We start from the raw sequence: 57,671 nt of genomic DNA, 5'->3' as shown, positions 1-57,671 counted from the left end.
GCGCTGGGCCTCCCGCGTGCTCACCGGTGAGACCTCCGTCGCCCGCCCGCCGTTCACCCAGGACGCCGAGTCCTGGAAGGCGGCCGTCGCGGGCGCGCGCACTCTGGTCGACCTGAAGCTGCGCGGCGCCTCCCCCGCCCCTTACCGGGCGCTGGACCTGGTGGAGCTCGCCCGTACGGCCCACCGTGACGAGGGCTTCGAGGCCGAGACCCAGGCGCTGGCCGACCTGCTGATGGGAGACGAGCTGCGCGCCGGGCTGTACTCCTTCGACCTGGTGCAGCGACGGGCCAAGCGGCCGGCCGGGGCTCCGGACCGGGCGCTGGCCCGCAAGGTCACCAAGGTCGGCGTGGTCGGCGCGGGCCTGATGGCCTCGCAGCTCGCCCTGCTGTTCGCCCGCCGCCTGGAGGTGCCGGTGGTGCTCACCGACCTCGACCAGGCGCGCCTCGACAAGGGCGTCGGGTACGTGCACGCCGAGGTCGGCAAGCTGCTCGGCAAGGGCCGGATCAGCGCCGACCAGGCCAACCGGCTCAAGGGCCTCGTGACCGGGTCGCTGACCAAGGACGCGTTCGCCGACGCCGACTTCGTCATCGAGGCCGTCTTCGAGGACCTCAAGGTCAAGAGGCAGGTCTTCGCCGAGGTCGAGGCCGTCGTCGGTCCCGAGTGCGTGCTGGCCACCAACACCTCCTCCCTCTCGGTCACCGCGATGGCGGCCGAGCTGCGGCACCCCGAGCGCGTGGTGGGCTTCCACTTCTTCAACCCGGTCGCGGTGCTGCCCCTGCTGGAGATCGTCAGGGGCGAGCGCACCGACGACGCGACGCTGGCCACGGCATTCGCGGTGGGCAAGACGCTCAGGAAGTCCAGCGTGCTGGTGAAGGACGCCCCGGCGTTCGTGGTGAACCGGCTGCTCACCCGCTTCATGGGCGAGGTCATCGGGGCGGTCGACGAGGGCACCCCGATCGCGACGGCCGACCACGCGCTGGACGGCCTGGGGCTGCCGATGACGCCGTTCACGCTGCTCCAGCTCGTCGGCCCGGCCGTGGCCCTCCACGTCGCCGAGACCCTGCACGAGGCCTTCCCCGGCCGGTACGGCGTGTCCGCGAACCTGGCGGCGCTCGTGAAGGCCGGCAAGCCCGGGGTCTACGCGCCGGACTTCTCGATCGACCCCGAGGCGCGGCAGATCTTCGAGGGGTCGGGGGCCGAGGGGCCGAGCGCCGAGCAGGTGCGCGACCGCGCGCTGGCCGCGATGGCCGAGGAGGTGCGCCTGATGCTCGACGAGGGCGTGGTCGCCGCCGCCGAGGACATCGACCTGTGCATGATCCTCGGCGCCGGCTGGCCGTTCCACACCGGTGGGATCACCCCGTATCTCGACCGCACGGGGGTCTCCGCCGAGGTCAACGGCCGTCCGTTCCTGGCACCGGGGGTCGCCTCCGTCCCGGCCTGAACGCGCGGTTCGGGATGATGGGGGCATGCTGGTCGACGCCATCGAGTACCTTGTCTGCCCCGTCTGCCGCGGCGATCTCGCCATCGAGGGCGCGGCGGTGCGGTGCGCGCGAGGTCATTCCTTCGACGTCGCCAGGCAGGGCTACGTGAGCCTGCTGACGGGGTCGGGCGTCCCCGGCACCGCCGACACCCCCGCCATGGTGGCCGCGCGGGCCGAGTTCCTCGGCGCGGGGCACTTCGCGTCCCTGGCCGGCCGGCTCAGCGAGCTGGCCGGCCACCGGGGCACCGCCGGCGGTACGGACCGGGACGACGACGGGCGTACGGCCGGACGGCGCAGGGTCGTGCTGGACGCCGGGGCCGGCACGGGCCACTACCTCGCCGGGACGCTGGGGCCCGGCGACGTGGGGATCGCGCTGGACATCTCCAAGCACGCGCTCAGGCGGGCGGCCCGCGCCCACCCCCGCATCGGCGCCGTCGTCGCGGACGTGTGGCGGCCGTTGCCGGTCAGGGACGGCTGCGCCGACGTCCTGCTCGACGTCTTCGCCCCGAGGAACGGGCCCGAGTTCGCCCGGGTGCTGCGGCCCGGCGGCGTCCTCATCGTGGTGACGCCGACGCCGCGCCACCTCGCGCCCCTGGTCGAAAGGCTCGGCCTGCTCTCGGTGGACGAGTCCAAGAGCCGGCGGGTCGAGGAGGCCCTGGGGGCGCATTTCACCGAGACCGCGCACGTGACCGAGGAATCAGACATGCTGCTCGGCCCCAAGGCCATAGAGACCGTGGTAGGCATGGGTCCGAGCGCTTGGCACACCGACCCTGTGGCGCTCAGGGAAGAGATCTCACGCCTTCCGGACCCGATGACCGTGAAAATGTCGTGCCGGATCTCCCTCTTCCGTAAGATCGCCTAGGCGAACTGGAATCACGAATTTCCCCGACTTTGTAGGCCATTTTCCGTTTCCAAGCGACATACTTAACGGCAACCCGCCGATCCCGGGTCCGGGAGAGCGTGAGGGAGGGGCACGCCCATGAAGGCCGAGGAACGCTGGCAGGCCAGGTTCCGCGCGGCACGTATGACCCTGCCCGTCTGGGCACGGCTGGCGCCGGCCCGAGCCGTCTACCGCTGCAACATCTCCGGCATCTGGGAGATCCACGCCTGGGACCGGTCGAACGGCGCCACGCGTCAGGTGACCAGCCGCCCGAGGGGCACGTCCCACGCCGCCATCGACCCGACCGGCCAGTGGATCTACTGGTTCTCCGACACCTACGGCGACGAGTTCGGCATCTGGATGCGCCAGCCGTTCAACGGCGGCCCCGAGACGCCCGCCCATCCCGACCTCGCACCCGGGCACCCGACCGGCCTCGCGCTGTCGGCCACGGGCACCGCCGCCGTCGGCAGGAGCAGCCGCCACGGCTTCCAGGTGCTCCACACGCGGCTCGGCGGCGACGAGAAGCCCACCGTGATCTACGAGTCCCGCGAGTTCGTCCAGGTCGCCGGCATGTCGCTCGACGGCACGCTGATCGCGGTGAGCCACAGCGAGCACGGCGACTCGCGCCACCCCGCGCTTCGCGTGATCAGGTCCAACGGCCAGGTCGTCGGCGACCTGAACGACGGGCCGGGCAAGGGCTTCACCGGGGTGCGGTTCGCCCCCACCATGACCGACCGGCGCATCCTCGCCCTGCACGAGCGGCGGGGCCGCCGCGAGCCCCTGGTCTGGGATCCGGTGACCGGCGAGCAGCGCGAGATCTGGCTGCGGGTGCCCGGCGAGATCACCGCCGACTGGTACCACGACGGACGCGCCCTGCTCATCGGCCACAACAACCGCGCCAGGACCGAGCTGTTCCGGTACGACCTGGGCGGCGGCGGGCTCACGCCGATCAAGACCCTGCACGGCGTCATCCATGACGCGATGCCCCGGCCGGACGGCACGGTGGAGTACTCCTGGTCGAGCGCCGCGCATCCTCCGGTGGTCAGGTCCAGCGACGGGCACGTGGTCATGAACCAGTCGGGGCCCTCCGCGCCGCCTTCGGTGCCGCTGGAGGACGTCTTCGTCGAGGGGCCGGGCGGGCGCATCCACGCCCTGGTCTCGCGGCCGGAGAGCGGCCCCGCGCCGTACCCGACGGTGTTCCTGCTGCACGGCGGCCCGGCCGCGCAGGACGACGACTCGTTCCTCCCGAACGTCGCCGCCTGGGTCGACGCCGGCTTCGCCGTCATCCGCGTGAACTACCGGGGCTCCACAGGCTACGGCTCGGCCTGGCGGGACGCCCTTCGGGGCGACGTGGGCCACATCGAGCTGGCCGACGTGGCGGCGGTGCGCGACTGGGCCGTCAACCAGGGTGTGGCCGACCCCGAACGGCTGGTGCTCGCGGGCGCCTCCTGGGGCGGCTACCTCACGCTCCTCGGCATCGGCACCCAGCCTAAGACCTGGGTCGCGGGCATCGCGGCCGTGCCGATCGCCGACCACGCGGCGGCCTACGGCGACGAGACCGAGGGGCTGCGCGCCTACCACCGCGCCCTGTTCGGCGGCTCCCCGCAGGAGGTGCCCGACCTGTACGCGGCGTCGTCCCCGATCTCCTACCTCGACTCGCTCCAGGCGCCGCTGCTGGTGCTGGCCGGCGAGAACGACCCGCGCTCGCCGATCAGTCAGATCGAGAAGTACCTGGAGAAGCTCACCGAGCGGCGGCACGAGTTCGAGGTCTACCGCTACAACGCGGGTCACGGCACGCTGGTCGTCGAGGAGCGCATCCGGCAGATGTCGGCGCAGCTGGACTTCGCCCGCAAGCACGTCGGGCTCGCCCAGCCTGCCTCCAGCCGCCCCTGAGCGCCGCCTAGTCGGCCCGGAGGACCAGGATGGCCAGGTCGTCGGCGCTCGGCTCGATCGCGAAGTCCTGCACCGCGCGGCGGATGCGCTCGGCCACCGCGCGCGCGGACAGCTCGGCGCACTCGGCGAGGAGCTTGGACAGGCCGCCGTCGTCGTCCAGCAGCCGCTCGCCCGACCGGCGCTCGGTCACCCCGTCGGTCACGCCCAGCAGGACGTCTCCCGGCGCCAGGTGGACGCGGTCGGCGACGAACTCGGCCTCGGGGAAGACCCCGAGCAGGGACTGGGAGGTCACCACGGCCTCCACCACACCGCTCGGCCTCAGCCGCAGGGCCTCGGGATGCCCGGCGGAGATCAGCGAGAGGTCGAGGCCGTCGTCGGTGCGGGTGATCTCGCCGTGGAGCAGGGTCAGGAACCTCGCCCGCTCGCCCTCCTCCAGGATCGCCTGGTTCAGCCGCGAGACGACCGACGCCACGTCGTACCCCTCGCGGGCGAGCAGGCGGATCGTGTGGCGGGCGAGGCCGGTGACCGCCGCGGCCTGCGGGCCGGTGCCGCAGACGTCGCCGATCGCGAACCGCCAGGAGCTCTCACCGGTGGTGAACAGGTCGTAGAAGTCGCCGCCGACCTCGTTGGTCTCGCCCGCCGGCTCGTACACCACGGAGTAGTCGAGGCCGGGGGTCTCGGCGGGGGTGCCGGGCGGCAGGAGGCTGCGCTGCAGGGCGCGGTTGGCGTCGGCCTGCTGGGCGTAGAGCCGGGCGTTGTCCATCGCCAGCGCCGCCCGCCGCCCGAGGTCCTCCGCGAGCTGGGCGACGTCGTCGGGGAAGCGGCCGGAGCGCCCGAGGCACATCATGCCGAGGCTGCGCCCGCGGGCCACCAGGGGGAAGGCCAGCGACTGCCAGTCGCCGAGCTGGACCGGCACCGGGGTGAGGTTGTCCACCGAGGGGATCACGACCCTGTCGAGCTGCTCGCGCAGCAGGTCGATCTGGGACTCGTCGGCGTGCCAGAGATAGGAGAGGCCGAGCGGCCCGAGACCGGAGTCGGCCGTGTAGACGGCGCACCAGGTGGCGAGGCGCGGCACCACGATCTGGGCGATCAGCGCGGGGACCATGTCGGGGTCGAGGGTGCCGGCGAGCAGATCGCTCGCGTCGGCGAGGAAGCCGAGCCAGCCGGGCCCCTGCGAGGACCCCTGCCCGGTCCAGTCGTCCACCACGCGGCCGCCGTCGCCGCCGGGCAGGTGAAGGCGGGCCCAGCGGGTGCGGAGAGCCCCCGCGAAGCTCACGCCCCAGACGGTGACAGGAGCGGACGACGGGGCCGTGGCGACCTCGTCGTCGCTCTTCTGGCGAACCTCGATCTGGAGGGAATCCCCCTGGTGCACCCATACGATCTCAAAAGGGACATCGCCGACCTCGGAGACCAGCTCTCCGGTCAGCCGCTCGGCCTCCGCGCCGATGGGAGCGGCCGCCCACGCGGTCATCACCTCACGCGTGAACCGCAACGCGGCGGGTAGGGCCGTTCTGCCAGGCGCGAACGAAGCGGCCAGCACACCCCGGGAAGAACTTGTCATTGCACCGTGCTTACCACAGTCGGCTCCCACATGCGGTCAATCGACTGGGCGACCGCATGGCGTCCTTCATGCCAGACTGGCACTACTCCGAGTCCCGCCCGAACAGCGTGAAGGAGGCTTCATGAAGGGTACCCCGACCACGGGGGCCAGTTCGGAGCGGTCCTATACCGAGTCTGAGCTCCGGCCCCTCTTGGAGACGCTCATCACGTGGCGTGACGGCGACTTCCGCCGACGGGTGCCCCATGCCCCACCGGGCATACTCAGCGAGGTCCGCCTGCTGGTCAACGAGGTGGCCGACCGCCGTGAGCACCTCGCGAACGAGCTGCTCCGCGTCCGCCGCGAAGTGGTCAAGGAGGGGCGCTTCGGCGTCCGCCTGACTCCGGGGCCGGGCGTGGGCTCCTGGGCCGAGAGCGTCGACTCCGTGAACGCCCTGATCGACGCCCTCGTCGGCCCGGTCAGCAGCGCGGCCGACGTCCTCGACGCGGTCGCCCAGGGCGATCTCTCCCGCCGCATCGACATGGACCGCACCTCCCGCGGAGAGGTGCGCCGGCTCGGCAAGGCCATCAACGGCATGGTCGACCAGCTCTCGCTCTTCAGCTCAGAGGTCACCCGCGTCGCCCGCGAGGTCGGCTCGGAGGGCCAGCTCGGCGGCCGGGCCAACCTGCGCGGCATGTCGGGAAGCTGGCGCGACCTCACCGAGGCCGTGAACACCATGTCCAGCCGGGTCTCAGCCCAGGTCCGCGACATCGCCGTGGTCACCACCGCCGTGGCGCGGGGCGACCTCAGCCGCAAGGTCACGGTCGACGCGGTCGGCGAGATGCTGGAGCTCAAGAACACCGTCAACACCATGGTCGACCAGCTCTCCGCCTTCGCCGAGGAGGTCACCCGTGTCGCCCGCGAGGTCGGCACCGAGGGCGAGCTGGGCGGCCAGGCCCGCGTGCGGGGCGTGTCGGGCGTCTGGAAGGACCTCACCGACAACGTCAACGTCATGGCGAGCAACCTCACGAGCCAGGTGCGCAACATCGCCACCGTGGCGACGGCCGTCGCGCAGGGCGATCTCTCCAAGAAGATCACCGCGGACGCCAGGGGCGAGATCCTCCAGCTCAAAGAGACCCTCAACACGATGGTCGACCAGCTCTCGCTGTTCGCCGACGAGGTCACCCGCGTCGCCCGCGAGGTCGGCACCGAGGGCCAGCTCGGCGGCCGTGCCGAGGTGAAGGGCGTGTCGGGCGTCTGGAAGGACCTCACCGACAACGTCAACAGCATGGCCAACAACCTCACCTACCAGGTGCGCAACATCGCCCAGGTGACCAAGGCCGTGGCCGGCGGCGACCTGTCGAAGAAGATCGACGTCGACGCCCAGGGCGAGATCCTGGAGCTGAAGTCCACGATCAACACCATGGTCGACCAGCTCTCGTCGGTCGCCTCCGAGGTGAGCCGCGTGGCCCGCGAGGTGGGCTCCGAGGGCCAGCTCGGCGGCCAGGCGCAGGTGCGCGGCGTGTCGGGCGTCTGGAAGGACCTCACCGACAACGTCAATTTCATGGCGAACAACCTGACCTCCCAGGTGCGCCAGATCGCGGCCGTCTCCACGGCGGTCGTCCAGGGCAACCTGTCCCGCAAGATCACGGTGGACGCGCAGGGCGAGATCCTGCAGCTCAAGGACACCGTGAACACCATGGTCGACCAGCTCTCGCTGTTCGCCGACGAGGTCACCCGCGTCGCGCGCGAGGTCGGCACCATGGGTCAGCTCGGCGGCCAGGCCAGGGTCCGCGGCGTGTCGGGCGTCTGGAAGGACCTCACCGACAACGTCAACCTGATGGCCACCAACCTCACCTACCAGGTGCGCAACATCGGCGAGGTCACCACGGCGGTCGCCAGGGGCGACCTGTCCCGCAAGATCGACGTCGACGCCCAGGGCGAGATCCTCGTCCTCAAGACCACCATCAACAGGATGGTCGACCAGCTCTCCTCGTTCGCCTCCGAGGTCACCCGCGTCGCCCGCGAGGTCGCCTCAGAGGGGCAGCTCGGCGGCCAGGCCCGTGTGGAGGGCGTCGAGGGCACCTGGAAGCGGCTCACCGAGAGCGTGAACGAGCTGGCCAGCAACCTCACCACCCAGGTGCGCGCCATCGCCGAGGTCACCAGCGCGGTCGCCCGCGGAGACCTGACCCGCTTGATCACCGTCGACGCGCAGGGCGAGCTGGCCGACCTGAAGGACAACATCAACACGATGGTGTCCAACCTGGTCGCCACCACCAAGGCCAACCAGGAGCAGGACTGGCTCAAGAGCAACCTCGCCCGCGTCTCCCGCCTCATGCAGGGCCACCGCGACCTCATGGAGGTCGCCAAGCTCATCATGAGCGAGCTGACGCCGCTGGTGTCCGCGCGGTACGGCGCCTTCTACATGGTGCCGAGCCCGCACGACAACGAGCTGCGGCTGATCGCCGGCTACGGCGTGCGGCCCGGCCGCAACCCCCGGCAGAGCTTCGCCTTCGGGCAGGGCATCGTGGGGCAGGCCGCCGCGGAGGGCCGGCCGATCGTGCTGGACGACGTCCCCTCCGACTATCTGACCATCGACTCCGGGCTGAGCCGGTCGACTCCGGCCCAGATCGTGGTGCTGCCGGTGCTGTTCGAGGACCAGGTGCTCGGCGTGCTGGAGCTTGCCTCGTTCAGCCGGTTCGGCGAGGTCCATCTGGCCTTCCTCAACCAGCTCGTCGAGACCATCGGCGTCACGATGAACACCATCATCGCCAACTCCCGCACCGAGGGCCTGCTCATCGAGTCCCAGCGGCTCACCACCGAGCTCCGCGAGCGCTCCGACGAGCTCCAGCGGCAGCAGGAGGAGCTGCGCAGGTCCAACGCCGAGCTTGAGGACAAGGCCGCCCTGCTGGCCAAGCAGAACCGCGCCATCGAGATCCAGAACTTCCAGATCGAGCAGGCCCGCCGCACCCTGGAGGAGCGCGCCGAGCAGCTCGCGGTCTCCTCGCGCTACAAGTCCGAGTTCCTCGCCAACATGTCCCACGAGCTGCGCACCCCGCTGAACAGCCTCCTGGTGCTGGCCAAGCTCCTCACCGAGAACAGCGACGGCAACCTGACCTCCCAGCAGGTGGAGTTCGCCAGAACCATCCACGGAGCCGGCTCGGCGCTGCTGCAGCTGATCAACGACATCCTCGACCTGTCCAAGGTCGAGGCCGGCCGCATGGACATCTACCCGCAGCAGCTCTCGCTGCCCAAGCTGGTCGACTACGTCGAGGCCACCTTCACCCCGCTCGCCCAGGACAAGGGGCTCTCCTTCACGGTCGAGGTCGGCCCGTCGGTGCCCGAGGAGCTCCGCACGGACGAGCAGCGCCTCCAGCAGGTGCTGCGCAACCTGCTGTCCAACGCGGTGAAGTTCACGCCGAAGGGCGAGGTGCGGCTCAACATCACCCGCGCGGCGGGCGGCGTGCCGTACATCGACGAGACGCTCCAGGACAGCGACGACATCCTGTCGTTCGAGGTGGTGGACACCGGCATCGGCATCGCGCCCGAGAAGCTCGACGTGATCTTCGAGGCGTTCCGCCAGGCCGACGGCACGACCAGCCGCAAGTACGGCGGCACCGGCCTCGGCCTGTCGATCTGCCGCGAGATCGCCCGGCTGCTCGGCGGCGAGATCCACGCCAAGAGCGAGCCCGGGCACGGCAGCACGTTCACGCTCCACCTGCCGATCAGCTACGCCGGGCCGCTCGCGGGCGGGGACGGCGGGGCGGCGGTCTCGCTGCCCGGCGTCCAGCACGGGCGGGCGCTGGAGCTCGACGCCTCCGACGTGCTGCCCGAGATGCCGCTGAACGACGACCTGCGGATGCCCCAGCTGTCCCAGCCCACCGAGAGCCAGACCTGGCAGGGCGACGATCCGCTGAACGGTGCGAAGATCCTCATTGTGGACGACGACATCCGCAACGTCTTCGCGCTCACGAGCGTGCTCGAAAGGCACGGCTCCACCGTGGTCTACGCCGAGAACGGCCGCGAGGGCATCGAGCAGCTCGAACGCAACGAGGACGTCGCGCTGGTGCTGATGGACATCATGATGCCCGAGATGGACGGGTGGGCCACGACCTCGGCCATCCGCCGCATGCCGCAGTTCGCCGACCTGCCGATCATCGCGCTCACCGCCAAGGTCATGCGCGGCGACAGGGAGAAGAGCATCGCCTCCGGCGCCTCCGACTACGTTCCCAAGCCGGTGGACGTCGATCGCCTGCTCGAACGCCTGCGGGGCTGGCTCACGCGCGGGCGGGGGCCAGCCGGTGATGGAAGAGACGGAAGAGAAGGACGCGGTTGATGCCGGACCGAGCGAAAATCCTCCTGGTCGACGACCGAGAGGAGAACCTCATCGCTTTGGAGGCCATTCTCAGCTCGCTCGACGTGGTCGCCGTGCGGGCGCGGTCCGGGGAGGAGGCCCTCAAGGCGCTGCTCAGCATCGAGTTCGCGCTCATCCTGCTCGACGTGCGGATGCCCGGCATGGACGGCTTCGAGACGGCGGCGCACATCAAGCGGCGCGAGCGCACCCGCAACATCCCGATCATCTTCCTCACGGTGGTCGACAGCGCCCCCGACTACGCCTTCCGCGGGTACGCCGCGGGCGCGGTCGACTACCTCACCAAGCCCTTCGACCCGTGGGTGCTGCGGGCCAAGGTGTCGGTGTTCGTCGAGCTCTACAACATGAACCGCAGGCTGGCCGAGCAGGCGTCCCTGCTGCGCGAGCGCCTGAGCGTCGAGCTGACGGACGGCACGGCCGCCGAGGTGCTGCCCGAGCTGTCCCGGCGGCTGACCGCCGTGGAGGACGAGCTGTCGCGGGTCGTCGAGCTGGCCGAGAAGTCCAACGGCGGCGCTCCCCTGAGCGATCTCTCCGAGCGCCTGCTGCACCTGCGCGCGGGCTTCGACGCCCTCTCCTGAACGGGCCCGGGGGTCAGGCGCTGTCGGCCGTGAGCTTGGACACCAGGGTGTCCAGCTCCACGGCGCCCGCCGCCACCGCCGCGTACAGGTCGTCCAGCTCGCGGTAGCCCAGGCGCCCCGCGACGCTGCCCGACACCCCCCGGGACTCCAGGTCGAGAAGCTCCATGCCGGTCGCGGCGACGGCCTCGGACACCATGCGCCGCCCGGTGTCCGCCGCGTCGTCCGCGCTCTGGGCGGCCAGATGCCGGCGGATCAGCAGCCGGGCCGTCGGCGTGGTCGCGGCGTCGAGCCCCTCAGCGGAGGGACGGGCCGTCTCGGCGGTGAGAATGTGCACCACCGCGCCGTTGTCCAGCCGCGCGTGCAACGGCGCCAGCCTGCCGTTGACCAGGGCCCCGATGGCGTGGTTGCCGATCTCGGGGCCGAGGGCGTAGGCGAAGTCGATCGGGGTCGCCCCGGGAGGCAGCGGGATCACCTCGCCCTCGGTCGTGAACGCGGCGATCAGATCGGGGCGCAGGTCGCCGCGCAGCGACTCCAGGAAGTCGGCGGAGGACGCGTCGTTCTGCCAGGCCAGCAGGCGGCGCAGCCATTCGAGGTCGATGCGCCCCGCCACGTCGGCGCGCTGCCCCCTGGACGCGTCGTGGATGTGGGCGGCGAGCCCGCGCTCGGCCAGGCGGTGCATCTGCCGGGTGCGGATGATGACGTCCATGACCTTGCCGCCGTCGGCGATCACCCGCGTGTGCAGCGCGCGGTAGAGGTTGAACCTCGGCAACGAGATGAAGTCCTTCAGCCTCCCCGGCACCGGGCTCATGCTGGTGTGGACGGCCCCGAGCGCGATGTAGCAGTCGCGGTCCTCCCCGTCGACGAGCACCAGCAGCCGGAACAGGTCGGCGGGCTGGAGCGTGTCGAGGTGGTGGCCCACGTCGAGATGGACGGCCCACAGGTGGCGGCGGTGAAGCATCACCTCACCCGAGAGCCGCTGTTCCTTCAGCGAGGCCCTCAGGCGGCGCACGGCGGGCTCCAGGAGCAGCCGTCCCTCGGGCACCCTGGCCGCGAGCGCGGCGTCGATGGCCGCGTGGGCCTCCGGCTGTAACACCGAGAAGCAGAGGTCGTCCATCTCGCGCTTGAGCTCGTACATGCCGAGCCGCTCGGCGAAGGGGATCAGCAGCTCCTGGGACTGGCGGGCGATGCGCTGCTGCTTGTGCGCGGGCTGGAAGCCGAGCGTGCGGAGATTGTGCAACCGGTCGGCGAGCTTGATGAGCAGGACCCGCAGGTCGGCGGCGGCGGCGAGGATCATCTTGCGGAAGGTCTCGGCCTCGGCGCGCTCCCCCCACCTGGAGCCGTCGAGCTTGGTCACCCCGTCGACCAGGACGGCGATCTCGTCGCCGAAGTCCGACCGCAGCTCGTCGAGCGTGTAGGAGGTGTCCTCGATCGTGTCGTGCAGGAGCGCCGCCTGCAGAGTGGCGGTGTCCATGCCGAGCTCGGCCAGGATGAGCGTGACCTCGATCGGATGGATGATGTACGGCTCGCCCGACTTGCGGGACTGGCCGCGGTGCGCCAGCTCGGCGGCCTCGTACGCCCGGCGCACGGGACCGAGCTTGGCCTTCGGATAACCGGCCCGGTGGGCGCGGAGCACGGGCTCTAGGTCGACGGTGCCCGTCGAACGCCCGGCACGCGCCGCCTGTCTCATGGCCCGGGCGTCGCGACGGCCCGGGGGCTGCTCGTCACCCATCGTTCCCCCTCGCCACCGGGAGCCATCGGCACGGAACGCGCCCGCATGGCTCCAACGTTAGCGCCGGGCGCGTTCCAGGGCGTCCCAGAAGCCACGGCGAAGCGCGTGGCGTACTTCGTCGTGCAGGAGGAAGTCGATCGGGAGCGACGAGCCCTGGAGCAACCGCGCCTCGAGATCGGAGGGCATGCGCGGCTTGCGGGCGAGCACGGCCTCCAGCCAGAGGGCGGGGGCGTCCCTGGCGACGGACTCGCCGAAGTCGTGCCCCTCCTTGTGCGCGGCCTTCACCGCGTCGGCCAGGGTCGTGGTGCCCGGCGTGGCGGTGTGCGAGGGAACGGGGGCCGGCTGCGGGCCGGTGTAGGGCCCCAACTGGGGGCCGGGGTAGGTCGGGGGCCCGCCCGAGGAGCCCATGTTGTACTGGCTGGGCACGGCCGGGGGCTGCGAGGGCACGGGCGCCGCCATGGGCGGGGAGGGCGGTGCCTGGGGGGGCGGCTGCGGAGGGGAGTGGGAGGGCTGCTGCGGCTCCGCGGCGTAGCCGGAGTAGGCGGCGGGCAGCGCGGGCTGTGCGGAGCGCGGCGTGCTCGGCGGCGCGACCCCACGCGACCCGGACCCGTGCGATCCGGACCCGTGCGACCCCGACCCACGGGAGCCGGTCGCGTGCGACCCGGAGCCGTATGAACCCTGGGAATCATGGGACCCGGAGCCGTATGAACCCTGGGAATCATGGGACCCGGACCCGTGGGAGCCCGACCCATGGGACCCGGACCCGTAGGACCCGGAGCCCTGGGAGTCGAATCCCTGGGAGCCAGGATTGGAGCCGTGGGAGTTCGGGCCGGCGCCCTGAGAACTCAGGCCCGAGCCCTGCGAGCCGGTGGCACTCCAGGAGCCGGTGGCCGGGGCGCTCGGCTCCATCGAGCCGGACCCGTGGGCGGCGGACCCCTGCGCTGCCGACGGGGGCGAGTCGTCCCCGGGGGACAGTGAACCGTGGGAGCCCAGCCCGAAGGACGTGGACCCGGTGGAACTCGCACCGAGAGGGCTCGAACCGGGGGGCGACCCGTGAGAGCCGGACGTGAGACCGCTCGGCCCCTGGCCGGACGCCAGACCGCTCGGCCCCTGGCCGGACGTGAGACCGCTCGGCCCCTGGGAGGTGGCGACCTCCTGGGACGGCCCGGCGGAGCCCTGCCCCTGAGTACCGGACCCTAGGGACCCGTGGGAGCCCGAGCTGTGGGAGCCGGTGCCGAAGGCGCTGGACCCGTGGGACCCGGACCCGTGGGAGCCCGACCCGAGGGAGGAGGATGCCGAGGCTCCGGACCCGGCGGTCTGCGCGGTACCGGAGGAGGAAGGCTGGTGGCCGTTGCTCTGGGCGTGGCCGTTCTCCATGGGCCGGCCGTTGCTCAGCGGCTGCGGGAGGTGCTGCCCGTTGACGGACGTGGACCCGAGGTCGGCGCCGCCCGTGATGTTGCCGGTCACGAGGTTGACGTACGGCCGCAGATGGCCGCTGCCGATCTCGATGAGGTCGTCGCACTCCTGCTGGAGGGTGCGCGACACCGCCCAGCTGCCGTCGGCCGCGATGTGGATGACGGTGACCCGGATGCCGAGATCCTGGGCGTCGCTCACCACCTGGGCGAGATCCTCGTCGCCGCTGACCACGACGGCGTCGCAGATGGCGTTGTTGCGGGCCAGCGTCATCAGGTCGCGGTGGACCTGGGCGTCCACACCCTCGCGCCGGCCGGGCCTGATGCGCGCCAGGCGCAGCTTGAGGCCCGGGATGTCGGCCAGCGCGTCGTGCTCGGGGGTGCGCCTGCCCTCGACGGTGGCCTCGTACCAGTAGCAGCGAAGGAGCGGCAGGTCGGTGCGCTCGCGCGAGAGGGTGGACAGGAGTTGCAGCAGACCGGGGTAGTCCCAGGCGACGGCTTCGCGATGGCGGGTCCCATGCACGGCCATCGCGCCGTCCGCCAGCAGGTAGCCGGCGTCCACGAACAGCGCGCAGCGATCCACGCGACACCGCCCTTTCTACATGGCCCAAGCCCGGTGGCAGCCGAAGCCCGGCCCTATCTCAGGGTAATGAAGCCACTGATCGTGCGAGGGTGAATCCCGGCGATTCGGCCCGCGCCTGACCACATCTAGGAACGTTCACGCGAACCGTACCAGTTTGCCCTCTATAACCGACCTGCGGTGATAAACGAGTAGCCCATCGGTCCACCCGAATCCCCCCCTCTAGGCTGGCCCCATGAGCGACCGTGCGAATCTGCTGGACGAGATCAAGAACAAAGGGGTGGTGCACGGGCGGGTCGTGCTCTCCTCGGGCCGCGAGGCCGACTGGTATGTGGACCTGAGGCGCATCACGCTGGACGGCACCGCCGCCCCGCTGGTCGGGCGGGTGATGCTCGACCTCACCGAGGACCTCGACTACGACGCCGTGGGCGGGCTCACCCTGGGCGCCGACCCCCTGGCCGCCGCCATGCTGCACGCGGCGGCGGGACGCGGGCGCCGTCTGGACGCGTTCGTCGTGCGCAAGGAGGGCAAGGCCCACGGCCTGCAACGCCGCATCGAGGGGCCCGATGTCGCGGGCCGCCGCGTGCTCGCCGTGGAGGACACCTCGACCACCGGCGGGTCGGTGCTGACGGCGGTGGAGGCGTTGCGCGAGGCGGGGGCCGAGATCGTCGGCGTGGCGACGATCGTGGACCGCGGCGCGGCGGCGAAGATCGAGGAGACCGGGCTGCCCTACCGCACCGCCTACACGCTCGCGGACCTCGGCCTCGACTGAGCGAATGCCGGTCAGCCCGGCCGGCCCTCGCGCTTGACCGTGAAGCTCTGCCGCTCCCCTGGCTTGCCGGGGGAGCGCGCCTTGCCGTTCAACTCGACGTACACCGTGGAGGCGTCGCCGAGGACCACGTCGAGGTTCGGCTGGGAGTAGACCGCCTGCTGGCCCCGGCTCAGGTCGCGGTCCTCCACGACGTCGCCACCGGTGACGCGGACGAACAGGGGGCACCGGTCGGCCCTGCACTCGACGAAGACGGTGGGGATCTCGGTGCCTGCCGAGGTCTGGTCGACCGAGGGCGCGCCGGGGGACGAGGATGCCGAGACGGTCTGCGTCACCTGGCCGGAGCCGTCCGGGCCAGGCGGCGCGGCGCCCGGGTCGTCGGACTTCAGCGACCCCACCAGGGACAGAACTCCGAGCACGATCAGAGCCAGCACCACGACGATCGCCAAGCCTACGAGAAGCAGGCGGGCGATTCCCATGGGGTCAGACCGATGGCGTCCCACATACCGGAGAGTAGCGCCTGCGTGCGAGCACCAACGCCCCTCCGAGCTACAGCGGGGTGGCCGAGTCGCGGTGGTGCCGGCCGCGAGGCCCGCCGGCTCCGTCCCTCGACTCCCTGCGGCTCTTCAGCACCTCACGCACGATCGGGATGATCGAGAGCAGGATGATCAGCACGGCGCCGGGGAGGATGTAGCGGTCGACGTTCGGGATGGCGCTGCCGGCGAAATAGCCGATGAGGAGCATCGACTCGGTCCACAGGATGCCGCCGATGACGTTCCACAGGAAGAACTTCGGAGCGGGCATGCCGAGCATGCCGGCGACCGGGTTGAGGAAGGTGCGCACGATCGGGATGAACCTCGCCAGCACCACGGCCTTCGACGGCCCGAACTTCTGGAAGTAGTGCTCGGCCTTCTCGACGTACTCCCGCTTGAACAGGCGGGAGTCGGGCTTGGAGAAGAGCCGGGGGCCGGACTTCGCGCCGATGAGGTGCCCTAGCTGGGCGCCGGCGACGGCGCAGAGCGGGGCGGCGACGAGGAGAACGGCCAGCGGGAACGGCGAGTCGAGGCCGACCGAGGACGCGACCGCCGCGGAGGCTCCCATCCCGGCGACGACCAGGAGCGAGTCACCCGGCAGGAAGAAGCCGATGAGCAGCCCGGTCTCCGCGAAGATGATCGCGAGGATGCCGATGAGCCCGAAGGTGACGATCCACCATTGGGCGTCCAGAAGATTTGTGAGGTCCATCACGGATGAGGGTACCCCCGCCAGGCGGGTCAGGCGCGCTGGAGGGGTAGGACCAGGTATGTCTGGCCATGACGGGCCAACAGGACGCGAAGCCTCGTTTGTGAACACGAGCCCGGCTCCTGCTTCCTCGCCCGCCGCTCCTTCGCAATACTTGCCCCGGGGAAGACCGAGCCCCGTGCCCGCCATCCGTTCCTTCCAGGGAGATGACTTCCGATGCCTATCGCGACCCCAGAGGTCTACGCCGACATGCTCGACCGGGCCAAGGCCAATGGTTTCGCATACCCGGCGATCAACGTGACCTCCTCGCAGACGTTGAACGCCACGCTCCGCGGTTTCGCCGAGGCCGAGAGCGACGGCATCGTCCAGGTCTCGACCGGTGGCGCCGAGTACCTGTCCGGCACGTCGGTGAAGGACATGGTCACCGGAGCCGTCGCGCTCGCGGAGTACGCCCGCGTCGTCGCGGACAAGTACCCCGTGAACATCGCGCTGCACACCGACCACTGCCCGAAGGACAAGCTCGACGGCTTCGTGCGCCCGCTGCTGGAGATCTCGCGGCAGCGCGTGGCCTCCGGCAAGGACCCCCTGTTCCAGTCGCACATGTGGGACGGCTCCGCCTGCCCCCTCGACGAGAACCTCCAGATCGCCCAGGAGCTCCTCGAGAAGGCCCGCGAGGCCAACGTGGTGCTGGAGGTCGAGATCGGGGTCGTCGGCGGCGAGGAGGACGGCGTCGTCGGCGAGATGAACGAGAAGCTCTACAGCACCCCGGAGGACGCCCTCGCCACCGCCGAGGCGCTCGGCCTCGGCGAGCGTGGCCGCTACCTGCTGGCCGCCACCTTCGGCAACGTGCACGGCGTCTACAAGCCGGGCCACGTCAAGCTCCGCCCGAGCGTGCTGAAGGAGATCCAGGAGGCCGTCGCCGCCAAGTACGGCAAGGAGAAGCCCTTCTACCTGGTCTTCCACGGCGGTTCCGGCTCCTCTCTCGACGAGATCCGCGAGGCGATCTCCTACGGCGTGGTGAAGATGAACATCGACACCGACACGCAGTACGCCTTCACCCGCCCGGTCGCCGACCACATGTTCCGCAAGTACGACGGCGTGCTGAAGGTCGACGGCGACGTGGGCAACAAGAAGGACTACGACCCGCGCGCGTGGGGCAAGTCCGCCGAGAGCGGCATGGCCGCCCGCGTCACGCAGGCCTGCCAGGACCTGCTGTCCGCCGGCACGAAGATCTCCTGAACCCGGGCATCTGACTAGATGTCGGCCTAGGTTGTCGACGAGGTCCTGACTTGCATGGAACGGGCTGGCCGCACGGTCCGCCCGTTCCATGTGAATTTCCTGAGAAAGTACGTAAAAAGAGTTGGTATCGAGGCAGAAGTAACAAATACCTCGTTAGCATGAGCTAAATGTCCATCTCCTACCGAGCGCGACCATATGTGTGCGGTGCCATCGGAAAGTGGGATGCACGCGTGGCTGAGCGGCTGCTGTCGGCCTCGCCACGAGGGCTCGACGAGGTCCACCGTTCTCCCATGGCCGCCCTGTGGTCGACGGGCGAGCCCGAGAACTGGTCGGCGGGACCGCGCTCCGGCTACCTGTGGTGGCCCGCGGCGAGCGGCCTTCCGCAGCCCCGTTCATGGCAGGACGCCTCCGAGCGCCGCCTCGCGGCGGGACTGGTCTTCGACCGCGAGAGCGTGGTTCTGCACACCGACGCCCTTGGACTTCACGAGCTCAACGTCCGGCGACTCGGGGACGCGCTCTACTTCTCCGCGCGGCACGACCCTCTGGTGGAGCTGGACGACACGCCTCTCCATGTCGACTGGTCCGCCTGGGCGAACCTGCTGCTGATGACCACGCCGATCGGCGATCAGACGCTCTTTTCCGAGATCAAGCACCTGGAACCCGCCACCGCCTGGCGTGCCACCGGCGACAGGCTGGAGCGGGTCGGCTTCGAGGCCTCGTGGCTCGCGGCGGAACCGGACGACCCGCCGTCGCCCGAGGAGATGGTCGACCTGATCGCGGAGCGGATCCCGCATCGCGCCGGGCCGGTGGCCATCGGGCTCAGCGGAGGCTGGGACTCCCGGCTGCTCGCCGCGCTGGCGGCCCGCCGCCCGGAGAGCCGCCTGGAGGCGTGGACGACCAGCACCGACGACGGCCTGGACCTCGACATCGTCTGCGCGCGGACCGTCGCGGAGGCGCTCGGCCTGCCGCAGCACGTGGTGACGCCCGGACGGGAATCCTGGCTGGAGGAGCACAGGGAGGTATGGCGTCGCACCCAGTACCAGACCCTGCACCACGGCTGGGCCATGCCGTACGCCAGGGCGGTCCACGGCCTGCGGGGGCCGTTGATCGACGGGTGCCTGGGGGACGCACTGCTCAGGAGCCGTGGCGACCACGAAGAGGTTCCGCTCGCCGCGAGCCACGAGCAGGCGCGGAAGATCTCCTGGGATGTCATGTCAGGACATGTACCCCGACATGAGGAGATCTGGGCGCCAGGTGTGGTCGACGTCCTCACCGATCTCGGCCTTTCGAGCTTCCACCGGGTGATGCGGCCGGTCGAGGGGCACCACGCCATGCCGATCCTGGCAAGGCTCGTCTCCTCCCGCGGCATCTTCACCTCCCCCACCTGGCTGCTCGGGCCGGAGGCGGAGGTCTGGCTGCCGTTCGCCCACCCCGACGTGGTCACGAACTCCCTGCGCGTGCCGCTCGCCGAGCGCAAGGATCACGCGTACTACCTGGCGATGCTCGCGTACGGGGCTCCGAACGTGGCCTCGCTGCCCTCCACCAACGACCCCGGCGAGAAGCCCGCGCCGGGTCCACAGCGAAAAACCACTCCTGCCGCGCTGGCCTCGATCATCGAGGACATCGCGGGGTGCGAAGAGGTGCGCGCGATGCTCGGCCCTCGGCTGCTGGGGACGCTGAACGACCCCGGGCTCCGCGCACGACAGGCCCAGTGGACCGGACCGCTCTATGTCCTCCAGTGGGCGAGCATGCTCGCTCGCTGGCACGGCGAGTACCGCTCCCGTATCAGCTGGGAGCCCCTCGTCTGACCAGTGCATACTCTGGAACCCCCCGCCTGACCGGATACGTCCAGAAAGGGTAATAATGCGGACATTACCCCCCCGCCTACTGCTGATCATCAGCGCCGCCTTCGCGGGCCTCGCGGTGATCACGCTGGTGCTGCTGTCCGCTGCGGGAATCGTCGAACCTGCCTCGGCCGTCCAGATCGCCCTCTCCATCGTGATCCTGGCCATGGCGGCCGTGATGGTCGCGGGCGGGCGCAGGACCGACGGCAAGGCCCTGCGGATCGACGCGCGGACCAAGCGCCAGGACGCCGCGCTCGCGAGGACCGAGCAGACCCTCGCCCAGCTCGCGACCACGCTCGACGGGCTGCCGGGCCGCCTTGAGGACGCCGGCCGCCACCAGGCGCGCGTCCTGCTCTCCGCGCTCGGCGAGGATCGCATGGAGCTGACCGCGCAGACGGACCGGCTCGCCCAGCTCACGAGCGCCGTCTCCCGGGTCGACACCACCGTCAGGCAGAGCGCCGACGACCTCGACGACCTGCGCAAGCTCCGCCATGACAACGAGCAGCTCACCGGCCTCACCGGCACCGCCATCCAGGCCGTGCGCGACCTCGCCGAGCGGCTGGACGCCCTCGGCGGCACGGTACGGGACGGCCAGGCCGACCTGGCCAAGGCGGCGCGCCAGAACTACGCCCAGCTCGAAGCGCTCATCGACATCAGGGCGCTGCTCCAGCCTCGCGCCCCGCTTCCCCGGCTGCGCGGCTGGGCGGCCTCCCCAGACGTCCTGCGCCTGCTCATCGAGCGGATCGCGGTGGATCGTGCCAAGGTCGTCGTCGAGTGCGGCAGCGGTTCGTCCAGCGTCTGGCTCGGCTACGCCGTGCAGCGTTTCGGGGGCGGGCGGGTCGTCGCCCTGGAGCACGACGAGCGGTTCGCCGAGGCGTCGAGGGACCTCGTCCTCGCCCACGGGCTGCAGGACGTCGTCGAGATCCGCCACGCGCCGCTCACGTCCTGGAGCGACGAGATCATTCCCTGGTACGACACCCGCGCGGTGAGCGATCTGGACGGCATCGGGCTCGTCTTCGTGGACGGGCCTCCGGGAGCCGCCGCGCCGCTGGTGCGCTATCCGGCGGTGCCCGTGCTGCTGCCGCGCTGCGCCCCCGACGCGTGGATCGTCCTTGACGACACGAACCGCCCGGCCGAGCGCGAGGTGGCCGATCGCTGGCTCAGGGAGTATCCCGAGCTGGCGGGCACGGCCCACCCCGCGGAGAAGGGCGCGATGGTGCTCAGGCGGAACGCCGGATGAGGTGCCGACCCGTCCGGGCCCGGACGACCGAGGGGAGCCGGGGATGACGGCCGCGCTCGTGTCGGCCGGGATGACGGCCGAGCTGAGCAGGGCGGGCGGGAAGGTCGCCGTGGCCGTCGCCGGGGTGGACGCCGGCGACCTCGACGGCCTGCTCCCCGGCGTGGCCTTCGAGGCGGCCGACCTGGACAGCATGGGCCCCGAGCCGTGGGTCACCTCCGATCCGTCGGCCGTCGTGGTGGTCGCGGGCACCCCCACCGACCTGCGCAGGGCCGTGACGCTGGGTGGAGCGCTCCCGTCGGCCCTCTGGGTGGGCGTGATCGTCGTGGAGGCGCCGCCGTGGTGCGAGGCCCCGGGCGTCCCGCTGTCGCCGGGCCTCGGCCGGCGCTTCCTGCGCGACGTGGGCATCAGCCGGTACGGCCGCACGGGCTGGCGGGTCAAGGTGCGCTTCTCCCAGCCGCAGCCCGCCGGGGAGGTCGCGGCGGCCGTGGCGAGGAGCTTCGGCGGCCACCATCTGAACGGCTACGCGCTTCCCATGGCCGGGCTGGCCGGTCCCGGGCTCGCGGGCTGGCGGCCCGGCGACCCCAACGTGACCTTCGCGGACGGGCGCGGCCCCGTTCCCGACCGCTCCGACGTGCCCACCGCCGACCTCGCGATCCGCGCCGTGCCGGTGGCTCCTGCGCAGGAGGTCCCCTGGACCGACGGCCGGGTCCCGGCCGTCGACCACCCGGCGGACGCCACCTGGGAGCGCTTCGGCTCCCCCGGCGGCTACGAGGCGCTGCGAAACGCGATCTTCGAACCGGACTCCGTGCCTCCCGTCGACGAACGGTCGGTCAACCCGCGCGGCTACCTCAAGTCGCCGGCGGGCGAGGTGGCCGATCTCGCCCAGCACGACGGCCGCTGGGAGATCCGCGCCGAGGGCAAGACGCTCGTGCGCCTGGCCGCGTCCGGGGGCGTGACCGACGCCGACGCCGCCCGCCTGCGGCGCCTGCGCGCCGTCCGCGTCGACTGGCGGCCCGCCCACACCGGGCCGATCGCCGCCGTCCGCGCCGTGGCCGGTCTGGCCGCCGCGGGGGTGCCGCTGCTGTCGAGCCCGCCGCCCGGCTGGGCGGCCCGGGCGCTCGGGCCTGAGCTGGCGGCGCGGCTGAGCGCCGCGTCCGAGCACGAGCTGGCCGACGCCCTGAGCCGTGAGGAGCACAGCGTACGGCTGCGCAGGCTGGCCCTTTCGACCCACGGGACCGTGGCGCGATGGCGCTCGCTCGCCGCGCGTGCCGGGATCGCCCTCCCCGCGAAGCCCACGATCTCGGTCATCATGTGCACCCGGCGCAACGACCTGGTGCCCTTCGCGCTCGGCCAGATCGCCAGGCAGCGGGGGGTCGACCTGGAGGTCGTCCTGACGCTGCACGGGGTGCCCGCCACCGCTCCCGACGTCGTGCGGGCGGTCGAGGCCTTCGACCGCCCGATCACGGTCGTCGAGGCGGACGCGAGCCTGCCGTTCGGCATCGTGCTCAACCAGGCTGCGGAGCGTGCGACCGGCACGTTCCTCAGCAAGTGGGACGACGACGACTGGTACGGCCCCGACCACCTGGCCGACATGATGCTCGCCCAGTCGTACTCGGGGGCCGAGCTGGTGGGCGCGGCCTCGGAGTTCTTCTACCTCCAGAAGATCGACGTGACCATCCGCCGCGACTGGAGCAGCGAGACGATGTCCAACCACGTGGCGGGCGGCACGTTCGTGGTGTCGCGCTCGGCGTTCGAGTCCGTCGGAGGCTTCCGTCCGGTCGCGCGGTCGGTGGACGTCCAGTTCTTCCAGAGCCTGCTCAGAGCCGGCGGCGCCATCTACCGGACGCACGGCCTGGGTTTCGTCGCGCGCAGGGCGGCGAGAGGCATGCACACCTGGCAGGAGCCGGTCGGGTACTTCCTGGCCAGGGCCAAGGACCAGTGGCGGGGATTTCGGCCCAGCGGACTGATGGAGTTGGAACAGTGACACAGCCGACCGAGCACGGGGCCCCGCCGGCCCAGCCGAGGATCCGGCACAACGACTACGGGGTGCTGAGGCCGCCCGCGCCCGGCGCCTGGCAGCCCCGGCTCTCGGTGAGCGTGGTGATCGCGGCCTACGGCCACCAGGACAAGCTCGACCTGACCCTCGCCGCCCTCGCCGCGCAGAGCTACCCCCGGCATCTGATGGAGGTCGTGGTCGTCGATGACGGGACCGTTCCCGCCCTCCGCCTCCCCGAGATCGTCCCGGACAACACCCGGTTGATCACCACGGAACCGGGCTCGCGCGGCCGGTCCGACGCCCGCAACGCCGGGCTGGCGATCGCGGGCGGCGACGTCGTCCACTGGCTGGACGCCGACATGGTGACCTTCCACGACGAGGTCGAGGCGCACATGCGCTGGCACCACCTCGCCGGATACCTCGTGGTGATGGGCTACGTGCGGTACGTCGACCACCGGCCGGGCACCCCGGTCCCCGCGGACGTGCACGCGGCGGTCTCGGCGGGGGCCACGGAGAAGCTCTTCGACGAGGCCGCGAGCGAGCCGCACAGCTGGATCGTCGACCTGGCCGAACGCACCGACGGCCTCCGCACGGCGGGCGACTCGGCGTACCGCGTCCACGTGACCAACGCCGCCTCGGTGAACGCCCGGCTGCTGCGCGAGGCGGGGCCGCTGGACACCGGCCTGGTGCTCGGCGAGGACACCGAGCTGGGCTACCGGCTCGCCCAGGCCGGCGCGGCGTTCGTGCTGGCCCCCGAGGCCCGCAGCCGCCATCTCGGCACCTCGATGATGATGCGCGACGGGGAGCAGGTCAGGCGGTACAACCAGGTCTTCGTGCCCGACCACATCCCGCACATGCGGTGGCTGCGCACCCACCCGCGCCGCCAGTGGCTGGTCCCCTACGCCGAGGTGGTCGTCGAGGTCGAGGGCGCGCCGTACGAGGACACCAGGGCGACCGTGGACGGCTTCCTCGCCAGCTCGTTGAACGACATCCAGATCACGCTGGTGGGCCCGTGGGGCTCCGTCGAGGAGGACAGGCGCAACCCGCTGGACAACCCCCGGCTCGACCTGCTGCTCCTCCGGGGGCTCTATCGCGGCGACCCCCGGGTCCGGTACGCCGAGCGGGTGCCCGCCACGGCGGCGCCCTCGTCGTTCCGCATGCGTTGCCCCGCCGGGTGGGTGCCGGGTCAGGAGACGCTGCGGCGGGTGGTGGAGCAGGCGGTCGAGCACGGGCACGGGCTGGTCAACATCGCCCTCGACGAGACCGACGAGGTGATCACGGCCCGCCTGGAGCACACCGGCGCCTTCGCCAGGGCCTCGCTCGTGCGGGCCGAGGACGAGCCTCTGGACGCCGCCGTCCACGACGTGTACGGCACGCACTGGCTGGACGGCAGGACCATGGGCTTCCTGCCCGCGGCCGAGGCCGAGCCCCCGAGGCGCGGCAAGAGCGAGGATCCGGCCCTCAAGCGGGAGGTGGCCAAGCTGCGGGCCGAGAACGCCCTCCTCGCCGAGCGCCTCGCCGCCCTGGACGGCGAGGCCTCCGCCCGCGACCAGGCCACCGCTTCCCGCCAAGGAGGCCCGAAAGCCCTGCTCAGGCGCCTGCGCTGACCTACGGAGCGGGGCGGAGGCCGCCGCCGACGATGTCGCCGAACAGGCGGACGGTGACCCCGCTGCCCGCGACCCAGCCCAGGAAGTCGTCCAGCACCTGCGGCCTCACCCCGAACTCGTCACAGGTGTCGCAGACGTTGTGGAACTGGTAGGTCACCAGGCCGCCCCCGCGCTTCTCCGCCTGGAGCACGTAGGACTTGAGGACGTCCAGCGTCACCGACCGGCGTACGGCGGGCAGCGTGCGCAGATGGTAGGCGTCCGTCACCTTCACGTCCTCGTACCGGGCACACTTCGGGCAGGCGTCGCTCGGCGGGGCGATGCCGCCCGATCTCCGCCCGCTGTTGTAGCCGCAGCTCCGGACCACGTCGACGGTCGCGGCGTCGAACATGCCGTACGGGTAGGCGAAGGAGCGCGGCTTGTAGCCCATGGCCAGCAGGGCACGGCGGTCGTCGCAGATCTCGCGGCGCTTGCCGGCCGCCGAGAGCGTGGGCAGGCGGGGGTGGGTGAGGGTGTGGCCGCCGATCTCGTTGCCCGAGGCGGCCAGCCCGTCCACCTGCGCCTTCGTGAGCCGCTTCGGCCGGCCGAGGAAGTCGCTGTTGATGTAGAACGTGCCAACGAGATGGTGCTTGCGTAGAAGATCAGCCGCGACCGCCTGGGTGGCCCAGGCGTCGTCGAAGGTCAGGGACACGACGGTCTTCGCCGCGTCCGGGGGGTTCTGGCGTGCTTCTCCGCCGCAGGCCGTCACCAGCGCCAGCAGCCCCGCCAGTGTCACGGCGACGCACCGGGAGGCTGAGTGGGTCACGTCCTCTGCTCCTTTGTGAGTCCTTGCACACGCAACCGGGTCACCGTATCGGACAAATTTCGGCTTTCCCCATGTATCGCAGAAGGGAGTATGACCAGACGGGCGGAACACAGGTAAGACTGTGCTCATGGAAACGCACGAGAACCTTCTCGCCGGGCCACCGCCCACCCAGCTTCCGGACAACCCGGAGGCCAGGGAGGCCCTGGAATCCGGTGCCAAGGCCAGTGACGTCGCCGCGCGCTTCCCCGCCTACACGGCGGCCTGGGCGGCGCTCGCCGACGAATACTTCACCGCCGGCCACGCGGTCACCTCCTACGCCTTCGCCCGCACCGGCTACCATCGTGGCCTTGACCAGCTACGACGCGCGGGCTGGAAGGGTCACGGCCCCATCCCCTGGGAGCACGAGCCCAACAGGGGGTTCCTCCGCTGCCTCAACGCGCTCGGGCGTGCGGCCCAGGCGATCGGTGAGAAGGATGAGGCCGAGAGGTGCGCACAGTTCCTCCGTGAAAGTAGCCCAGAAGCGGTAAAGGTGCTCACTTCCCAGTAAGCCGCGCTTGGGCGGCATCAGCCTGCTCGGGTAGTCTCTCAACGCAAGAGCCCCTGTCGCGCTTGCGCCAGGGGTTTCGTTTTTGTTGCGCGGGAGTTAACCATGCCGGCTGTCGTTCTCGTGGGCGCCCAGTGGGGCGATGAGGGCAAGGGTAAGGCCACCGACCTCCTTGGCGGTCAGGTCGACTACGTCGTCCGCTACCAGGGCGGTAACAACGCGGGTCACACCGTCGTCATCGGCGACCAGAAGTACGCGCTGCATCTGCTGCCGACCGGCGTGCTGTCGCCGGACGTCGTCCCCGTGATCGGCAACGGCGTCGTGATCGACCCCGGGGTGCTGCTGGCGGAGATCGACGGGCTGAAGGAACGCGGCATCTCCTGCGACCGGCTGCTGATCTCGGCCAGCGCGCATTTGATCATGCCGCACCACAAGGCCCTGGACAAGGTCACCGAGCGCTACCTCGGCAAGGCCCGCATCGGCACCACGGGGCGGGGCATCGGCCCCGCGTACGGCGACAAGATCGCGCGCATGGGCGTGCGGGTGCAGGACCTGCTCGACCCGGGCATCCTCGGCAAGAAGATCGAGGTCGCGCTGAACGAGAAGAACCAGGTGCTGACCAAGGTCTACAACCGCAGGGGCATCGACCCCGCGAAGGTCCTCGAGGAGTACCTCGGGTACGCCGAGCGGCTCAAGCCGCACATCGCCGACACCTCCCTGATCCTGAACAAGGCGCTGGACGACCACAAGGTCGTGCTGCTGGAGGGCGGCCAGGGCAACCTGCTCGACATCGACCACGGCACCTACCCGTTCGTGACGTCCTCCTCGCCGACGTCGGGCGGCGCGTGCATCGGCTCTGGCATCCCGCCGACCCGGCTCACCCGGGTGATCGGCATCCTGAAGGCCTACACCACGCGCGTCGGCTCGGGCCCGTTCCCGACCGAGCTGACCGACGAGATGGGCGACTGGCTGCGCACTACCGGCGGCGAGTACGGCGTGACGACCGGCCGCAACCGCCGCTGCGGATGGTTCGACGCGATCATCGCCAGGTACGCCACCAGGATCAACGGCGTGACCGACTTCTTCCTCACCAAGCTGGACGTGCTGTCCGGCCTGGAGCGGATCCCGGTCTGCGTCGCGTACGAGGTGGACGGCGTGCGCCACGACGAGATCCCGATGACGCAGACCGACTTCCACCACGCCAAGCCGGTCTACGAGGAGTTCCCCGGCTGGCAGGAGGACATCACCGAGGCGAAGTCCTTCGACGACCTGCCGAAGAACGCCCAGGACTACGTGCGGGCGCTGGAGGAGCTGAGCGGCGCGCCGATCTCCGCCATCGGCGTCGGCCCCGGCCGCACCCAGACCCTCTCCCTGAGGCCCTTGATCTCCTAGTCACGTCCTGATGCGGGAGCTTCGAACGAGACGGGGCCCTTGGGGGTCTGGACGGTGATCCTCTCTCCTGAGCAGGTGGGCTGGGGGTCTCCGGTGCCGGGGACGAGTACGGTCAGCACCGCAGCCGCCGGAGGGGAGATCACCGTGGGGGCCGGTGTCTCCTTCAGGTAGGACGGCGAGATCCAGCCCTGGTACGGGGCGGTCTCTCCGGTCTGCACCGATTGTCCGGTGAGCGGGCGGCAGGACGGCATGGCCAACTGGACGAGTGTCGCCTTCCACCCGGTCGACGCCTTGTCGGCGAACACCACTGCGCCGCCCTGGTTCGAGAGCACCTCCAGTGATGGGGCGAAGTGCCAGATCGGGCCCACCCGGGACCCCGCCGGCACCGAGTCGAGTACGGCCAGCACGTCCGCGCCATGATTCACCAGGACCGACCGGGTGCGGCCGACGCCGTACGCGTGATCGCTCAGCCGGTACGACTGGCGGGTCTCGCCGATGGATCGGGAGACAAGGGCGGTCGGCGTCCCTGTACGGAACCTCGCGCCGGCCACGACCGGCACGTTGTGGGCCTCCGGCGACGTCGTCCAGCGCTGGTAAGGCACCTTCTCGTAGGAGTGGAAGCCCGCCTCGACGAGGATGTCCCGTCCCTGGGCGTGGTAGGTGACGCCCAGGTGATCCTCATGGCCGTGGAACCTCTGCCCGGGCCCGAACCTGATCGAGTAGTACGCCGAGTCCTCCCAGTCCCATGCGGTCCGGCCGAAGACGTAGCCGCCGTCGAACACCTTCACCCTGGCGGCATCGTGCGAGTACCCCTTCGGGCGCAGGTCGGCCGGGCTGTCCCCGAGCGGCACCAGGCGCCCGTCGGGCTGGGTGGCATGGCTGACGTACGTCTCCAGGGCCCGCCGCCGCCCGCTGATCTCGTCCGGTACGGCGGTGTGGCAGTCCCTGAGCGTGGTCATCACGACGCCCAGGCGCTCGTGGACGTACAGCCCGTACCTCGGGGCCTGTTCCTGCAGCACCCCCTGCGCGTCGATGGCGAGCCGCGTGTAGGCGATCACCCTCTCCAGGACCAGATCCTTCATGCCCTGGTCCTCCAGCCGGCAGCCGATGCTCAACAGCGCGATGTCCTGGTCCAGGCCGTGGTTGTGTCCCTGCTTGTGCAGCTTCGGGTCGGACAGGACGGCCGCGTGGTCGACCAGGCTCGCGGCAAGCCAGCCGTCCTTGACGTACCTGCTCAGGCACACCAGGACGGGCGCGCGTAACGCGATCGCGTGCTCGGCCCACGCCCACTCGCTGATGCCCCGCCCGCCGCGCGGGTTGTCGCGTACCCAGTCTTCGGCGATCTCGACGGCCCTCCGGAGATAGGCGGCCCGTTTGCTCGTCTCGTAGGCGAGGAGGAGGTTGCCGATCCATCGCAGGGAGTGGAAGTTCAGCGCCCAGGAGCGGTTGTGGTACGGGTCGAGGCGCCAGTCGATGTTCTTGCCGATCGAGACCGGCGGGAATCCGGTGAGTGGGACGAGGCCCTTCATCACCTGCGAGGCCGGGACACGGTCGGCATGGTCGATCCGGCATCTCACGTCGGCCGCGCTGGCCGCCAGGGACGGTGTCGGCGACTGCGCCACCTTCGTCACGCAGGCGACGACGAGCCCGGCGAGGAGGACGATGGCGAGCGCCAGCTCGCGGGCGCGCCCGCCTGCTGTGCTGGGACAGGAGCGATCCTGGTGGGCCATGGGGGTCTCTTTCGCTGAGGCGAGCAGGCCCTTCAGGCGCGGCAGACCCCCCGGAACCTCGGGAACTCGGGAAAGGGGCATGCCGAAGGCCGGCATGTCTTCGCGCGCCTCCGCGCGTAGGGAAGACAGGCCGCTGAAGGACCGGTGTGGGAAGGCGATACGGGCCGCCGCATGGTGGGGTCAGGCCGCGCGGCCGGTGAGATCAAATCGAGGGGCTACGAGGTCAGGTCACCCCCATGCCGGACGGGGCCGAGGTCAACCGATGCGGGACGGGTGGCCGGCTTAGCGCCGGGCGCCGAGGTCGGCGAGGAGTTCGTCCCATTCGGCGAGAGCCCGGTATGCGGCGGCACGCACCTTCGGCGGCGCGGGCACCTCCAGCACCAGGTTCTGGGACAGGACTTCCGCCACGCTGTACTCCCGATACTCGGAAGGAGCCGTCGTCTTCTCGAGCGTCTTCCGCACCCACGCCCGGCTTCCACCATCGGCGCCGGCCCAGGCCGCACCCAGACCCTTTACCTGAGGAAAAGGAGGCAGGGCCGTGTCCGGGGTACGGTCGGCCCCGCCTCGGCCGATAGGCGTCTCTCATCGCTGTCGTGGGGGCCCGGCCGAAAGGTCAGTGAGGAGCGCGTCCCAGCGGGCCCCGACGACGCCGAGGTCGTACGTCCTGGCCGTGCGCAGGGCGTTCGCGCCGAGCTCGCGGCGCAGGTCCTCGTCCTCGATGAGGCGGCGGATGCCCTCGCCGAGGGCGGCGGCCTTCTTGGAGGTGACGAGCAGGCCGTCGTGGCCGTCCGTGATGATCTCCCGGGGGCCGAGCGGGCAGTCGAAGCTGACGACCGGCAGGCCCTTGCTCATCGCCTCCAGGATCGTCATGCCGAAGCCCTCATAACGCGAGCTGACGGCGTAGATCGACGCCTTGGACAGCTCGACCCCGACGCTGGCCGTGCTGCCCATCAGGAAGGCCTTGTCCGCCAGGCCGGCCTCGTCGATCCGGGCCTGAAGGCGGTCGGTCTTCTCCCGGGTCCCCCGCCCGTAGATCCGCAGGACCCAGTCGGGGTGGATCTCGGCCACGGTCTTCCACGCGTAGACGAGCCGGTCGAAGCCCTTGGCGTGGACCAGCCGGCCCATGCCGACCACGGTCTTCTCCTCCAGGCGCGAGACGCGGCCGTCTAGCGGCGGTACGGCGTTGGGGATGCGCAGCAGGCGTCCCGGCGGGTCGGCCTTCAGCAGCTTGGCGTACTGCGCCAGGTCGGCCTCGGTCAGCGTGACGAACGCGTCGAACCTGCCGTACCTCCTCTTGAAGAGGCTCCGCATGGCCGGCGAGTGGACGGCGAGGGTGACGTGCTCCTGGCCGATCGCGATGACGCCGGGAGGGACGAACAGGGCCGTCAGCAGCGTGAACGCGGGACGCGTGGCGATGATCACGCCGCCGCGAAGCGACCTGAGGTACGCGATCAGGCGTAGCTCGGTCCAGAGGGTGAACGAGTGCTTGGCCCTCTCGTCCGCCGGCACGAACCCGCCCGGAAAGCGGGAGAGCACGCGGGCCGCCCACCCCTGGGGCGCGGTCCGATCGTCCAGGAACGTGACGCGCACGCCGGGCGGGAGGTCGAAGAACGGGCTCTCCGCCGTCCTGATGGCGCTCACGATCTCCACGTCGCGCTCCCGCGCGAGGTGGCCTGCCAGGTTGAACACGGTCCTGATGGTGCCGCCCATGCCGTAGGCGTGCAGTAACAGGATGCGCACGGTTCCGGTGTCCGGCGGCGCCGCCCGGCGGGCTCTTCGTGCGTTCAGCATCTTCAACAGCCACAGCGCGGCGCGCGCCGGGTACCTTCTGACGTTCTTAAACAAGCGCTTGCTCCAAGCAAGGAGAGCGGCGGGCGGGCGATGGCGAGAACGCGAGATCCACACGCTCGCCCGGTGCCCGGACGACGGTGAAGGAGGCCCGCCGCCGGGCCACCGGAATGCGCGGTGAGGTTCAGCGGTGGCGCCGGCCGGGCGTCACCGTCCCCCCGCGGAAAGTGATGAAGGGCCGCCGTGGGGTCAGCCGGTGACTCCCCCGAGGAGGGGAACGGAGGGATCCATCCACATCCGTCCATATCGGGTGCCCGAGGCGGATACCGCCGCCCTGCGGTTGTCAACCTTCATGCAATTGCCCCCTTTTTGCTGACATGGAATTAGAGGTGCTGTTCGCACCATAGGTTTATAACGATTAGATATCCGTTAACCGCACGTCTGCGTTTGTTAACCGAACGATCCGGACACCGGCCGGATCACGGAGCTGTCGGCTCCAGGAGACCCGCGCGGCCCCGCCTGAACATGGGCAAGGCACGCGGACGATAGGGTGCGCCATTGTGCAGGTGGAGATACACGGCCACCGGGGGGCGCGGGGCCTACGCCCGGAGAACACCCTCCCCGGCATGGCCCACACGCTGGAGCTCGGCGTCCACGCGATCGAGTTCGACGTCGCGCTGACCGCCGACGGGCAGCTCGTGCTTACCCATGATCTGACCGTGTCGGCCGTGACCAGCGCGGACACCGTCCCCGCGATGCCGGGGGACCCCGCGTTCCCCTACGTCGGCAAGCCCATCCGCTCCCTGTCCCTCGCCCAGCTGCGCACCCTCGACGTGGGAGTGCGCCACCCGAAGAGCGATGCCGACCGGTTCGTCCGCACGCAGGTCCCGATCCCCGGCACGCGCATGCCCACGCTCGGGGCCGTGCTCGGCCTGGTGGGCGCGTACGGCGCCGACGGCGTGCGGCTGAACGTCGAGCTGAAGTCCGACCCGACCCGGCCCGACCTCTCGGCCGATCCGCAGCGGCTCACCGAGCTGGTGGTGGCCGAGCTCGACCGGCACAACCGGCTGGACGGCGCGGCGATCCTCAGCTTCGACTGGCGCGTCCTGCGTGTCGCCCGCGATCTCGTGGCCACGCGCTACGCCCTGGTCGAGAAGGCGACGCTCAGGCCCGAATGGCTCGGCCTCCGCTACGAGGAGGACTTCGGCGGCGACATCGCCGCGGCGGCGGCCTCGATCGGGGCCACCACTCTGTCCCCCGACCGGGTGCTGGTCGACGACGAGCTGATGGCCCGCGCGGCGACGGCTCGGCTCCCGGTCGCGGTGTGGACGGTCAACGACCCCGACGAGGCGTCGCGCATGATCGACCTCGGAATCGCGGGCATCGTCACCGACTACCCCGACCGGATGCGCGAGCTGTGGGCGCGACGCGGCCTTTCCCTCCCCAAGCCCGCCGCCGCCCTCCGCCACGCACCCGCCTGAGGAGTGCTCGCGGGAGTATCGTGCGGAGAACTGAAGTGGCGGCGCCAGGGGAGGTCACCGATGCAGGGGGAGCCACAGATTTCGAGCTGGGCGGCCGAGCGGTTCGGTGAGCGCGCCGCGTCCGTGCGGGGGCAGCTCGCCGCGTCCCTCCTGGAGGCCGCCGGCAACGCCCAGGATGCCCAGAAGTCCTCCAGAAGCGACAAACGGTACGCCTACGGCTCCACCCTCATGGCGCGACGCTACGAGGCCCTCGTCGACGGCTTCAAGAACGACCCGGGCTTCCAGGTCGTCAGGCCGTACGGCTCGCCCCACCATCTGGTCGTGCTCAACGGCAACCTGCTGCTGCCCTTCCGCTACGCCGAGGACGACACGACTCCGATCAGCGAGGCGCGGGTCAGCGACGGGCGCGTCTCCGCGCTCGTCCGCGAGCTCTTCACCCGCTTCGGCCCCAAGACCACCTACCACCAGGAGACGCTCGACCTCGCGCTCGCGAGCGACGACGAGGAGGCCCAGCTCGCCGAGCTGACCGCCGCGCGCCCCCTGCTCGCGCAGCTCCCCGACGACACGCGCCTCATCCCCGTGGCCTACGCCGCCAACGCGCAGGCGAGCCTGCTGAAGCTCTACTGGGGAGAGGCGGAGCTGATCGACGACATGGGGCGCGTCCACTGGGTCCACTGCGAGCAGATCCCCCTGCTCACCGCCCTGCCGTGGGTGTCGCAGGGTCTTCCTGTGGCCGAGCCCGACGTGGCCGAGCGCTTCGACCGAGGCGCGGAGCCCGACCTCACGCTCGTCCGCCGTCCCGCGGTCGAGCGCCGCAATGCGATGATCTTCCCCGTGAACAGCGAGACCACCGACGAACACCCGATCGCCGACGCCGATGAGCGACCGTAAGAACGACCGTGGAGGACCGAGCCCACAGGCCGTGGCCGACGCCTTCGACCAGGCGCGGCTGACCCAGGCGCGGCGGCTGGCGGGGATGACCAAGAAGGACCTCGCCGAGCGGGTGGGCGTCACCCCCGCGGCGGTGGGGCAGTACGAGACGGGCATGACCCACCCCCGTCCCGACCTCATCCCGCGCCTCGCCGGCGCCCTCGGCGTTCCGTTGGCGTTCTTCCTGTCCGGCCGGCCGCACGCCAAGCTCGACGGGTCCATGGCCCACTTCCGCAGCCTCCGCTCCACCCGGGTCCACCAGCGGGCCAAGGCCGCCGCGTTCGTCGAGCAGGTCTGGGAGCTGACCCACGCGCTGGAGAAGCGCGTACGGCTGCCGCACGTCGACCTGCCGGGCTTCTCGGGCGGCGAGGTGCACTCGGGGGTCGAGCTGCCACGCGACCCGGCCGCCGCCGCCCGGGAGCTTCGGCGGCACTGGGGGCTCGGCACCGGGCCGATCTCGCATCTCGTCCGCCACATGGAGGCCCACGGCATCGTCGTGGTCCTGCCCCCGCCCGACGAGGACGCCACCACGGTCGACGCCTTCTCGACCTCGCAGTTGCCCCGGCCGATCGTCGTCCTGACGGCCAACCGCTTCGACGACATCCACCGCTACCGCTTCACCGCCGCCCACGAGCTCGGCCATCTCGTCCTGCACGGCGACACGGCCGCCGGGGACGTCCAGCAGGAGCGCGAGGCCGACACGTTCGCGGCCGAGTTCCTGACCCCGCGCGACAGCATCCTGCCCGAGCTTCCCCGGCGCCTCGACCTGCGCCGGCTGGCCGAGCTCAAGCACGTGTGGGGCGTCTCGATCAGCTCACTGCTCTACCGCTGCCGCGAGGTCGGGCTGCTCTCGGACTCCTCGGCGAGCCGGGCGTACCAACGTCTCGGCGCCCTCCGCGACCAGCCGGGCTTCGCCAGCGAGCCCATCACCGGCTACCCGGGGGAGCACCCGGTGCTCCTGCGGCAGGCCTTCGACCTGGCGGCGGCGGACACCGACCTCACCATGGCCACACTCGCCACCCAGCTCGCGTGGCCACTCCCCCGCGTACGAGAGCTCCTCGGCATCCGCGACCAACGCCCCAAACTGGTGATCGTCCCCTGATGGCGATCCCCCCTGAACCGTTGCGGCAACGGGGTGCGTTAGCCTCGACCACGACATCGCGGGAGTCCGGCGCACCGGGCTGAGAGTGCGGCTGGCGCGGCCGCAGACCGCTCGAACCTGACCGGGTCATGCCGGCGTAGGGAGTTGTTGTGATGACGACGTTCGAGCCGACCGTTTCTTACAGCGAAGAGCTGTGGGAGGCCATCCAGCCGATCTACACCGCGATCCTGGACCATCCGTTCATCACCGGGCTGGTCGACGGCACGCTGCCGCGTGAGGCCTTCCGGCACTTCGTGGTGCAGGACTCCCACTACCTGCGGGACTACGCGCGGGCGCTGGCCCTGTGCGCCGCCAAGGCACCGACCGAGGACGACGTACGGGCCTTCGCGAGCGACGCGGTGGGGGCGATCGCGGCGGAGCAGGACATGCACGCGGAGTTCATGGCCCAGCTCGGCGGCTCGTCGGCACAGGCCGCGGAGCTACCGGTGGGCCCGACCACCCGCGCGTACACGAGCTACCTGCTGGCCACCGTGTACGGCGGGTCGTTCCTCGACGGCCTGGCCGCGGTGCTGCCCTGCTACTGGATCTACGCCCGCGTCGGCGAGGCGCTGCTGGCCAAGTCGTCACCCGACCCTCTCTACCGGCGCTGGATCGCCACCTACGGCGACGAGGCCTTCCAGAGCGTCGTCCGCCGCGTGGTGGCCCTGACCGACCGAGCCGGGGAAGAGTCCACCCCCCGCCAGCGCCTCCGAGCCCAGGAACACTTCATCACCACCTCCCGCTACGAATGGATGTTCTGGAACGCCGCCTGGCACCAGGAATCCTGGCCCATCTGAAGGTGGCTGGGCGGCCTTGCGGTGATTATGGTGACCCGGTTTGGTAGATGTCGCCGGTTCGGGTTAGCCATACCAGCCGGCCGGGGCGTGACTGGTGGACATGGACGCCGGGCACGGTGCCCTTGATGCGGTGGTGGCGCCGGTGGAGCGCGGCCAGGTTGCCATAGGCGGTGGGTCCACCCTGATCGTAGGCACGGGTGTGGTCCACGTCGGCGCTCCACGCCGAGTGGTTGCACGAGGGCGCCAGGCAAGTACCATCACGCGCTCTGACCTTGGCGTCCAACGTCGCGGATGGACGGTAGCCGGCTTCGGACGGGGGAAGATCGTCTACTTGCCGGACCGCTTTGAGGACGGGCACGATCTGCGCACGGGCGGCTCCGGTGACAGCGATCTCCCCGTGCAGCACGATCTGGCCCTCGGGGTCGCGGGTGGCGACCCAGCGCCGGGCATGACCGGCCAACTCCCGCGCCTGCGATGCGGTCACCAGCCCGAACCCCTGCACCTGCCCGGGCCATTCAGCCTCGCCGTTCCAGGTCGCGTACGGCATGGCCAGCCAGTGCGTGCGCCGTACGGCAGCTCCAGCCACAGCGACCGGCACACCTCCCGCCACAACGGCCCGCAAGGCTCCCGCCGTAGCGGCCGGCACCCTTGTCGACTGGACCGGCTCCACGCGACCAGCGGCGCGTTCATCGACCACCCCGTCCTCCTCCCCAGCAGTGGCAGGACCCCCGTCACCGGTCTCCACCCGGTCGGGATCACCGGTTTCCTCCCGGTCAGCACCCACATCGTCGGGCATGGGCCCAGACGGCCACGGCACCTGATCCGGTTCGCGCTCTTGCCTCTGCGAGGTCTCGTGGTGCTGTTCCCCTTCTCGCGCGGGCGAAGGCGAACTGGGGTCATGGCCCAGGATGAGGGAGTAGGCGGTGATCAGTCGTAGCTGGGGCAGCGGACGCGGATCACCGGCGTCCTTGGCCGCCTTGGCCAGCGCGTCCACCCGAGCCGAAGCCGCCAAAGCCCACGCCACCGACGACCCCACCAACGCCAGCGTCGCAGTGCCGTCCTCCTGGTTACGCCACACCGCGACATGCGCCCGGTTCTCCGCGTCCCGGCGCTTCTTGTCGGCCAACTCCGGATCGGCCTGCACCGCCAACCGTGTGATCCGTGCCCGCAACTGGCTGGAGGTCAGCTCACCGGCCACCCCCAGCACCGCCGCCTGAACCCTCCTGGCAGCCTCCGCATCAAGCAGCGACGTGCCGTTCACCAATGCCAGCACCTTCGGCACATCCACCACCCCGCACCGCAGCAGGGCGAGCATCTCCGGGAACCGATCGGTCAACGCCTGCCCCAAAGACATGAGCTGAGCGCTGCCGGCCGAGGTGATGCGCAACTTGGCGGCGATCTCCTCGATCACACACGCCTGGGACAACTCGACCAGATCCCGCGAGGCGGCAATCGGCCGGCCATGCTCGTCACGGACCGGACGACCATGCAACTCCACCGCCGCCATCAACTGCGCCGCCTCAGCCCAGCAGGCCACCCGCCGCGCAGCCGCCAGCACATCGAGAACCTGCGAATCGGCCATCACCGAAAGACACGGCAGCGCCCGCTCGATGCCCGCCGCCACCTGCCCGCCCGGAGCCACCCCAGCCACCTCGGCGAACGGCTCCTCATACGACTGCAACGGCGGCACCACCGGCGAAACAGCCTCCGCGGTACCCGCCGCCCCCTCGGCGTCGGGTTCAGGATCACCAATGGCGCTCCGGTCCAGCAGGCTCTCCGACATGCGATCGGTTGCAGGACCAAAAGTGGGGATCTGATCGAACAGCTCAGGATCATCCCACCAGGGCATGTCGGCGCAGGTGCCGGCGAGAGCCACTCCGACGGCATCGCCACTGAAGACGTGCTCGGTGGCGCGACTCATCAGGCACCACCTCCCCCTCTCTCTCAGCCACCCCAATGATATCCCAACACGCTCGAACACACTTACGACCATTGCCGCAAACCTGACAAATCAAATCAGAGACTCGAATATTCGTTTGAGTGACGAGTCCTGCCTGCACACCCGTGCCCCGCGGTGCGACGGATCAGAGCCAGCTGTTGCGGCGGAAGCCTCGGTAGAGCAGGGAGCAGATGACGAGCATGACGCCGATCACGAGGGGGTAGCCCCACATGGCGGACAGCTCGGGCATGTGCTTGAAGTTCATGCCGTAGATGCCGGCGATCATCGTGGGCACCGAGATGATCGCCACCCACGCGGAGATCTTGCGCATGTCCTCGTTGGCCAGGGCGTTGGACCTGGCGAGCGCGGCCTGCAGGATGGAGTTGCACAGCTCGTTCGACGACTCCACCTGCTCGCAGACCCGCGAGAGGTGGTCGACGACGTCACGGAAGTACTCGCGCATCTCGGAGGGGATCATGCGGCGCGTCGGCAGGGCTCCCAGCGGCGTCTGGAGCGGGGTGACCGCGCGCTTCATCTCGATCATCTCGCGCTTGAGCTGGTAGATGCGGCCGATGTCGCGCGAGCTGACGTCGGCGAAGACGGCCGCCTCGACCTCCTCCAGCTCGGCCTGCATCAGGTCGGCGACCGAGAGGTACTTGTCCACGACGAAGTCGGCGATGGCGTGCAGCACGCCCGCCGGACCGCGGGCCAGCAGCTTGGGCTTGTCCTCAAGGCGGCCTCGGACCTCGGAGAGCGGGCAGTGCTCGCCGTGGCGCACGGTGACCACGAAGTCGGGGCCGACGAACACCATGATCTCGCCGGTGGCGATGATCTCGCTGGAGGCGGTCAGCTCGTCGTGGTCGAGGTAGGCGATGGTCTTGAGGACGACGAAGAGGGAGTCGCCGTAACGCTCGACCTTGGGGCGCTGGTGGGCCTTGATGGCGTCCTCGACGGCGAGGGGGTGCAGCCCGAAGACCTCGGCCAGCCACTCGACCTCGGGGGCCTCCGGCTCGTGCAGCCCGACCCAGACGTACGCGTCGTTGATCTCGGAGGAGGCGTTGTGCTCGCGGACGAGGCCGACGGCCTCCGGGATGCCGGAGACGTGGACGCGCTTGCCGGCGACATAGGCGCCGAACTCCACGAGTGAGTCACTGGGCGGCACGCATCGGCCGTTCATGGTCTCGCGGCGCACCGCACCGACCGACGACGAGGCGCCGAGCCGGACGTGAGTGGTGCGCGGGTGGAGGTTGATCCGCTGGAAAAGCGTGGACGAGCGCATGGCGGTCCCTTCCCGCCCGACCTCGCGGAACCAACGCGCAAGAAAGTAAGAATGCGACAGTCGTCACAGGTAAATAGGCGCGCGTGGCTCTCAGTCGGACACCGAATTGGAGTGGTCGGGTTTGCGCACGATGTACGTGCGCGAGCACGTACTGCTGGGATCACCAGAAGTCATCCCGATTCCACCTCCAATCGCTAAGAGACGGCCCAAAGCTGCCCCAACTTACCACAGCGAGGCTTCGATACCTAGCCTACACGGCCATTGGATTGCTCGATCATGTGGAAGTCGACAAAGCCTCTTCGCCTGCTGCGCATTACCCGCCGGGAAACGCCAGGAACGCCTTCCACCTGCGCGGACGCCGCCGCCGTCCGGCTACCCCAGGCCCGACCCGTAGACTCCCCAGGTGCGCGTTCTTGTGATTGGATCCGGTGGCCGTGAGCATGCCCTGTGCCGGGCGCTCGGGCTCGACCCCGCCGTCTCCGAGCTCCACTGTGCTCCCGGCAACGCCGGCATCGCCTCGGTGGCGACGACGCATCCCGTCGTGCCCACCGACCCCGAGCAGGTCACGGCGCTGGCCGTACGGCTGGGCGCCGAGCTGGTCGTCGTCGGGCCGGAGGCGCCGCTGGTGGCCGGCGTGGCCGACGCCGTGCGGGCGGCGGGCATCGCCTGCTTCGGCCCGTCCAAGGAGGCGGCGCGCATCGAGGGTTCCAAGGCGTTCGCCAAGGACATCATGGTGTCCGCGGGCGTGCCGACCGCGGGAGCGCGCGTGTGCACGACGCCAGAGGAGGCCGAGGCCGCGCTCGACGAGTTCGGCGCGCCGTACGTCGTGAAGGACGACGGGCTGGCCGCGGGCAAGGGCGTCGTGGTGACCTCCGACCGCGCGGAGGCGCTGGCGCACGCGGCGGCCTGCGAGCGCGTGGTCGTGGAGGAGTTCCTCGACGGTCCCGAGGTGTCGCTGTTCGCCCTGTGCGACGGCACGACCGCCGTGCCGCTTCAGCCCGCGCAGGACTTCAAGCGCGCCTACGACGGCGACGAGGGCCCCAACACCGGCGGCATGGGCGCCTACACGCCGCTGCCGTGGGCGCCGGCCGGGCTCACCGAGCAGGTCATGGCCGAGGTCGTGCTCCCGACCATCCGCGAGCTCGCGCGGCGCGGCACGCCGTACACCGGGGTGCTGTACGCCGGGCTCGCCCTCACCGGGGCGGGGCCGAGGGTCATCGAGTTCAACGCGCGCTTCGGCGACCCGGAGACCCAGGTCGTGCTCGACCGCCTGGAGACGCCGCTCGCCGGTCTGCTGCACGCCTGCGCCACCGGCACGCTGGACGCGCAGCCCGCGCCGCGCTACCGCGAGGGCGCGGCGGTGACCGTCGTCATCGCGGCCGAGAACTACCCGGCCGACCCGGTCAAGGGCGACCGCGTCGAGGGCCTCGCGCCTTCGGTGAAGGACGCGTACGTCATCCACGCCGGCACCGCGCTCGACGCGGAGGGCAGGGTCGTGTCGGCGGGCGGGCGGGTGCTCAGCGTCGTCGGCACGGGTCCCGACATCGCGGCGGCGCGCGCCGCCGCGTACGAGCAGGTGGGGCGCATCACGTTGCGCGGCTCGCACCACCGCTCCGACATCGCGGCCCGGGCCTAGCCACGCGAAAGGGGTAGCGCCCGACGGGGAGATCGCGATAAGCCGTGGGCAGAGCGAATCCCTGGAGGGCGTATGGCAGCCGACCCGGCCGTGCACGACAGCGAGGCGCCGCCCCTTGGCACCGCGCCCGCCGCGAGCCAGGGGGAGGTGCTGCGCTGGCCGGGCGTGTGGCGCATCCACATCGCCTCGCGCGGCGAGGAGATCCAGGCGGACGCCGGCCGGTGCCTGCTCTCGCGCACGGGTGAGCCGGGTCTCGAAGTGCTGCACGCCACGATCGAGCGCCACCTCGCGACGGCCGCGCAGTACGCGAGGGATCGGCAGGGCTGGCGGCGCTGGCTGACCGGGCAGGCCATCGAGGGCGCCTGGGCGAACATCTACGGCGCCACCATCCTGCTGTACGGGCTGCTCCCCGCGAACGAGCTCAACGCCCGTGCCCCCGAGGTGCTCGCGACCGGCCGCGCGTACCTCCCTCCGGACGATCCCCGTCTCAGCCGGCTCGCCGCGCGCGCGGCCGCGGGCGACATCGACGAGCGCGACCGGGCGTTGCTGCAGTCGGTGCTGAGGGCCGGCTACAACGCGGCCTCCATCGAGAGCGGCAGGGTGCGCAGCTTCCGCAACATGCTGCTCGGCGGGGTGGTCATCCTCACGCTCATCGTCGCCGGGCTGGTCGCGATCGGCTCGGCCTGGCCGCAGGCGATCCCGATGTGCGGGAACGGGACGCTGCTCGCGAGCTTCGGGCCGAGGGACAACCAGGTGTGCCCGGCGGGCCACGGCGGCCCGACTAGCGGCGACGTACCGCTGGTCGCGCTCATGGGGGTGCTCGGCGCGGCCCTCGCGACCGCCGCCAGCCTGTCCACCCGCTCGGAGCTGTCCACGCGGTACTCCCTGGCGGTCGCGCAGAACCTGCTCAAGGCGCCGGCGGGCGTGGCCACCGCCATCCTGGGCCTGCTCATCCTGAACTCGGGGTTCGTGCCGGGATTCGCCGGCCTGAGCTCGCAGACCTCGATCCTGGTGTGGGCGATGGTGTTCGGATACGCGCAGCAGGTGGTGACGCGATTCGTGGACCAACGCGCGAACACCTTGCTGCACGCGGCCTCGCCGAACGCGCCGACGAACCCTCCCTCGCGCTGAGTGATCTGCGCTTTCCTGGGCAGCTCAGTGAAGTCAAACTGGCCGGGCCATCATCCCGAAAGAGCTACTGTGGGCGGATAACTTTGCCGCCGTCCGCTTGACCAGGCGCGTCATTTCCCAGATTTCGAGGAGCCTCATCATATGGTTCGTTACCGCGTGCGCGGTGGCAACGCCCTGCGCGGAACCGCCTTCATCCAGGGAGCCAAGAACGCCGTGCTCCCGATGATCGGCGCGGCTCTGCTCGCCGCCGAGGGCCGTACGGTCCTCCGCAACGTCCCGATAATCGAAGACGTCCGGCGGGCGATCGAACTGGCCGAGGCCGTGGGCGCCAAGGTGGAGCTGCACGAGGCCGAGCGCACTCTGGTCATCGACGCGTCGCGGCTCACCAGCGCCGTGCTGCCGGCCGAGATCGCCCGCAGGTTCCGCGGGTCCGTGCTGTTCGTTCCCGCGCTGCTGCACCGCCTGGGCGAGGCCATCATCGAGGGCGTCGGCGGGTGCAACCTCGGCAGCCGCAACCTCGACTTCCACTACCTGGGCTACAAGCGGCTCGGCGCGGTCGTGGACGAGGGCGAGAGCGTCATCCACGTCAAGGCCGCCGGGCTCACCGGCGCCCCCCTCTACCTCGACACGCCCTCTCACACGGGCACGGAGAACCTCATCATGGCGGCGGCCCTCGCCAAGGGCACCACCATCATCGAGAACGCCGCGCTCGAGCCCGAGGTGCTCGACGTCATCGACATGCTCACCAAGATGGGCGCCCGCATCAGCGGCGGCGGCACCGGCTTCATCACCGTCGAGGGCGTCGACGAGCTCACCGCCGTGGAGCACCGCGTCATGCCCGACCGCCTCGACGCGGGCGTGTTCGCGATGGCCGCCGCCATCACGGGCGGCGAGGTCAACCTCGTCGGGGCGTCCCTGGAGCACCTCGGCGTGGTGCGGTGGAAGCTCGAGCAGATGGGCGTCGAGTTCGCCACCGACGGCGCGGTGCTCAACGTGCGGCGCGACCGGCCGCTCCGGCCGATCAACGTCATCACCGACACCTACCCCGGCTTCGCCACCGACCTGCAGTCTCCGATCATGACGGTGGCGTGCCTGGCCGACGGGGCGAGCTACATCCACGAGCGCATCTTCGACGGGCGCTTCGCGCTGGCCGGCGAGCTCAACAAGATGGGCGCCCACATCGAGGTCGAGGGCAGCCGCGCGGTCGTCCACGGCCACACCTCGCTGACGGGCACCGACGTGACGGCGCACGATCTGCGCTCCGGCATCGCGCTGGTGCTCGCGGGGCTGGCCGCCGATGGCGAGACCGTCGTCTCGCCCGGATATCTCATCGACCGTGGCCACCACGACCTCGCGGCGCGTATGAAGGCCCTTGGCGGAGATGTGGTAAGAGAGATTTCCTCTACGTCGTGACTGGGCCCGTAAACCGCCTCTGACCTGTTCATATAACCATCTCCGCCATACCTGATCGGCATAGGCCACCGGCATTCCGGCAAATCCGGGCGTGACATTAGTGCCTCGGCGAGCGATCGTTCCAAAGAGGACTAGACCGGATGGGAGAAGAACCCGAGCCGGGAACGCCGTCAGCCGCCTTACAGCGCCCTGACCGGCGGTCCCCGCGAGGTGGACTCGACCAGTGGATTTCGAAGAGGAAACCACGCCGGGCGCGCCGCCGGGCCGTACCTCACGGCCCGGCGAACCGCACGGTGTGGCGGCCTCGATCAGAGGTATGGCGGGATGGGACGAACATTGGTCGAGAGGGCCGAAGAAACTCCGAGAGGGTCACGCGTGGGCGCGTCGGCCCCGGACCTCACCATCGGGGTGGTGGGACCCCACGACCTTGTCGAGCGAGTGATGCTCATGGGCCATGCGGCCGCCCCGGTTCCGTGCCGGCTGGTCGCGGCGGCCTATCGCGATGAGCAGGAGGCGGCCGACAAGGTGGTGCGGCTCGGCCCGGGGGTGGACGCCTGCCTGTTCGCCAGCCCCGTGCCGTACGAGCTGGCCAGGCGCTCGGGTGTGCTCACGATCCCCGCGACGTACGTGCAGCTCGGGGGGCCGGCGCTCACGGCGGCGCTGGCCAGGGCGGCGCTGGACGAGCGCATCGACCCGCGCAGGGTGAGCATCGACGTGCTCGGCCGCTCGGACGTCGAGGAGGCCTACGCCGACCTCGGGCTGCCGACCGCGGGGGTGCAGACCCGCGAGGAGCCCGGGGCGACCGGCACCATCGCGGCGTATCACGAGCGCCTGATCAGGCAGGGCAGCACGACCGGCGCGCTGACGTGCCTGCCGGGGGTGGCCGACCGGCTCACCGCGGCGGGCGTGCCGACCGTGCGCATACGGCCGACGTCCGCGGCGGTCCGTACGGCGTTGCACACGGCGGCGCTGCTCGGCGCGCACCACCGGCTGGAGGAGTCGCAGCTCACGGTCGTGCTCATCGAGGTGCCGACGTTACGCGAGCCCGTACGGCGTGCGGCACCGAGATACTGGCGTGACGAGCTGAGACTGTCCCTGCACCGGCTGCTGGTCCAGGAAGCCAATCGGATGAACGCCGCCGTATGGGCGATCGACGACCACAGTTACCTGGTGACGGCGACGCGCGGCTCGATGGCCGCCGCCACCGACGGGTTCCGGGTGCTGCCCTTCGCCGCGCGGATCCGCGACGACCTGGGGCTGGCGGTGGAGGTCGGCGTCGGCATGGGCCGCACCACCCACGACGCGGAGACGCACGCGAGGGCGGCTCTGGCCCGCACGCAGGCCGGCAAGCAGCCCCAGGGCTTCGCGGTGGACCGCGAGGGCCGCACGCTCGTCCCGGCCCCCCGGATGCCTCCGCAGGCTCCCGGGCAGGGCAGGCCGAAGGGCGTCGAGGTGCTCGCGCGGCTGGCCGCCAAGCTGGAGGGCGGCGACACGATCGTGGACGCGGAGAGCGCCGGGCGCATGCTCGGAGTGACTCCCCGCACGGCTCGGCGTCTGTTGCGCACGTTGGTCGACGAGGGACTCGCGTGGCCGCTTCCGCCGAACCGCACACCGCAGCCGGGCCGTCCGCGCCAGCTGTACCGCCTCATCGTGGAGAAGCTCGGCCCGCGCTAGCCGTGGTTCCGCGGGTCATTCGCGTGGGGCGGATGGCCCGCGGTGGGCGCCTTGAGAGGGACGCGCCTGTGGATACCGCGGGTGGCTGTGGACGGCTTCACCGGCACAGGTTGTACATATGGGTTCGAACGCGTGAACGGCGGGCCACGCCAGCGGGTCAGACAGCGATACAACGCCATTTATCCACAGCTTGTGGATAACGTCGACTTGATGCACTCTTGCCGGATTTGCCGTATTTAGATGCTGAAACGTGATGTCCAGCCCGCACCGGCGACCTAGTTATCCACACGATGTGGACAAACCTGTGGTAGAGCGCTCGGCGCCCGCGTCTCACCGTCCGAAACCTGCGAGTGAAATGTCTGCCGAGACCGATATTGTCATGAGTCATGGGGACAAACACTCGTGACGTGAGGGTCTGGGCGGCGCTGGCGGCCGTGTATGTCGTGTGGGGGTCGACCTACCTCGGCATCATGATCGCCATCGAGACCATCCCCCCGATGCTCAGCGGCGGCCTGCGCTTCGTCGCGGCGGCTCTCATCCTCGGCACCGTGCTCGTGGTGCGCCGGGGGGCCGGGAGCTTCCGCATGACCCGGCGGGAGTTCCTCGGGGCGGGCCTGGTCGGCCTGCTGCTGCTCACGGGTGGCAACGGCATGGTGGCGATCGCCGAGCAGCACATCTCCTCCGGCCTCGCCTCGCTGCTGGTCGCCTCGGTGCCGCTGTGGCTGGTGGTCTTCCGCATGATGGCCCGCGACCGCCCCCGGCTGCTGACGCTGGCCGGAGTGCTCATCGGGTTCTGCGGCGTCGCAGGGCTCTCGCTGACCGGCGCCGCGTCGTCCAGCGCCGTCGGCATCGTGATCATCCTGGCCGGGTCGCTGTCGTGGTCGATCGGATCGTTCCTGCCCGGCGTCATCTCCATGCCGAAGGACCCCTTCGTGGCCAGCACGGTCGAGATGGCCGTCGGCGGCGCCGGGCTCCTGCTGGCCGGCACCGCCTTCGGCGAGCGCCTGCACCCCGCCGAGATCAGCGGCGGCTCGTGGCTGGCGCTCGCCTACCTGGTGCTGGTCGGCTCGCTCGTGGGCTTCACGTCGTACGTGTGGCTGCTCGGCAACGCGCCGATCTCCCTGGTGTCCACCTACGCGTACGTCAACCCGGTGGTGGCCGTGATCCTCGGCGTCGTGGTGCTCAGCGAGCAGGTGACCGCCCAGATGTTCGCCGCCGGGTTCGTCATCGTCCTCGGCGTCGCGCTCGTCGTCTCGACCGAACGCAAAGGCCAGCGTCCCGGCGCGGACGAGCCGACCCGGGACGTACGGACCGGTCCCTCGCCGGCCGACGCTCCGAACGCCGGGGTCACCCCTTCCTGAAGGCCTGCGCCGCCGCCAGGAAGGCGTCGTTGCCGTCCGGGGAGCCTACGGAGACGCGGGCGCCCTCGCCCGCGAACGGCCGTACGGCGACGCCGTCGACGGCGCAGCGCTCGGCGAACTCCATCGTGCGCTCGCCGAGCCGCAGCCACACGAAGTTGGCCTCGGTGGGCGGCACCTCCCACCCCTGGCCGAGCAGCGCCTCACGGACGCGCGTGCGCTCCTTGACGACCGTCTCGACACGCTCCAGCAGCTCGTCCTCGGCCGCGAGGGACGCGACGGCGGCGGCCTGCGCGATGCTGTTGACCGCGAAGGGCACCATCGTCTTGCGCACGGCCGAGGCCACGGGCGCGTGGGCGATGAGGTAGCCCACCCGGAGCCCCGCCAGGCCGTACGCCTTGGAGAAGGTGCGCAGCACGGCGACGTTCGGCCGGTCGGCGTACAGGCTCACCCCGTCGGGCACGTCGGCGTCGCGGATGTACTCGCGGTAGGCCTCATCCAGCACGACCAGCACGTCCTCGGGCACCCGGTCGAGGAAGGCCGTGAGCTCGGCGGTGCGGTTGACGGTGCCGGTCGGGTTGTTCGGGTTGCACACGAAGATCATGCGGGTGCTGGGAGTGATCGCCGCCGCCATCGCGGAGAGGTCGTGGGTCTCCTCCACGAGGGGCACCCGCACGGAGGTCACCCCCGCCAGGTCGGCGAGCAGGGGATAGGCCTCGAAGGACCGCCAGGCGTAGATCACCTCGGCGCCCGGGTCGCCCACGGCCTCGAAGAGCTGCTGGGCGACGGTCACCGAGCCGGCCCCGAGCGCGATGTGCTCCTGGGGTACGGAGAAGCGCTCGGCAAGGGCCTCGGTGAGCGCCACGCACGCCGGGTCGGGATAGCGGTGGACGTCCCTCGCGGCGGCGGCCATCGCCTCCACCACGGAGGGCAGCGGGTCGTAGGGGGACTCGTTGGACGACAGCTTGAACGAGCGGCCGTCGGCGGAGACCACGGCCTTCCCCGCCCGGTAGGCGGGCAACTCATCGAGAATCGGACGGAAACGCGGCATGGCCTTACCCTATGACGCGGCCATGGCGCACGGTCCCCTGACCATGCCCCCTGAACGACCTTGAAGCCCTTCTAACCGGCCAGGCGCAGCATCGGCGGGTGGAGCAGCTCGGCGGGCCCCCGGCGGTAGAGCATGGCAGGCCGCCCGCCGTCGCGCGTGGTCGTGCGCCCCGTGGGGACGAGGAAGCCGTCGGCCTTGGTCACCTTGCGGTGGAAGTTGCGCGGGTCCAGGGAGCGGCCCCACACGATCTCGTACACCCGCCGCAGGTCGGCCACGGTGAACTCCGAGGGGCAGAACGCCGCGCCCAGCGAGGTGTACTCCAGCTTGGCCCCGGCTCGCTCGATGCCGTCGAGCACGATGCGGCGATGGTCGAAGGCCATCACGTCGAGCGAGGACACCGGCTGCCAGCTCATGTGCGCCTCGGTCGGGGCGGGCAGGTCGGGCGCGAGCCCGAGGTAGGCCACGCTGACGACGCGCTGGCGGGGGTCGCGGTCGGGGTAGCCGTAGGTCTGGAGCTGCTCCAGGTGCACCGGCGCCCCCGGCAGCCCGGCGCGCTCGGCGAGCACGCGGGACGCGGCGGCGGGGAGGTCCTCCTCAAGCTGGATGAACCCCCCGGAGAGCGCCCAGCGCCCCTCGTACGGCGGGCGGTCACGCTGCCAGACCAGCGCGCTGAGCTGCTGGCAGCGCACGGTGAGCACGACGAGGTCCACGCTGACGGGAATGCGCGGCACCATGGGACGCACGTTACACCGGTATATGGGGGCCGAAGACCGTCACGCTGCGCGGTGGAGGTAGACCGGGGCGTTGCTCTTGCGCCCGTCGGCCGACGTCACGTCCACGCGCAGCCACGCGTCGGCGGGCACCGTGCTCCAGTCGACCGGCACCCAGATCTTCTGGACGGCGGGGGGCAGCCCGGGGATGGGGGTGCCGTCGGTCCATCCGACCGCCGCCGAGTCGGCCTCGCGCGGCTTGTCGCCGCCGTACCAGCTCACCGTGACCTTGCCGCGGGCGAGGTTGTACCCGCGCACCTCGACGCCGTCCTGGATGCCCCGCTTGCCGGGGATGACCTGGATCGGGATGGGCCGGTCCCAGTCCCCCGCGACCTGCTCGGCGAGCGTCGGCGACCCGCAGTTGAAGAAGCTGCTCCACTTGTAGGAGATGATCTTCGACACGTACGGCCCGGCGAACGCGACGGCCGCGTCGAGGCGCTGCTTGTCCGTGGCGCCGCGCTTGCCGCCCGCCTCACAGGCGCCGTCGCCCTTGGGCTCGAAGGCCTCCACGTTGGCCCAGAGCTGCACCTCGCGGCCTCCCGCGCGCATCTCGCCCAGCGCGTTGGACATCGCGCGGTAGTAGTCGCGCGTGGCGCCGTAGTACGCCTCGCCATAGGAGGTGTCGCCCACCACGGGCTTGAGCCGGTCGTCGACCGTCTGGCCCTTCAGGTTGGGCCAGAACAGGCCGACCTTGCCCGTGCCCCGGCTGTCCTGCGGGGCGATGATGCCGACGCCCGTCTGCGCGAGGACCTTGAAGCCCCGCGCGACCTGCTCGGGCGTCGAGGTGAACTTCTTGCCCCTGCGCGCGTCGAGGTACGGGCTGACCATGATGGGCTTGCCGGGAAGCTCCTGCTGCACGATGTCGTGCTGCTCGGCGTACACCTGGAGGGTCGTGACCGCGGCCGGGTCCGGCCAGTCCCTGATCTGTAACTCGAAGGGCTGGTAGACCCCGCCCAGCGAGGTCCTGTCTTTGAAGCGGTCGCCGTAGTCCTGCAGGACGCGCCGGGTCAGCGTGGTGAGCGTCCCGATGTGCCGGGGGTCGGCCCTGGTGGGGTCGATGCGGCCGCGGGGGGCCAGCGGCAGCGCGGGGAAGACCTTCATCGCGAAACGGTCGGCCAGGTCGAGGATCTCGGTCAGGCTGTCCTTGAGGGCGCCGTTGACCAGGATGAGGTGGTATCCCCTGCCCTTGGAGCTGAAGTCGCACGTCGCGTCGTCGGAGCCGTCGTCGGGGGCGAGCACGCGGTAGTAGACGTCCTTGCCCACCGTGATCGTGTGCTCCATCTGGGGGCAGCGGAACAGCCCCTCGCCGAACGCCTCGTCGGTCCGGTAGACGTACGTCCAGGTGATGCGGTTGCCGGGGTTGGCCGCCTTGAGCGCGGACTCGGCGGCCTGCACGCAGTTCATGCCGTTCTCGACGCACCTCTGGTAGCGAGGGTCGGGGGTCTCGCCCGCGGCGTCCAGCACCTGCCCATCCTGGTCCACATTGCGCGGCTGGAGGCCGAACCCGAGGCGTACGACGGTGTCGCCGCCGACCTGGTGGATGGCCTGGAGCTGGCTGCGCCACGTGCAGTGGTCCGAGGTCGGCACCAGCCAGTAGCCGGTGATGGCGTACGGGGTGGGCGTCGTCGTGTCGAACGATCCACAGGGATCGCTGAACACGCTGGCCGAGGGGGTCGGGGTGCCTGACTCCGGCTGCTGGGCCGGTGTGGTCGTCGCGGTCTGGGAACCTCCTTGGGAGTCAGGTAGGACGATGACCATCGCAGCGACAGCGGCGAGAAGAACCGCTCCCAGGAGCAGAGTGAGCCCGCGCACCTTCAGGAGATTACCGTCCTTAGGTTGTGGCCCTGATAAAAAATGATCGGGCATCCCGGCGCCCGGGCGTTCGAAGCGTCAGTGCCCGGGAGCTACTTCTTCACGCCCGCCCAGGCCTCGAGCTGGGTGACGAACCTGCGGGCGGAGTTCGGCCAGTGGTGGTTGGCCCGGGCCGCGGCGTAACCGCGCGCCCCCGCCGCCCGGCGCTCGGCGGGCTCGTTGCGCAGCCGCAGCACCGCGCGCGCCACGGCCTGTGGGTCGCGCCAGGGCACGACCACGCCGCTCTGATAACGCTCCACGAGCTCCACGGCCCTCGGCGACGGCGTCGTGATCACCGGTATGCCGTGCGCCATGTACTCGACGATCTTGGTGGGCATGGAATGGCGGTAGTTCGGCTCGTCGTGTAACAGCGAGAGCCCGGCCAGCGCCCCGTCGAGCCGCTTGAGCGCCTCGTCGTTCGGCATGAAGTCACGCCACTCAAGCACACCGTCGGCCACGGCCTGGTTCAGCATGGGCCTGCTCTGCGGGTCGGCGTAGCCGATGAGCTCGACGGCCACGCGGTGCGGCTGGAGCAGCCGGCCCACCTCGACCGCCTCGCGCACGCCCCGGGCCTCCGACAGCCAGCCCAGGTAGACCACGCGGTCGTCGGACGGCTCGCTGACGTGGTCGGGCACCCAGGTCTCGTTCGGCACGACCAGGTGCGCCTGCCGGAACCGGCCCGCGTAGGCGGTCTCGGCCAGCAGCAGGTGCAGGTGGCGCTCCGCCGTACCCTCCAGCAGCCGGGCGAGGAAGCGCGTCGGCGGGCGCAGGAACGAGGGCAGCCAGGGCTTCAGCGACAGCGTGGCGGGGGTGTCCTCATGGACGTCCCACACCACCGGAGGCCGCTTGCGCACACCCGCGACCGCGAGCAGCAGCTCGGGGTCGTGAATGAGCGCCAGGTCGACCTGGCCGCGAAGGCTCTTGAACAGCCGCCGGGCGGCCCGCACCGCGGACAGCCGCTTGCGCTCCGCCGCCCTCGGCAGATCGACCCCGGTGACCCACGACCGCGGCACGACCCCCCGTGCGGTGTACGGCGCGGCATACGTGACCGCATGACCGGCGTCCACGAGCGCGCGGATCTGCCGGTGCAGGATCCGGGCGTCCTCGGGGTGGTGGACCACCGTCATGACAAGCACGTGCACGCGCCGACCCTCCCCGTCAGAGCCGCTCGACGCGTTCGCCCTCGGAGAGGACGCCCCGGGTGTCGAGTAGTAGATGCGCTCGTTTCTCCACCATGTCCAGGTCGAACTCGGAGTGCTGCTGGAGCAGGACGGTCACGTCCGCGCTCTCCACCGCCTCCGCCAGATCGTCCTCTCGTGGCACTTCGACCCCGTCGACCGTCCACTGCTTCACGTGGGGGTCGGCGAAGACGATCTCGGCGCCCAGATCGCGGAACGCCCGCGCGATCGGCACCGCCGGGGTCTCGCGCTCGTCGGCGATGTCCGGCTTGTAGGTGACGCCCATCAGCAGGACGCGGGAGCCGTTGACCGGCTTCTTCGCGCGGTTCAGCAGGCGCTGCACGCGGGCCACCACGTACGCCGGCATCCGCTCGTTGATCTCCTGTGCCAGCTCCACGAAGCGGAACGGGTAGCCGAGCTTGCGCACGGCGTGGGAGAGGTACGAGGGGTCGACCGGGATGCAGTGACCGCCCACGCCCGGACCGGGCAGGAACTTCTGGAAGCCGAACGGCTTGGTGGAGGCGGCCTCGATGGCCTCCCACAGGTTCACGCCGAGCTCGTCGCAGAAGATGGCCATCTCGTTGACGAGCGCGATGTTGACGTGCCGGTAGGTGTTCTCCAGCAGCTTGGCCATCTCGGCCTCGCGCGTGCCGCTGACGGTCACCACCTGCTCGATGAACCGCGCGTAGAACGCCTCCGCGCGGTCGCGGCACGCGTCGGTGTACCCGCCGACGACCTTCGGTGTGTTGCGCAGCCCGTACTTGGTGTTGCCAGGGTCGATGCGCTCAGGCGAGAAGGCGAGGTGGAAGTCGGTCCCGGCGGTCAGCCCGGACGCCTCTTCGAGGATCGGGCGGACGACCTCGTCGGTCGTGCCGGGATAGGTGGTCGACTCCAGGACGACGAGCGCGCCACGCTGGAGGTAGCGCCCGACCGACTCGACCGCGCCGCGCACCGCCGAGAGGTCAGGACGGTGGTCCTCGTCCAGCGGCGTGGGCACGCAGATGACGATGGTGTCGCTGGCGGCGAGGATCGACTGGTCGAGCGTGGCCGTGAATCCGTTGGCCAGCATGGAGTCCAGATCGGCGTCGCTCAGGTCATCGATGTAGGAGCGGCCGGAGGTCAGGGCGTCGACCTTGCGCGCGTCGACGTCCAGTCCGACCACGCGAAGACCTGCCCCTGTGGCCTCTTTGGCAAGGGGCATGCCCACGTAGCCCAGGCCGATGACCGCGAGGTCGTACCCGCTCACGTGGCGACCTGAGGAAGCCCGAAACAACACTGCATGGTGGGAAAGGCTATCTCAACTCCGCACAGATCACGTCTAATGCGATTGAACGCATAGCCAAGCTGAGGTTTCAGGTCGGTCATGACTCGGAACTCATCGGGCAACCGACTGGTAGATCCCACGATAGGTCTCGGCTATCCGGCTCCAGGTTCGCTTCGTGGCGACCTCGTTCCGTCCGGCCTCGCCCATCTCGGCACGCCGCGCAGGGTCGTCCCGCAGGCCCGCCAGGGCCTTGGCGAGGGCCGCGGGGTCGCCGGGGGGCACGAGCAGGCCGGCGCCGTCCGAACCGACCAGCTCGGACAGCGCGGGAAGGTCGCTCAGCACGACCGGCTTGCCGAGCGCCATCGCCTCCACCGGCTTGAGCGGCGTCACCAGGCGGCACACGCGCAGATCCTCACGCGGGCAGACGAAGATGTCGATGGCCGACTGGGCCTGTAGCGCCTCCTCGGGGCCGACCCGGCCGGGAAGGATCGCCAGATCGCCGAGGCCGAGCTTCTCGACCTGGGCGAGCAGCGCGGGCCGCTCGGCGCCGTCGCCGACGATCAGGACGCGCACGGGGGTCCTGGTGTCACGCAGCAGCGCGGCGGCCGAGAGCAGCGTCGCGAAGCCCTCGTAGCCGACGATGCTCGACACCGAGCCGACGACGATCTCGTCCGGCGCGATGCCGTACGCGGCGCGGAACGCGGCGCCGTCGTAGTCGGCGGTCAGCAGCGTGTCGTCCACGGCGTTCGGCGCGAGGAAGATCTTCTCGCGGGGCACGCCCCGCTCGGCGATCTCCACCGCCATCGTCTCGGCGAGCGTGACCACCGCGTCGGCGGAGCGCATGATGTGCGCCTCGCGGTCGCGCTGGAGCAGGTGCCGCTCGCTGCCGACCCTGGCCGCGTCGCGCGAGGCCCAGGTCTCCTCCAGGAAGCCCCGCACCTCGTAGACCAGCGGCGTGCCGGTGCGCTCGCGCGCGGCGAGCGCCACCGAGCCGTTGCGGTGGTCGGTGGCGGCGTGCAGCACCTGGGGGCGCAACGTCCTGACCAGCTCGGTCACCTCGCCGGCTCCGCGGATCATGCGGCCCCGGCTCTCGAACGGCACCTCGCCGCTCGGCAGCAGGCGGTGGTACGGGACGCCGTCGATCTCCTCGTACGGCTCGGCGTCGGCGTGCCCCTGGAGCATGGGCCAGCCCCAGCTCGTCACCACGTGCGGGTCGAGCCCGGCGGCGCGCTGCGCGGTCACGATGCGGTGCGTGCGGACGGTGTACCCGGCCTGCGTGTACGGCAGCGCGTTCGTCACGCAGTGCAGGACGCGGCCCTCGACCCGCTCGCCGACGATCACCTTGGACTTCGGCGGGATCGGGGCGGTGCCGATCGCGGCCTTCTCGCCCTCGTAGTAGGCGATGCGCCTGCGGATGAACGGCCAGCGCGCGTGCGGCTGGAGCACCTCGATGGCCTTGGTCATCCGGCCGTGCTCGAACTCGGCCTTGGCCGCCTCCAGGGGGCCGTCGGCCATGCGCCGCGCTATCTTGCGCGCGGTGACGCGCACGACGCGGGCGACCGGCCACGCGACCTTGCCCACCGCTGGACGCAGGCGTGGAGGCATCGCCTCCGCCGCAGCTTGCGCCACACGCATCGGGTCGGACTTGACCCTGGTGACGAAGACTCTGGAGACAATGACCGGATGCTGGACGAAGCCCTTGAGGAAACCGCGCACGCCGGCGCGAGCCGACTTGGGGGAGACCTTCTCGGGCCGGCTGGCCTCGGAAACCACGCGGTGACCGTACCATAGGCACCGCTTAGCCCTACTGGGCATTAGTTGACCCACTCCCGGCTGAAAGGCGAGGTCAATGAGGGAAAATCCCCTCGTTCTGCACGTGCTGGGCGCTCGTCCCAACTTCGTCAAGGCGGCGCCCGTCGTGCGCGGCCTGGCCGAGCTGGGGGTCCGGCAGGGCATCGTCCACACCGGGCAGCACTACGACGCGCTCATGTCCGACGTCTTCTTCGCCGATCTCGGGCTTCCCGAGCCGATCGCGAACCTCGGCGTGGGCTCCGGCAGCCACGCCCGCCAGACGGCCGCGCTGCTGACCGGCCTGGAGGAGGTCGTGCTGGAGCACCGGCCCGACCTGGTCGTGGTCTACGGCGACGTCAACTCCACGCTCGCCGCGATCCTGGTCTGCGCGAAGCTCCAGATCCCGACGGCGCATGTGGAGGCGGGCCTGCGGTCCTTCGACCGCGAGATGCCCGAGGAGGTCAACCGCGTCGTCACCGACGCGCTCGCCGACATCCTGCTGGTGACGAGCCCCGACGGCCTGTCCCACCTGGCCAACGAGGGCGTCTCCCCGGCCAAGGTGCACCTGGTGGGCAACCCCATGATCGACAGCCTCTTCTCGGCGCTGCCGAAGCTCGACCCCGAGCCGCTGAAGGAGCGCCTGGCCCTGCCCGAGCGGTACGCCGTCGCCACGCTGCACCGCCCGGGGAACGTCGACGACCCCGAGTCCGCGCGCGAGCTGGTCGAGGCCGTGCTGGCGGTGAGCGAGCAGGTGCCGATCGTGGTCCCGCTGCACCCGCGCGGGCGCGGCCGCCTCGCCGAGGCGGGCCTGGTGACCGGCGACAACCTCACGATCATCGACCCGCTGGGGTACGTCGAGTTCCTCTCGCTGGTACGGGGCGCGGCGCTGGTCGTGACCGACTCCGGCGGCGTGCAGGAGGAGACCACGATGCTCGGCGTCCCCTGCCTGACCGTGCGGCCGAACACCGAGCGGCCCATCACGATCACCCACGGCACCAACCGCCTGGTCACCCCCGCGACGCTGCCCGCCGCGGCGTCCAAGGCGCTCGCCGACGGCGCGGCCACCCCGAGCGGCGAGCTGCCGCCGCTGTGGGACGGCGCCGCGGGACCGAGGATCGCCCGCGTGATCGAGGCCTGGCTGCGCGGCGACAACCTCTCCCCCGCCGCCCAGGCGATCCCGCCCACCACGTCCTGACCTGCCCGATCGCCGGGTCGGCGATCTGGGCATTTGGGCGAAAACACCCGTCCCTTCGCGGCGGAAGCCGTACGATCGGACATTCCCGGGCGATGACGAGGGAGCAAGTCGGACCATGGCCGAGAGTGACCAGACAAATCCGGATGAGCCGCGTTTTCAGCGACTCGGGGCGGCGAACTGGCTACCCGAGGAGCGCAAGGTCGTCGAGCGCTACGAGGACCGCATCCGCGACCTGGAGCGACGTCTCGCCACCGCCGAGGCGCGGGCCGAGTACGCCCAGTGGCAGCTGTCGGCGACCAAGGCGCAGCGCCCGTACCGGGTGAGCACCGCGCTCGCCGGGGCCAAGCGCCCGTCCAGGCTCGTACGGCTCCCGCGCGACCTGTCCCAGGCGCTGAAGCCGAAGAAGGCTCCCAAGGCGCCCGCGACGGTCACCGCGAGCAGCGTCGCCATCGACGCCGTGCTCGCGCACGCGCCCGAGGTCAAGATCCCGAACCTCGCCTGGCCCGAGGGCCCGGTCAGCCGCCCGGACCTGAAGGTCGCCGTCATCCTGGACGACTTCTCCCGGATGGCCTTCAAGTACGAGTGGGACCAGATCGAGTTCGGGCTCAAGGACTGGCCGGAGATCTTCGCCGAGAAGCGCCCCGACGTGCTGTTCTGCGAGTCCGCGTGGCACGGCAACCAGACGCGCTGGCGCTACCAGATGACCGGCACCAACGCGCCCAAGCAGGAGCTGCGCGACCTGGTGAGCTGGTGCCGCGAACAGGGCATCCCCACGGTCTTCTGGAACAAGGAGGACCCGCCGAACTTCGAGTTCTTCATCGACACGGCGAAGCTGTTCGACTACGTGTACACGTGCGACGGCGACATGGTGCCGAAATATCGCGAGATATTGGGGCATGACCGGGTGGACGTGCTGCAGTTCGCGGCGCAGCCGCGCGTGCACAACCCGATCCAGACCAAGCAGGGCCGGCCGTACGACGTGGTCTTCGCGGGCATGTACTTCCGCGACAAGCACCCCGAGCGGCGCGAGCAGATGGAGGCCGTGATCGCTCCCACGCGGGAGCTCGGCCTGCACATCTTCGCCCGCAACGACAAGGCCGGCGACAAGTACGCCTGGCCCGAGGAGTACCGCCCGCACATCGTGGGCGAGCTTCCTTACGAGCAGATGCTCGCCGCGTACAAGATGTACAAGGTCTTCCTCAACGTCAACTCGGTGATCGACTCGCCGACCATGTGCGCCCGGCGCGTCTTCGAGCTGTCGGCGTGCTCCACCACGGTGCTGTCGGGGTGGTCGCGGGCCATCGAGGAGACGTTCGGCACGCTGATCCCGATCGCGCACACGCAGGAGGAGGCCTACAACCAGGCCCTCTACCTGATCAACAGCCCGGAGCTCCGCGCCCGCCAGGCCCACCTGGCCATGCGGGAGGTGTTCGACAAGCACCTGTTCTCCCACCGCGTCGACCAGATCCTCACCGCGCTCGGCCGTCCCGTGGCCACGCGGACGAAGACCGTGTCGGTGGTGCTGCCCACCAACCGGGCGGGCCAGCTCGAACACGCCATCTCCCAGGTCGCCCGCCAGCGCCACCGCGACCTGGAGCTGATCCTGGTGCTGCACGGGCTCGACATCGACCCGGGCGTCGTCCGCGACAAGGCGCTCGCCGCCGGCATCCCCGCCGTCAAGGTGCTCACCGCCGACCCGTCCCTGACCCTCGGCGAGGTGCTGAACCTCGGCATCGCCCAGGCCGACGGCGACTACATCGCCAAGATGGACGACGACAACCTCTACGGCACGCACTACCTGTCGGACCTGCTGCGCGCCTTCGACTACGCCGACGCCGAGATGGTGGGCAAGGGCGCCCACTACACCTACTTCCCCGCCACCAACACGACCGTGATGCGCCTGCCCGGCCTGGAGCACCGGTACGCCCACCTCGTGCAGGGCGCCACGATCCTCGCCAAGGCCGACCTGCTGCGCACGTTCGCCTTCGAGGCCGTCAACGCGGGCGAGGACACGCGGCTCGTACGACGGTGCAAGGAGGAAGGTGTGCGCATCTACTCCGCCGACCGCTTCAACTTCGTCTACATGCGCGGCGCCGACGCCTCGGCCCACACCTGGAAGGCCCAGGACTACAAGCTGACGCGCAACGCCCAGTTCTCCTTCGTCGGCCACCCCGAGGCGCACGTCATGATCTGAGGGTCCTTTCCGAGGCCACGGGCGCTGTGAGCGCTTTCTGCGGACAGCGCCCCCGGGCCTGGAAGTACCCGCACTGATCCGCGACCGTTGGACCCTGCCCGGCGGATCCTCACATAAGGCATGATCTTCCCCATGACCGCGCCGCCCTCCGTCTCCGCTGGAGGGCTGTGCCCGTCCTGCTCCGCCCCCGTCTCGACGGATCCCCGGTTCGTGACGTGGTGCCCCTCGTGTGGGTGGAACGTCGACCCCGCGGCGACCGGCGCTGCCCCGCGCGGGCGCTCCGCCCGGCGACTGGAGGCGCGGCGACAGGCCGACCGCGTGGTGGTCGAGCAGGTCTACGCGCAGGTCGCCCACGTACCGAGTTCGCGTCCCAGGCGCGACGGCTCGTTCTTGGCCGCCATGGTCCTCGCGGGGTCGGTGCACCTGGTCACCGCCGCACTGACCGGGTGTTCCATCTGGCTGCTGATCACCGGCAACCTCGTCACCCGCTCGCTCGGCGCGGTAGGGTTCGCGACCGCTGTTCTGCTCCGTCCGCGACTGGGCCGTTTCCGGCCGGACGAGTGGTCGTTGAGCCGCGCGGAGGCGCCGCACCTGTACGACCTCGCGGACCGGGTCGCCGCTGAACTGGGCGCGCCACCCATCGACCTGATCCGGGTGACACCAGGCTTCAACGCGAGCTACGGCAAAGCCGGGCCGCGCCGGCGCGGCATCCTCACAATCGGCATGGCGTTGTGGGAGTTGCTCACCCCTCAGGAGCGCATCGCGCTGCTCGGGCACGAGCTCGGACACGCCGTCAACGGTGACGCACGTCGCGGTCTATGGCTCTCCTCGGCCGTCAAGGCACTGACTCACTGGCATGAGTTCACCCGTCCCGGCAGTGTCACAACGGGCGGGGAGGGTCTCCTCTTCCTGGCCGGCGGCTGGATCGCCAAGGCATTACTGGTTCT

Annotated in this window: 42 protein-coding genes and 1 riboswitch (2 of these 43 cut by a window edge); of the genes, 25 read left to right on the top strand and 17 right to left on the bottom strand. The window is 70.7% G+C overall.

Going from position 1 to position 57,671, the window contains the following annotated elements; all coding sequences use genetic code 11:
* The 3 genes from OG589_RS38290 to OG589_RS38280 form a co-directional block, all read left to right on the top strand.
* Positions 1–1,441, top strand: the 3' portion of a protein-coding gene (locus OG589_RS38290; RefSeq protein WP_405143386.1) for a 3-hydroxyacyl-CoA dehydrogenase NAD-binding domain-containing protein. Its footprint begins 653 nt before the window's first position; the window shows 1,441 of its 2,094 coding nt (coding positions 654–2,094); the start codon falls outside the window, past its left edge; it ends in the stop codon at positions 1,439–1,441.
* A 25-nt stretch (positions 1,442–1,466) separates the two neighbouring features.
* Positions 1,467–2,342: a putative RNA methyltransferase gene (locus OG589_RS38285; protein ID WP_405143385.1), complete on the top strand. Its 876-nt coding sequence runs from the start codon at positions 1,467–1,469 to the stop codon at positions 2,340–2,342.
* Positions 2,343–2,459: 117 nt separating this feature from the next.
* Entirely contained in the window at positions 2,460–4,253 is a 1,794-nt protein-coding gene (locus tag OG589_RS38280) for a prolyl oligopeptidase family serine peptidase (RefSeq protein WP_405143384.1), read from the top strand.
* Positions 4,254–4,260: 7 nt separating this feature from the next.
* Here the strand turns inward: OG589_RS38280 and OG589_RS38275 are convergent, their stop codons facing one another.
* Entirely contained in the window at positions 4,261–5,724 is a 1,464-nt protein-coding gene (locus OG589_RS38275; RefSeq protein ID WP_405143383.1) for a PP2C family protein-serine/threonine phosphatase, read from the bottom strand.
* A 211-nt stretch (positions 5,725–5,935) separates the two neighbouring features.
* Here OG589_RS38275 and OG589_RS38270 point away from each other — a divergent pair, with 211 nt between their 5' ends.
* Entirely contained in the window at positions 5,936–10,126 is a 4,191-nt protein-coding gene (locus OG589_RS38270) for a HAMP domain-containing protein (RefSeq protein WP_405143381.1), read from the top strand.
* Positions 10,126–10,740 carry a two-component system response regulator gene (locus OG589_RS38265; RefSeq protein WP_405143380.1) on the top strand — a complete coding sequence of 205 codons (615 nt, stop codon included), beginning with the start codon at positions 10,126–10,128 and terminating at the stop codon, positions 10,738–10,740. The genes OG589_RS38270 and OG589_RS38265 overlap by 1 nt, the downstream gene beginning before the upstream one ends.
* Positions 10,741–10,753: 13 nt before the next feature.
* Here OG589_RS38265 and OG589_RS38260 read toward each other — a convergent pair whose 3' ends face one another.
* Both OG589_RS38260 and OG589_RS38255 read right to left on the bottom strand, forming a co-directional pair.
* Positions 10,754–12,469, bottom strand: coding sequence for a RelA/SpoT family protein (locus OG589_RS38260; RefSeq protein WP_405143379.1), 1,716 nt, complete (start codon positions 12,467–12,469; stop codon positions 10,754–10,756).
* Between the two features lie 57 nt (positions 12,470–12,526).
* Complete coding sequence (locus OG589_RS38255; protein WP_405143378.1) at positions 12,527–14,464, bottom strand: NYN domain-containing protein; 1,938 nt, start codon at positions 14,462–14,464, stop codon at positions 12,527–12,529.
* 232 nt (positions 14,465–14,696) lie between these two features.
* Between OG589_RS38255 and pyrE the strand changes: the two genes are divergently transcribed.
* Positions 14,697–15,233 carry an orotate phosphoribosyltransferase gene (gene pyrE / locus OG589_RS38250; protein WP_405143377.1) on the top strand — a complete coding sequence of 179 codons (537 nt, stop codon included), beginning with the start codon at positions 14,697–14,699 and terminating at the stop codon, positions 15,231–15,233.
* An 11-nt stretch (positions 15,234–15,244) separates the two neighbouring features.
* On the opposite strand, the gene OG589_RS38245 is transcribed toward pyrE, so the two are convergent.
* Both OG589_RS38245 and OG589_RS38240 read right to left on the bottom strand, forming a co-directional pair.
* Positions 15,245–15,679 (bottom strand): hypothetical protein, encoded by a 435-nt coding sequence (locus OG589_RS38245; protein ID WP_405143376.1) that lies wholly within the window; start codon positions 15,677–15,679, stop codon positions 15,245–15,247.
* Between the two features lie 100 nt (positions 15,680–15,779).
* Positions 15,780–16,472 (bottom strand): DedA family protein, encoded by a 693-nt coding sequence (locus OG589_RS38240; protein ID WP_405143374.1) that lies wholly within the window; start codon positions 16,470–16,472, stop codon positions 15,780–15,782.
* A 213-nt stretch (positions 16,473–16,685) separates the two neighbouring features.
* Here OG589_RS38240 and fbaA point away from each other — a divergent pair, with 213 nt between their 5' ends.
* From fbaA to OG589_RS38215, 5 genes are all read left to right on the top strand, one after another.
* On the top strand, positions 16,686–17,708 hold the full coding sequence (fbaA, locus tag OG589_RS38235; protein ID WP_405143372.1) for a class II fructose-bisphosphate aldolase: 1,023 nt from the start codon (positions 16,686–16,688) through the stop codon (positions 17,706–17,708).
* Positions 17,709–17,938: 230 nt separating this feature from the next.
* On the top strand, positions 17,939–19,516 hold the full coding sequence (locus tag OG589_RS38230) for an asparagine synthase-related protein (protein WP_405143370.1): 1,578 nt from the start codon (positions 17,939–17,941) through the stop codon (positions 19,514–19,516).
* Positions 19,517–19,571: 55 nt separating this feature from the next.
* Positions 19,572–20,792, top strand: coding sequence for a class I SAM-dependent methyltransferase (locus OG589_RS38225; RefSeq protein WP_405143369.1), 1,221 nt, complete (start codon positions 19,572–19,574; stop codon positions 20,790–20,792).
* 43 nt (positions 20,793–20,835) lie between these two features.
* Complete coding sequence (locus OG589_RS38220; RefSeq protein ID WP_405143368.1) at positions 20,836–22,776, top strand: glycosyltransferase; 1,941 nt, start codon at positions 20,836–20,838, stop codon at positions 22,774–22,776.
* Positions 22,773–24,395, top strand: coding sequence for a glycosyltransferase (locus OG589_RS38215; protein WP_405143366.1), 1,623 nt, complete (start codon positions 22,773–22,775; stop codon positions 24,393–24,395). The genes OG589_RS38220 and OG589_RS38215 overlap by 4 nt, the downstream gene beginning before the upstream one ends.
* Before the next feature lies 1 nt (position 24,396).
* On the opposite strand, the gene OG589_RS38210 is transcribed toward OG589_RS38215, so the two are convergent.
* Positions 24,397–25,197 carry a polysaccharide deacetylase family protein gene (locus OG589_RS38210; protein ID WP_405143365.1) on the bottom strand — a complete coding sequence of 267 codons (801 nt, stop codon included), beginning with the start codon at positions 25,195–25,197 and terminating at the stop codon, positions 24,397–24,399.
* Between the two features lie 127 nt (positions 25,198–25,324).
* Between OG589_RS38210 and OG589_RS38205 the strand changes: the two genes are divergently transcribed.
* Together OG589_RS38205 and OG589_RS38200 are read left to right on the top strand one after the other, a co-directional pair.
* On the top strand, positions 25,325–25,744 hold the full coding sequence (locus OG589_RS38205; protein ID WP_405143364.1) for a DUF3151 domain-containing protein: 420 nt from the start codon (positions 25,325–25,327) through the stop codon (positions 25,742–25,744).
* Positions 25,745–25,846: 102 nt separating this feature from the next.
* The gene (locus tag OG589_RS38200) at positions 25,847–27,133 is read left to right on the top strand and encodes an adenylosuccinate synthase (RefSeq protein ID WP_405143363.1); all 1,287 of its coding nucleotides are present in this window, start codon (positions 25,847–25,849) and stop codon (positions 27,131–27,133) included.
* On the opposite strand, the gene OG589_RS38195 is transcribed toward OG589_RS38200, so the two are convergent.
* The 3 genes from OG589_RS38195 to OG589_RS38185 form a co-directional block, all read right to left on the bottom strand.
* Positions 27,130–28,863 (bottom strand): heparinase II/III family protein, encoded by a 1,734-nt coding sequence (locus OG589_RS38195; protein WP_405143362.1) that lies wholly within the window; start codon positions 28,861–28,863, stop codon positions 27,130–27,132. The two genes, OG589_RS38200 and OG589_RS38195, sit on opposite strands and share 4 nt — an antisense overlap.
* A gap of 282 nt (positions 28,864–29,145) precedes the next feature.
* Positions 29,146–29,325 (bottom strand): hypothetical protein, encoded by a 180-nt coding sequence (locus OG589_RS38190; protein ID WP_405143361.1) that lies wholly within the window; start codon positions 29,323–29,325, stop codon positions 29,146–29,148.
* A 120-nt stretch (positions 29,326–29,445) separates the two neighbouring features.
* Entirely contained in the window at positions 29,446–30,708 is a 1,263-nt protein-coding gene (locus tag OG589_RS38185) for a glycosyltransferase family 4 protein (RefSeq protein WP_405143359.1), read from the bottom strand.
* A 503-nt stretch (positions 30,709–31,211) separates the two neighbouring features.
* On the opposite strand from OG589_RS38185, the gene OG589_RS38180 reads away from it, so the two are divergent.
* From OG589_RS38180 to tenA, 4 genes are all read left to right on the top strand, one after another.
* Positions 31,212–32,132 (top strand): glycerophosphodiester phosphodiesterase family protein, encoded by a 921-nt coding sequence (locus tag OG589_RS38180; protein WP_405143358.1) that lies wholly within the window; start codon positions 31,212–31,214, stop codon positions 32,130–32,132.
* Positions 32,133–32,192: 60 nt separating this feature from the next.
* Positions 32,193–33,023: a hypothetical protein gene (locus OG589_RS38175; RefSeq protein WP_405143356.1), complete on the top strand. Its 831-nt coding sequence runs from the start codon at positions 32,193–32,195 to the stop codon at positions 33,021–33,023.
* A complete protein-coding gene (locus tag OG589_RS38170; protein ID WP_405143354.1) occupies positions 33,010–34,164 on the top strand; it encodes a helix-turn-helix domain-containing protein in 1,155 nt (384 codons plus the stop codon). Before OG589_RS38175 ends, OG589_RS38170 begins: the two co-directional genes overlap by 14 nt.
* Before the next feature lie 48 nt (positions 34,165–34,212).
* Positions 34,213–34,324: riboswitch (TPP riboswitch) on the top strand.
* On the top strand, positions 34,317–35,000 hold the full coding sequence (tenA, locus tag OG589_RS38165) for a thiaminase II (protein ID WP_405143352.1): 684 nt from the start codon (positions 34,317–34,319) through the stop codon (positions 34,998–35,000). Its footprint overlaps the riboswitch before it by 8 nt.
* Before the next feature lie 25 nt (positions 35,001–35,025).
* On the opposite strand, the gene OG589_RS38160 is transcribed toward tenA, so the two are convergent.
* Positions 35,026–36,921 (bottom strand): DUF222 domain-containing protein, encoded by a 1,896-nt coding sequence (locus tag OG589_RS38160; RefSeq protein ID WP_405143350.1) that lies wholly within the window; start codon positions 36,919–36,921, stop codon positions 35,026–35,028.
* A 163-nt stretch (positions 36,922–37,084) separates the two neighbouring features.
* Entirely contained in the window at positions 37,085–38,218 is a 1,134-nt protein-coding gene (corA, locus tag OG589_RS38155) for a magnesium/cobalt transporter CorA (protein ID WP_405143349.1), read from the bottom strand.
* A 403-nt stretch (positions 38,219–38,621) separates the two neighbouring features.
* Here corA and purD point away from each other — a divergent pair, with 403 nt between their 5' ends.
* The 5 genes from purD (at position 38,622) to OG589_RS38130 (ending at position 45,433) form a co-directional block, all read left to right on the top strand.
* A complete protein-coding gene (purD, locus tag OG589_RS38150; protein WP_405143348.1) occupies positions 38,622–39,854 on the top strand; it encodes a phosphoribosylamine--glycine ligase in 1,233 nt (410 codons plus the stop codon).
* 72 nt (positions 39,855–39,926) lie between these two features.
* Positions 39,927–40,985 (top strand): hypothetical protein, encoded by a 1,059-nt coding sequence (locus OG589_RS38145; RefSeq protein ID WP_405143347.1) that lies wholly within the window; start codon positions 39,927–39,929, stop codon positions 40,983–40,985.
* Between the two features lie 141 nt (positions 40,986–41,126).
* Positions 41,127–42,398 (top strand): UDP-N-acetylglucosamine 1-carboxyvinyltransferase, encoded by a 1,272-nt coding sequence (gene murA, locus OG589_RS38140; RefSeq protein ID WP_405143346.1) that lies wholly within the window; start codon positions 41,127–41,129, stop codon positions 42,396–42,398.
* A gap of 441 nt (positions 42,399–42,839) precedes the next feature.
* Positions 42,840–44,072, top strand: coding sequence for a transcriptional regulator (locus tag OG589_RS38135; RefSeq protein WP_405152210.1), 1,233 nt, complete (start codon positions 42,840–42,842; stop codon positions 44,070–44,072).
* Positions 44,073–44,458: 386 nt separating this feature from the next.
* The gene (locus OG589_RS38130; RefSeq protein WP_405143345.1) at positions 44,459–45,433 is read left to right on the top strand and encodes an EamA family transporter; all 975 of its coding nucleotides are present in this window, start codon (positions 44,459–44,461) and stop codon (positions 45,431–45,433) included.
* On the opposite strand, the gene hisC is transcribed toward OG589_RS38130, so the two are convergent.
* From hisC to OG589_RS38100, 6 genes are all read right to left on the bottom strand, one after another.
* Positions 45,420–46,481, bottom strand: a complete 1,062-nt coding sequence (gene hisC, locus OG589_RS38125) for a histidinol-phosphate transaminase (RefSeq protein ID WP_405143343.1) — start codon at positions 46,479–46,481, stop codon at positions 45,420–45,422. The genes OG589_RS38130 and hisC overlap by 14 nt on opposite strands.
* A gap of 71 nt (positions 46,482–46,552) precedes the next feature.
* Positions 46,553–47,215: an NrtR DNA-binding winged helix domain-containing protein gene (locus tag OG589_RS38120; protein WP_405143341.1), complete on the bottom strand. Its 663-nt coding sequence runs from the start codon at positions 47,213–47,215 to the stop codon at positions 46,553–46,555.
* 39 nt (positions 47,216–47,254) lie between these two features.
* On the bottom strand, positions 47,255–49,063 hold the full coding sequence (locus tag OG589_RS38115) for a DUF4434 domain-containing protein (RefSeq protein ID WP_405143339.1): 1,809 nt from the start codon (positions 49,061–49,063) through the stop codon (positions 47,255–47,257).
* Positions 49,064–49,155: 92 nt separating this feature from the next.
* Entirely contained in the window at positions 49,156–50,244 is a 1,089-nt protein-coding gene (locus tag OG589_RS38110; protein ID WP_405143338.1) for a glycosyltransferase, read from the bottom strand.
* A gap of 16 nt (positions 50,245–50,260) precedes the next feature.
* Positions 50,261–51,526 carry a nucleotide sugar dehydrogenase gene (locus tag OG589_RS38105; RefSeq protein WP_405143336.1) on the bottom strand — a complete coding sequence of 422 codons (1,266 nt, stop codon included), beginning with the start codon at positions 51,524–51,526 and terminating at the stop codon, positions 50,261–50,263.
* Positions 51,527–51,655: 129 nt separating this feature from the next.
* Positions 51,656–53,317: a glycosyltransferase family 4 protein gene (locus OG589_RS38100; RefSeq protein ID WP_405143334.1), complete on the bottom strand. Its 1,662-nt coding sequence runs from the start codon at positions 53,315–53,317 to the stop codon at positions 51,656–51,658.
* Between the two features lie 76 nt (positions 53,318–53,393).
* Between OG589_RS38100 and wecB the strand changes: the two genes are divergently transcribed.
* From wecB to OG589_RS38085, 3 genes are all read left to right on the top strand, one after another.
* Positions 53,394–54,530 (top strand): non-hydrolyzing UDP-N-acetylglucosamine 2-epimerase, encoded by a 1,137-nt coding sequence (gene wecB / locus OG589_RS38095; protein ID WP_405143333.1) that lies wholly within the window; start codon positions 53,394–53,396, stop codon positions 54,528–54,530.
* Between the two features lie 115 nt (positions 54,531–54,645).
* Positions 54,646–56,724, top strand: a complete 2,079-nt coding sequence (locus OG589_RS38090) for a glycosyltransferase (RefSeq protein WP_405143332.1) — start codon at positions 54,646–54,648, stop codon at positions 56,722–56,724.
* A gap of 132 nt (positions 56,725–56,856) precedes the next feature.
* Positions 56,857–57,671, top strand: partial view of a M48 family metalloprotease gene (locus OG589_RS38085; protein ID WP_405143330.1) — the 5' portion only. The gene runs 493 nt beyond the window's last position; the window shows 815 of its 1,308 coding nt (coding positions 1–815); its start codon is at positions 56,857–56,859; its stop codon lies off the right edge, out of view.

This window comes from Sphaerisporangium sp. NBC_01403, assembly GCF_045040145.1.
GTDB lineage: Bacteria > Actinomycetota > Actinomycetes > Streptosporangiales > Streptosporangiaceae > Sphaerisporangium > Sphaerisporangium viridialbum.
This window is presented reverse-complemented; position numbering and strand designations above follow the sequence as displayed.

Coding starts and splice junctions, on each gene's coding strand:
- OG589_RS38285 (WP_405143385.1), top strand. CDS start 1,467: ATGCTGGTCGACGCCATCGAGTACCTTGTCTGCCCCGTCTGCCGCGGC.
- OG589_RS38280 (WP_405143384.1), top strand. CDS start 2,460: ATGAAGGCCGAGGAACGCTGGCAGGCCAGGTTCCGCGCGGCACGTATG.
- OG589_RS38275 (WP_405143383.1), bottom strand. CDS start 5,724: ATGACCGCGTGGGCGGCCGCTCCCATCGGCGCGGAGGCCGAGCGGCTG.
- OG589_RS38270 (WP_405143381.1), top strand. CDS start 5,936: ATGAAGGGTACCCCGACCACGGGGGCCAGTTCGGAGCGGTCCTATACC.
- OG589_RS38265 (WP_405143380.1), top strand. CDS start 10,126: ATGCCGGACCGAGCGAAAATCCTCCTGGTCGACGACCGAGAGGAGAAC.
- OG589_RS38260 (WP_405143379.1), bottom strand. CDS start 12,469: ATGGGTGACGAGCAGCCCCCGGGCCGTCGCGACGCCCGGGCCATGAGA.
- pyrE (WP_405143377.1), top strand. CDS start 14,697: ATGAGCGACCGTGCGAATCTGCTGGACGAGATCAAGAACAAAGGGGTG.
- OG589_RS38240 (WP_405143374.1), bottom strand. CDS start 16,472: ATGGACCTCACAAATCTTCTGGACGCCCAATGGTGGATCGTCACCTTC.
- fbaA (WP_405143372.1), top strand. CDS start 16,686: ATGCCTATCGCGACCCCAGAGGTCTACGCCGACATGCTCGACCGGGCC.
- OG589_RS38225 (WP_405143369.1), top strand. CDS start 19,572: ATGCGGACATTACCCCCCCGCCTACTGCTGATCATCAGCGCCGCCTTC.
- OG589_RS38220 (WP_405143368.1), top strand. CDS start 20,836: ATGACGGCCGCGCTCGTGTCGGCCGGGATGACGGCCGAGCTGAGCAGG.
- OG589_RS38205 (WP_405143364.1), top strand. CDS start 25,325: ATGGAAACGCACGAGAACCTTCTCGCCGGGCCACCGCCCACCCAGCTT.
- OG589_RS38200 (WP_405143363.1), top strand. CDS start 25,847: ATGCCGGCTGTCGTTCTCGTGGGCGCCCAGTGGGGCGATGAGGGCAAG.
- OG589_RS38195 (WP_405143362.1), bottom strand. CDS start 28,863: ATGGCCCACCAGGATCGCTCCTGTCCCAGCACAGCAGGCGGGCGCGCC.
- OG589_RS38175 (WP_405143356.1), top strand. CDS start 32,193: ATGCAGGGGGAGCCACAGATTTCGAGCTGGGCGGCCGAGCGGTTCGGT.
- OG589_RS38170 (WP_405143354.1), top strand. CDS start 33,010: ATGAGCGACCGTAAGAACGACCGTGGAGGACCGAGCCCACAGGCCGTG.
- tenA (WP_405143352.1), top strand. CDS start 34,317: ATGACGACGTTCGAGCCGACCGTTTCTTACAGCGAAGAGCTGTGGGAG.
- OG589_RS38160 (WP_405143350.1), bottom strand. CDS start 36,921: ATGAGTCGCGCCACCGAGCACGTCTTCAGTGGCGATGCCGTCGGAGTG.
- corA (WP_405143349.1), bottom strand. CDS start 38,218: ATGCGCTCGTCCACGCTTTTCCAGCGGATCAACCTCCACCCGCGCACC.
- OG589_RS38145 (WP_405143347.1), top strand. CDS start 39,927: ATGGCAGCCGACCCGGCCGTGCACGACAGCGAGGCGCCGCCCCTTGGC.
- murA (WP_405143346.1), top strand. CDS start 41,127: ATGGTTCGTTACCGCGTGCGCGGTGGCAACGCCCTGCGCGGAACCGCC.
- OG589_RS38135 (WP_405152210.1), top strand. CDS start 42,840: ATGCTCATGGGCCATGCGGCCGCCCCGGTTCCGTGCCGGCTGGTCGCG.
- OG589_RS38130 (WP_405143345.1), top strand. CDS start 44,459: ATGGGGACAAACACTCGTGACGTGAGGGTCTGGGCGGCGCTGGCGGCC.
- hisC (WP_405143343.1), bottom strand. CDS start 46,481: ATGCCGCGTTTCCGTCCGATTCTCGATGAGTTGCCCGCCTACCGGGCG.
- OG589_RS38120 (WP_405143341.1), bottom strand. CDS start 47,215: ATGGTGCCGCGCATTCCCGTCAGCGTGGACCTCGTCGTGCTCACCGTG.
- wecB (WP_405143333.1), top strand. CDS start 53,394: ATGAGGGAAAATCCCCTCGTTCTGCACGTGCTGGGCGCTCGTCCCAAC.
- OG589_RS38090 (WP_405143332.1), top strand. CDS start 54,646: ATGGCCGAGAGTGACCAGACAAATCCGGATGAGCCGCGTTTTCAGCGA.